This is a genomic window from Micromonospora sp. H61 (assembly GCF_018070325.1).
Lineage (GTDB): Bacteria > Actinomycetota > Actinomycetes > Mycobacteriales > Micromonosporaceae > Micromonospora > Micromonospora salmantinae.
In genome coordinates this window covers 56,112-107,170 of sequence record NZ_JAGPXY010000016.1, presented here as the reverse complement: position 1 = coordinate 107,170, position 51,059 = coordinate 56,112, and the positions used below count along the sequence as shown (strand labels likewise).

Genomic DNA, 51,059 nt, shown 5'->3' with positions numbered 1-51,059 from the left:
CGGGGCCCGCCGGGCCGGCGGCCGCCGCACCCCCGCGGTGCCCGCCCGACCGGGCGCACCGCCGGGCGGCCAGTACGCCGATCAGCAGCGCGGGCACCAGTGCCAGCAGCGCACCGGGCCAGTAGAGCTGGCCCCCGATCCAGTACCGGGCGTGGTCCGGGTCGAACTGCCAGGTGCCGAGTTGCGCGCCGGTCAGCCCTCGTCCGACGCGTACCCCGTCGATCACGGAGATCACCGCGAGCAGCCAGAGCCAGGCGGCCGTCGCTGTCACGTTGACCGCGGCGGCTCGGGAGCGAAGCGCCCAGATCGCGACGAGGACGCCGATCAGGATGCCCAGCGTCGCCTGTACGGCGGCCGTCCGTTGCGGAGCGCCGGTGTCCGCGCCGGTCGCGACCCGCGCGGGTACCGCGATCAGCAGCACCGTGACCAGCCCGCCCAGCCCGGCGCCAAGCGCCAGGGCCACCCGGCGCAGCAGGCCACCTCGGTCGTGGACCGGCGGCTCGGCGACCGGTGGTGGCGTGCCCGCCACCTCAGGCCGGCCGGTGTCGACGGCCGGTGAAGGCCCGTCGACCTGGCTCTCGTGCTCCGGCCTACGGTCGTCGAGCTGCTGGCCCTCGTGGCCGGCAACACCGTCGGGCGACGTTTCCGGAGAGGTCACGGTCTTCGCCGGGGCGCTCCGTTGGTGCAGCCGCTGCGCGCAGACCGCGCCGAGGACCGTCGAGCTGGCGGCGAGCCAGGTGGCCCAGGCGAGGCCGTCCGCCCAGGCTGTATCGGTCGCACCGGCATCGGTGGGCGTCCAGGTGATGACGCCGAGCCCGTAGCCGAAGCCCAGTTGTGCGGCACCTGCGCCGGCAGCGACCCCGATTGCCGTCGCGATCGACACTCCCCAGCCCTGTCTGGCCATGCCGGGCAGCGTAACGTCCCGTCGTCGGCGCGGCGAGTCGCAAAGACCCGCCGGTGTGGACCGCCGGTGCGGGCGGATTGGGCGGCGGGCGGTACGGTCGCCGGTGATGAGGCGGTGGGCGTAATGACGGACACGAACACGGGCCAGCAGAATGCCGCCGGTGGCGGTGCGGGCCGGGCCAGCGTCGTGCTCGGTGGTGGGTTGGCGGCGGTCCTGCTCGCCGCCGTGGGCGCGACCGGCGGCTGGTTGCTGGCCGGCGAGGACGACGCACCCTCTGGTGACCCGCTGGCCGTTGCGACCACGGCTGGCGCGTCGACCACCCGGGCCACCGCACCCCGACCGAGCAGCGGCCGGCCCACACCGTCGGCGGTCCAGACCTCCGCCACCTCGACCAAGGGGGCCGGCCTGACCGTGCCGCCGGTGATCGGCACCGACTTCGAGCAGGCCCGGGATACGCTGCGCAAGCAACGGCTGGGTTGGCGGCTGGTCTTCGGTGGCGGGGTCGGCCGTACGGTCGAGAGCACCACACCGGACGTGGGCACCGAGGTCGCCCGGGGGACGACGGTGCAGCTACAGGTCGCCGGGCCGGCGCCGGCCGCCGAGGTGCCGGACGTGGTCGGCAAGAGTTGCGCCGACGCCGCCGACGAGTTGGTCGACGAGGGCCTCTACCCGCGCTACCTCAGCGGACGTACTGGGAAGGTCAGCCGGCAGGAGCCCGCCGAGGACGGCCCGGCCCGGTGGAACGACCAGGTCAGCATCTGGTGTGGCTCCGACGGCCAGCCGACCACGAAACCCACGCCCTGATTCCGGGCCGGCGGGTTCGAGCCTCCCGGCCCGTACCCGCCGTTCTGTCCCGCCGACAGCCGGCGCGGCTCGGCACGCTGATCCCCACCCATGGCGGTGTGGGCGACTAGGTTGGCGGTCGAGGGCCATGACGCCCGTCCGGGTTCGGGAAAGGACGTGCGATGAGCGACGACCGCCAGGAGCCGCCCGCCGGCGAGCACGACGACGACCGGACCCGGCCCCTGCCCTCCGCCGCTGACCGGCCGGCCCCGACCGGGCCCGCCGCCGACCGTCCGGCCCCGCCCGGCCCCGCCGTCGACGGCCCTGAGCCGACGCAGCCGACGCCAGCCGCCGCCGACCCGGACGAGACGGCACCGATCGACCGGACTGTCCCGGCTCGTCCCGACCTGTCGCCCGACCAGACCATGCCGATCGACAGGTCCGCCGGCACCGGGCCGGGTCCGCCGGCCGACCGGACGGCGCCGATACCGCCAGCCTGGTCCGGTCGGGCCGAGGTGCGCTCGCCCCGACCGGATGACCCCGGCGGTGAGTGGTACGTCGAGGAGCAGGGCGGTCGGCGGTGGTGGTTGCCGATCCTCTGGGGCGTACTGGCGCTGTTGCTCGCGGCCCTGCTCGGGGGGGCGCTCTGGTTGGTGCGTGGCCAGCAGGAGGATGACCGCGACGATCCGGGGCCCACGCCGTCCCCGCCACCGACCAGTGCCCCCAGCACTCCGCCGACCAGTGCAGCCCCCACGTCGGCGGCGCCCACCAGTGAGTCGCCGAGCAGTTCGCCGACCACTGACGCGCCGGACGAGCTGCCGGTGCCACCGCTCGCCGGCCTGCCGCAGGCCACCGCCGAGGGGCTGTTGGCTCGGCTCGGCCTGGCCTACCGGGTGGTGTACCGCCCGTCGGAACTGCCACCCGGGACGGTGGTGGGCACCGAGCCGGAGGCGGGCACGTCGGTGTCGACCGACGACGAGGTGTTGTTGATCATCTCGCAGGCCGAGCCGCCGACCGGGGCGAGCCCGACCACGCCGAGCACTACTGTGACGAACACGCCGTGACCGCTGGTCACCACATCCGGCGGCGGGTGCCGACGAGACCGATGCCGGCCAGGGAGATGGCGAGGCCGAAGATGCCGGACCAGAAGAGGGAGCGGCGGATGTCCGTGGCGCTGTGTCCGGCCGGAGCGGCTTCGGTGAGTTCCTGGGGGCCGTCGGACTGGCCGCCGGCACCAAGGCCGGACACCGGCCCGGTCGGGTCGGCACCACCAGCGCGGTCGGCCGGGGTGCCGGTGTCGATCCAGCCAGGTTCGTCGTAGACCGACTGGCCGTCGCCGTTCGGTGGGTCGGAGTCGAGCACGGTGATCTCCGGTGCGGGCACCGGTGCGGTCAGCCGGGTGGACGACATCGCCGGGTCGCGGACGAGGACCAGGAGTGTCGCCATCGCCCCGAGGAGGGCGAGGAGTCCGAAGGCACAGGCGATACGGGAGCGGTGGTGCCGCCGCAGGGCGGGCTGATTGACCATGACCATCCCAGGGTCAGGGTCCTGGACGAGCGGGTGGAACGGTGCCGGGGTGGGCGTACCGATTCTATGGCGGCGGCACGCCCACCGGCGGCGGTTCGGGTCGGTCAGCCCACCCGGAGCGGGGTACGCGCGACCGGGCGGCGGGCCCGCACTGTGTGCGGACGGGGTTCGGGGGCGGCCTGCAGTTGCTGCAGCCCTTCCCGCTGGACGAAGATCGACCGTCGGGTGACCGCGTCGCCCGCGGCGTTCAACTCGTAGCCGTCGAGCCAGAGCCAGCCGTCATAGGTCGGCCAGTCGAGCACCCGGATCACCCGGAACTTGATCGGCCTGAGGAACTGGACACTCGCCGCGCGTGTCACGTGCAGTACGTCACCGGTGCGGGGAAGCACATGGGCTCCTGGGGAGGATCGGCCGGCGGTTGCGCCGGCGGTGCCTGAACGGGGGACGTCTCGGCCGGTGACGGGGTCGTGCCTCGTGAACCGGTGGTGCGGATGGCGGTGGTCGGGCCGTACCCCGCTGGTGACGTGCCGCCACCCGACCACCACCCGGTTGCTTCCGGGAACCGCGCCCGCCGCCGCAGCTTGCCGGCTTGCAGCGGCGGGGTCCTTACCCCGGAGCAGGTCGCGTTGTCGTCGGCCGGGCCCGCGCCGTGCCCGGCTTCCCCGAAGCGGTGGGGTCACCACTCCGAGGGACCGAACGGAGACGCTGAGTGATCCGTGCCATACGGACAGAGTGCATCAGGGACGTGCTTCATGCAAGTTGCACGTCGACTTTTGCCGATACGTGAGCGTGTCGCGCGAAAGGCCTATTGAAGCCATCCGCGTCCGGGCGGCAGACTGGGGGCCGGTTTCGCCCGTCGCGGCCGGCCGAGGACCGGCACCACCCCTTCGTCGCGAACGCTCGCCGGTCGACGGTCGCGCCCCCCGGCGGGTGTCACCAGTGGCGCGTTACCGGAGGTAGCCCGAGTGGGGTCGAGCAGCCAGCGGCGGGGACCAGTGACTCACGGTCACGGGTTGCACGATGAGTGAGCGGCGCAGTCCTACCATCAGACGGCGGCGGCTCGGGGCCGAGCTGCGCCGCCAGCGGGAGTCCGCCGGGATCACCATCGAGGTGGTCGCCGAACAGTTGGAGTGCTCGGCTTCGAAGGTCTCCCGGATCGAGACCGGGCACACCACGGCCACCCCACGCGACGTGCGGGACATGCTGCGGATCTACGGCGTCGTCGGCGCCGAGAGCGACGAGCTCGTGCAGATCGCCCGGGAAGCCCGCCAAAAGGGCTGGTGGCACCCTTACAGCACGGTGCTCGTCGGCGCGTACGTCGGGCTGGAGGCGGCGGCCAGTTCGATCCGGGCGTACGAACAGCAGGTCGTTCCGGGTCTTCTGGAGACCGAGGAGTACGCCGGGGCCATGATCCGTGCCGCTCGGCCGGACTTCACCGCCGATCAGGTGCATCAAAGAGTGCGTGTCCGTTTGGGTCGTCAGTCGTTATTGACCCAGGACGATCCGGTCGATCTGTGGGTGGTGCTCGATGAGGCGGTGGTAAGTCGGCCGGTGGGCGGGGACGAGGTGATGCGCGGTCAACTCAAGCGGTTGGTCGAGGTGGCCGAGTTGCCGAACGTGACGCTGCAGATCCTGCCCTTCGAGGTGGGTGCGCATGCCGGCATGGACGGCACGTTCACGATCCTCAGCTTCCCTGAGCCCGGTGATCCGGATGTTGTGTACGCGGAGAACGCCACGGGTGGGCTTTTCCTCGAGAAGAGCGACGAACTACAGAAGTACAGCTTCATCTTCGATCACATCCGCGCTGCGGCCATACGTCCGGAGGAGTCCGTCGCACACATCGCAAAACTGGCAGAGGAGCCGTTGTGGAAATGGCGACCAAAGGGTTCCCCGTGGACCTGACGCAGGCAGCATGGTTCAAGAGCTCGAAGAGCGGGCCGAACTGTGACAACTGCGTGGAGGTGGCGTACGTGACGGGGGCGGTCGGAGTGCGGGACTCGAAGGACAAGGCGGGCCCCGCCCTGGTCTTCGCACCGGGTGACTGGCACTCCTTCGTTGCCGGCACCCGGGGTGGTGTGTTCGGCGCGGTCTGACCGACTGGTCAATGGAGTCCCCGTCCGGTTCGCCGGACGGGGACTCTGCCGTGTCCGCGGTGGGCGCGGCTGACTGTCGCGTCGCGGCGGGGTCGACGAGGTTCCGTCGGGATTCCCGTCGCCAGAGCGTCCCCGTCTCGTTGAACCGGTCGGTACGGCGCTGGTCGACGACCCGCCGCACCGACCCGCAACCGAGCGAGTAGGCGAGACGGATGACGACGATCGGTTCAGAAAACCTCACCACCGGTCCGGCGAAGCCGGAGCGGTTCGGTGGCAAGTACCGCGGCGCCCGTCGGGACACGGTTCTGACCGAGGTGGTCTCGACCGACCAGGAGCTGAGCGGGCGGGAGGGTGCCTCCGAGACGACGGATCCTCCGCTCTCGCTGCCCTCGCTGGACCCGAACCCGCTGATCGAGCCGTCGTTCCCGCCGGCGGGCTGGCCGATGCAGCCGCCCGAGTCCCTGGCGGACCATCCGTTGCTGCGTGGTCTGCTGATGGAGTTGCCGCCGAAGGGCACCGTGCCCTCGCAGGATTGGCTGGACCGCTGGTTCGAGGCCACCAGGTCGATCCTGGAACTGCTATACGTGCAGAGCGCCGGCCGCCCGCGTTGACCCTGCGACGGCGGGCTGGGCCCGCTCCGCGAAGCGGTTGTGGCGTAGCGCGTGCCGGACCCCGATGGCGATCACCGCGAGCGCGCCCACTGTGATCGCAGGCCCGGTGACGCCGGGGTCGGCTCCGAGGTCGGAGCCGGTGGCGGCGATCAACGCCGGCACCGTGGCCAGGGCGGTGACCTGTAGTGGCAGCCCGACGAGCGGGTGGGCCGCGGCGGCGCGCAGCCCGTGCGGCGCGGGGGTGGCGGGGGCGCTGGCGAACGCGCCCGCACCGGCCCACAGCCGGCGGATCCGTCGTACCGAGCAGACCGTCGCCACGAGCGCCGGGCCGGCGGCCAGGGTGAGCCCGGCGGCGGCCCGGTCGACCGGCGCGGTGCCGGCGCTGAGCAGCCCGCCGCCGAGCACGGTCGCGGTGAGCGCCACGCCGGTGAGGGCCAGCACCAGCAACCATCCGGTACGCCGACGCAGCATGCGGGTGTTGCGCAGCCGGGGAAGGCCGTCGGCAACGACGCCGGCGGCCAGCCAGACGGCGGCGACCGGGAGCAGGATGGTGAGCTGACTCTCCATGCTCGAGAGTCTTTCCCGAATCCTGGCGAGGCGAATCCGGGCGCGTCCCCCGTTCGCCCCGGACGCCGGGCCCGTAGGGGGTCATCACTCGAAGGTATGGCCGTTTCGACATGTTCAACTGACCGACGGCTGACTTACCCTCAGCTAGATCGGCGAGTGTCGATTGATGTTGGGACCGGTGGTCACGTTCCACTGCCGGTCAGAGGGAGGTAGGAGATGGGTCTTCCACGAAGGTCCGTACTGATCGGGGTGGCCGCGGCGACCGTGCTGGCCGTCGGCACCCCAGCCCTGGCCGCCGAACCCGTGGGTGTGGTTCGGGCCGCCGGCGGAGCCACCGCCGTGCCGGACAGCTACATCGTCGTACTCAAGGACAGCGCCGTTGCCCGGGACCGGGTCGGCGACACCGCGAAGCGGCTCTCCGGCCGCCACGGCGGCACTGTGGCCCGCACCTACGGCGCGGCGCTGCGCGGCTTCGAGGCCAATGTGAACGCGAGCGCGGCGGCGCGGATCGCCGCCGACCCGGCGGTGGCGTACGTCGAGCAGAACCACACCGTCTCGATCTCCGGCACGCAGGCCAACCCGCCCTCCTGGGGCCTCGACCGGATCGACCAGCGCAACCGGCCGTTGGACAACTCCTACACCTACCCGAACACGGCGAGCAACGTGCACGCCTACATCATCGACACCGGCATCCGGTTCTCCCACAACGACTTCGGCGGCCGGGCCACCTCCGGCTACGACGCGGTGGACGGCGGGTCGGCCGACGACTGCAACGGGCACGGCACGCACGTGGCCGGCACCGTCGGCGGGTCCGCGTACGGGGTGGCCAAGGCCGTCCAGCTCGTCGGCGTACGGGTGCTGAACTGCTCCGGCAGTGGCACCAACGCCGGTGTGATCGGCGGCGTCGACTGGGTCACCGCGAACGCGATCAAGCCGGCGGTGGCGAACATGAGTCTCGGCGGCGGCGCGAACAGCTCACTGGACAACGCCGTCCGCAACTCGATCGCCTCGGGTGTCACGTACGGCCTGGCGGCCGGCAACGACAACGGCGCCAACGCCTGCAACACCTCGCCGGCGCGTACCACGGAGGCCATCACGGTGGGCTCGACGACCAGCTCGGACGCCCGGTCGTCGTTCTCCAACGTCGGCACCTGCCTGGACATCTTCGCGCCCGGCTCGTCGATCACCTCGGCCTGGTACAACAGCAACACCGCCACCAACACGATCAGCGGCACCTCGATGGCCACCCCGCACGTGGTCGGAGCGGCGGCCCTGGTGGCCAGCGCCAACCCGAGCTGGACCCCGGCTCAGGTCCGCAACCAACTGGTGGCCAACGCCACCCCCAACGTGGTGAGCAACCCCGGCTCAGGCTCACCGAACCTGCTGCTCTACGTCGGCACCGGCAGCACCCCGCCGCCGCCCACCGGCTGCACCGGCACCAACGGCACCGACGTGTCGATCCCGGACGCCGGCTCGGCGGTGACCAGCTCGATCACCATCTCCGGCTGCGGTCGCAACGCCTCCTCGACCTCCACCGTCGCGGTGAACATCGTGCACACCTACCGCGGTGACCTGGTCATCGACCTGCTCGCCCCGGACGGCAGCTCGTACCGGCTGAAGAACAGCAGCACCTCGGACAGCGCCGACAACGTGAACGCCACGTACTCGGTCAACGTGTCCGGTGAGGCCGCCGACGGCATCTGGCGACTCCAGGTGCGGGACACCTACTCGGTCGACACCGGCTACATCAACACCTGGACCCTGACCGTCTGACCGGTCTGTGACGACCGAGGCCCCACCCGGCACGCCGGGTGGGGCCTCGCGTCGTACGGATCGGGCTCAGACCGAGAAGGTGGCCGGCCGCTCGGTGGCCGGGGCCGGCGGGCGGGCCTTCCACAGGCCGATCTTCTGCGCGGCGAGCCGGCTCAGGTAGACCGGGTTGAGGATGACGTAGCGGCGCCAGAGCCGCTTCGGCTCCAGACCGAGGCGCCAGAACCACTCAAGACCGACGCGCTGCATCCACGGCGGGGGCTGGCGCAGCAGCCCGGCGTGGTAGTCGAAGGCCGCGCCGACCGCCATCAGCGGCATGTCGAGCAGCGGCCGCATGGCGTACGCGAAGACCTCCTGGCGCGGGCAGCCGAGCCCGACCAGCACCAACCGGGCGCCACTGGACCGGATCCGGTCGGCGATCTCGGCGTCCTCACCGGGCTGGACGGCACGGAACTTGGACGGCTCCACCCCGGCGATCTTCAGAGCTGGGAACATCCGCTCCAGAGCCGGGATCAACCGGGCGAGAGTCTCCTCGGTCGAGCCGTACAGGTAGACCGGTAGCCCCTCGTCAGCGAAGCGCGACAGCACGTGCAGGGTCAGGGTCGGCCCGTACACCCGGTCGCTGAGCCCGGCGTGGTGCAGCAGGTTGAGTGCCCACCGCACCGGCTGCCCGTCCGGCGTGACCACGTCGAAGGAGTTGAGCCGCGCGTTGTGCGCCGGGTCGAGCACCCCGGTCATCACACCGTGCACGGCCAACGCGGTCAGCGCGAGGGAACGCCGCTCGTGTGCCGCGGTCACCACCGCGTCGGTCGCCGTGGCGTAGTCGGTGGCGTCGACCAGGACGCCGAGCACGTTGCGCTTCGTCCGGGCGGTCATGGCTGGGCCACCCACTTGTCCACGTTGGCCTCGTAGATTTCCCGCAGGATCATCGGCACGTCGTAAGTGATCTTCCAGTCCGGATACTGCGCCTCGAACCGGGCCATGCTGCTGACGTACCACTGGTGGTCGCCGGTGCGGTTCTGCTCGACGTAGTTGATCCGCGCCTCGCGGCCGGTGATCTCCTCCGCGATCCGGAACGCCTCGATGTGCGAGGTGTTGGAGTGCCGGCCGCCACCGAGGTTGTAGACCTCCGCGGATCGCGGGGCCCGGAAGAACGCCTCGAACGCGGTCAGCACGTCGTGCGAGTGGATCGCATCCCGCACCATCTTGCCCTTGTAGCCGAAGAGGTTGTACGTCCGGCCCTCCATGACGCAGCGCATCAGATAGGCCAGGAACCCGTGCAGCTCGGCCGCTGAGTGCGCCGGGCCGGTCAGCGTGCCGCCCCGGAAGCAGGCGGTCTTCATGTCGAAGTAGCGCCCGTACTCCTGGACCATCACGTCCGCGGCGACCTTGGAGGCGCCGAAGACCGAGTGCAGCGAGTGGTCGATCGACATCTCTTCGGTGATGCCCTGGTACCAGCGGTGGTCCTCGGGCAGCTCGTACCGGGTCTCCAGCTCGATGAGCGGCAGGCTGTTGGGCCGGTCGCCGTACACCTTGTTCGTCGAGCAGTGGATGAACGGCGATTCGATCGCGTGCCGGCGGGTGTTCTCCAGGATGTTGAGCGTGCCGCCGGCGTTCACGTCGAAGTCCGTGTACGGCTCCTTGGCTGCCCAGTCATGGCTCGGCTGGGCGGCGCTGTGGATCACCACGGCGATGTCCGAGCCGTACTTCTTGAACACCTGCTCCAGGCCGTCCCGGTCCCGGATGTCCACCGCGAAGTGGGTGTACGCGCTACCCAGGTCACGGCCGAGCCGTTCCAGGCTCCACGAGGTGGAGCCGTCCTCGCCGAAGAAGTACCGGCGCATGTCGTTGTCGATGCCGACGACATCCAGACCGAGGCCGGCGAAATGCCGGACCGCCTCGGAGCCGATCAGACCACCCGACCCTGTCACCAACGCGACACTCACACGCCACTCCTGGTCCATCGGAGGCAGAATCCATCGGAGCATAGCGTGACGTCCAGCACGCCCCGATATGACGGAAGGGCCCCGCATGAAGCGGAGCCCTCGTCGGTGGTGGGGATGGGGGGAGTTGAACCCCCACGCCCTTTCGGGCACACGGACCTGAACCGTGCGCGTCTGCCATTCCGCCACATCCCCGTGGCACAACCCGGAACACTCTAGCCGCCCGGCCCCGCTGTCTCCAACGGGCCTCGGGAATACTACGCTGTCCCTGACGCTCGCCACGAGCGATTACCGTTCGTGGCGGACGAAAGATTAGCACGACAGTCGCGGCCCTTCCGAACGGGTCGAGAGCAGCCGGCCGAGCGGCGTGTGAGCTGCGCGCGCGCCGGCCGGATACCATCATGTCCTCGGGACCCGAGGAGGAGCCGGTGAGCGTGCTGCAACGCTTCGAGAAGCGTCTGGAAGGCCTGGTCGAAGGGGCCTTCGCCAAGGTCTTCAAAGGGGTGGTCCACCCCGTGGAGATCCTCAACGCCATGCAGCGGGAGGCCGAGGCGCACAAGGCGATCCTGGCCGGTGGGCGCACGTTGGTGCCCAACCGCTACGTGATCGATCTCTCGCCGTTCGACCACAGTCGGCTGGCGCCGTACGCCGCCGCGCTGGCCCAGGAGTTGGCCCAGTCGCAGGCGGAATTCATCGGCGAGCAGGCGTGGACGGTCTACGGCGACGTGATCGTCGAGATCGAGCGAGGCGAGGGTCTGGACACGGGCATGTTCCGTGTCACGGCCGAGGTCTACACCGGCGGCGAGGTCGCCCCGGTGTCGGCGCCCGGCTACGACGCCGGCCCGCCCGCCTACCCCGCGTACGACCAGGGCGGTGGCTACGGCCCGCCGCCCGGGCACGGTGGCGGTCGCAACGTGCGGCTGGTCTCCGGCGACGGTCGCACCTATCCCCTCCAGATGGGGTCGACGGTGATCGGTCGCGGCGACCAGGCCAACCTGCGTCTGCCCGACGTCGGCATCTCCCGGCGACACGCCCGGCTGGATTTCGACGGCGGCCAGGTCGTGTTGACCGACCTGGGTTCGACCAACGGCACCATGGTGAACGGGCAGCGGGTCTCCGCCGTCGCGCTCAACCCCGGTGACATGGTCCAGCTCGGGACGACGACGCTGACCTTCCGCGTGGACGGCTGACCCGCCTTGCCGGAACTGGTCATCACCGTTGCCCGGTTCGGGTTCCTGATCCTGCTGTGGATCTTCGTGTTCACTGTGGTCGGCGTGATCCGCCGGGACCTCTTCGCGGGCGCCCGGTCCGGTCGTCTGGTGGCCGCACCACGCGCGGTGGGCGCCTCGACGGGGCAGGCGGCCAAGCCGGCGAAGGTGAAACGGGGCAGAGCGGCGCACCAACTGGTGGTGACGGCCGGTCAGCTGGCCGGCACCAAAATCACTCTCGGTGAAGCGCAGATCACCATTGGTCGAGCTGAGGACTCCACCCTGGTCATCACCGACGACTACGCCTCCGCGCGACACGCCCGGCTCGTGCCGCGTGAGGGGCAGTGGTACGTCGAGGACCTCGGCTCGACTAACGGCACGTACCTCGATCGCGCTAAGGTCTCCGGACCAACCCCCGTCCCCCTCGGCGTGCCGATCCGGATCGGCCGCACTTCCCTCGAATTACGGCCATGACTCTGACCCTGCGCTATGCGGCCCACAGCGACCGCGGTCTGATCCGAGACGGCAATCAAGACTCCGTCTACGCCGGGCCGCGGTTACTCGCCGTTGCCGACGGCATGGGCGGTATGGCCGCCGGTGACGTCGCCAGCAACATCGTCATCGGTGCCATGGCGCCGCTCGACGAGGACGTCCCGGGGGACGCTCTCGTCGATGCGTTGCGTTCGGCCGTGGGCACCGCCAACCAACAACTCCGCGACACGGTGGACGCCAACCCGCAACTGGAGGGGATGGGTACCACGCTGACGGCGACCCTCTTCACCGGCAGCAAGCTGGGGATGGTCCACATTGGCGACTCGCGGGCCTACCTGCTGCGCAAGGGCGAGTTCGCGCAGATCACCAAGGACGACACCTACGTTCAGATGCTGGTCGACGAAGGCCGCATCAGCGCCGAGGAGGCGAGCAGTCACCCGCAGCGGTCGCTGCTCACCCGCGCCCTCGACGGTCGGGACATCGACCCGGAATACTCGGTCCGTCAGGTCATGCCCGGCGACCGGTACCTGATCTGCAGCGACGGCCTCTCGGGTGTGGTCAGCGCCGAAACCATCGGCGAGACCCTGCGGGAGTACACCGACCCGCAGCAGTGCGTCGAGCGGCTGGTGCAGCTCGCGCTGCGTGGCGGTGGGCCGGACAACATCACGGTGATCATCGCCGACGCCACGGACCAGGACATCGTCGAGGCGACCCCGATCGTGGGCGGCGCCGCCGCCCGGGACCGCGGCATGGCGACCTCCGCCGACGACTCGACTCCGGCCGCCCGAGCCTCGGCGCTCTCCGCGCCGCGTCCGGCCGCGCCCGAGGAACCGGCGGCCTCCGACGATGACGCCGACCGGCCGAAGCGACGCCCGGTCCGGACCGCCGCCATGGCGCTGGCCCTGCTGGTGATCGTCGGCGGTGCGGCGTTCGGTGGTTGGACGTACACCCAACGGCAGTACTACGTGGGAGCCACCGAAGAGGGCCAGGTTGCCGTCTTCCGCGGTGTCCAGGGTCAGATCGCCGGGATGGACCTGTCCAGCGTGCACCGCCGCAGCGGCACCCGCCTGGACGACCTCACTGTCGCCGCACAGGACACCGTCAAGGTCGGCATCCGGGCCAAGAGTGAGCCGGACGCCGAGCGTCAGCTCGCCGAGCTGACCAGCGACACGCCGAGCAACCCCAACCTGAAGCCGCTCTGCCCGCTCGACCCGACCGCCGCCGGGGTCACCACGCCGACGCCGACGCCCACCCCGATCGGTTCGACGCCGACCCCGAACGGCAGCCCGAGCGCCAACGCGTCGCCGACCCCCAACGGGGTTGTCAGCGCAAGCCCGACCGTCGGTGCCACCACCGCTCTCGGTGGGGCCGGCGCGACCACCACACCCGACGTCACGCCCTCCGACTCGGCCACGCCGGCGCTCGACACGGCCGGCTGCCGGTCTCCTGAGTGAGCGTCGGCTGAGATCCTGAGGACTCCACCCGTGACCGTAGCGGCCACACCGGCACCCTCGCCCGCCACCGCGGGCGAGCAATCCGGCGTACGCCTGGCGCGGTCGCGCCGCAACGCCGAGCTGTACCTGCTGTTGCTCGCGATGGTGCTGGTGGCCGCGTACGGGGCGACCGTCGAGGCGAACCTGCTGGACACGGTCACCCCGGACTTCTGGATGCCGGCCGCCGCGCTCGGCGCGGTCTTCCTCGGCCTGCACCTGGTCATCCGGTTCCTGGCCCCGTTCGCCGATCCGGCGCTGCTGCCGGCGGTGGCCCTGCTCAACGGGCTCGGGGTGGGCTTCCTGCGCCGGATCGACCTGGGCGATGCCCCGGTGACCGAGCGGGAGAGCCTGGCCGTCTTCGCGGGGCAGGGCGGGCGTCAGCTGGCCTGGACGCTCGGTGCGGTGATCCTCGCCGCCGGCCTGCTCGTGATCATGCGCGACCACCGGTCGATCTCGCGGTACGCGTACACCCTGGGGTTGGCCGGCATCGTGCTGGTGATGATCCCGGCGGTGCTGCCGTCGAGCATCTCCGAGATCAACGGCGCGAAGCTCTGGGTCCGGGTCGGCAGCTTCTCCATCCAGCCGGGTGAGTTCGCCAAGCTGGCGCTGCTGGTCTTCTTCGCCTACTACCTGGTACGCAAGCGTGAGGTGCTGTCGCTGGCCAGCCGGCGCTTCCTCGGCATCGACTTCCCGCGTGGCCGCGACCTCGGGCCGGTGGTCGGCGTCTGGCTGATCAGCGTCCTGGTGCTGGTCTTCGAGAAGGACCTGGGCACCTCGCTGCTCTACTTCGGCATGTTCGTGGTGACGCTCTACATCGCCACCGAACGGGTCAGCTGGCTGCTGATCGGCCTGGTCCTGTTCTTCGGCGGCGCGTACCTCGCCTATGTCCTCGGCTCGACTGTCGGCGGGCCGTTCGCCAACTTCTACGTGCGGGCGGAGATCTGGCTCGACCCGTTCGCCGACCCGACCGACAAGGGCTACCAACTCGTGCAGGGCCTGCTCGCCCTGGGCACGGGCGGGCTCTTCGGCGCGGGGCCGGGCGGCGGTCAGCCGGACATCCTGCCCGAGGTGCAGAACGACTTCATCTTCGCCGGCATCGGTGAGGAGATCGGCCTCTTCGGCCTCTCCGCGCTGCTTGTCGTCTACCTGCTGATCGTGGAGCGCGGGTTGCGCGCCGCGCTCGCGGTACGGGACTCGTTCGGCAAGCTGCTCGCCGGCGGTCTGGCGTTCACCCTCGGCCTCCAGGTCTTCGTGATCGTCGGTGGGATCAGCAAGCTCATCCCGCTGACCGGTCAGACCACCCCGTTCCTGTCCGCCGGCGGGTCGTCGCTGATGGCCAACTGGCTGCTCATCGCGGTGCTGCTGCGAGTCTCCGACGGCGCCCGCCGACCGGTGACCGGGGGCAGCGGGGGCAAGGCGGTCCGACCCAGCGGTGGCCCACCCGAGCAGCTGCACGGTGCTCCCACGGAGGTGATCAAGCCGTGAACGCACCGCTGCGCCGTGTCGGCGTCGTCGTCATGGTCCTGTTCGGCCTGCTCTTCGCGAACCTCAACTGGATTCAGTTCCAGAAGGCCGACGAATACCGCACCAGCGACTACAACGGTCGGGTCCAGGTCGCCGACTACAAGCGCAAGCGCGGCAACATCGAGGCCGGCGGCACCGCCCTGGCCACCAGCAAGGAGACCACCGGCAAGCTGAAGTTCCAGCGCTCCTACCCGGGTGGCCCCAAGTACGCCCACGTGCTCGGCTACAAGCCGGTCAACCTGGCCGACCAGGGCATCGAGCAGGTGGAGAACGACTTCCTGGCCGGCACCAGCGACCAGCTGATCGGCGACCGGTTGAAGGACATGTTCACCGGCGACGACACCGGCGGCGGCAACGTGCTGCTCACGCTCTCCAAGCGGGCCCAGGACGTGGCGTACGACCAGCTGGGCAACAACGAGGTGGGCGCGAAGCGGGGCGCGGCGATCGCCGTCGACCCGCGTACCGGTGCCATCCAGGCGCTGGTCTCCATGCCGAGCTTCGACCCGAACCCGCTGGCCAGCCACGACACCAACGAGGCAACCGCGGCGTACAACAAGCTGGAGAAGGACCCGGCCGAACCGCTGAAGAACCGCGCGCTGGCCGAGACGCTGCCGCCGGGCTCCACCTTCAAGATCGTGGTGGCCGCGGCGGCGCTGGAGAACGGCGTCACCAAGAACACCCAGATCCCGGCCGGTTCCAGCTGGACCCCGCCGACCTCCGGCGAGCCAATCCGTAACGCCGCCGCCTCGATCTGCCCCGAGCGACAGGTCACCCTGCTGAAGGCGGTAACCGAGTCGTGCAACACCGGCTTCGCGCAGCTCGGCGTGCGACTCGGCGCCGACATCGTCAAGGAGAAGGCCCGGCAGTTCGGCTTCGAGCAGGAGGACCTGACCGTCGGCCAGCTCGGCGAGGGCGGCCTGCCTACGGCGGCAAGCCGGACCGGGGACATCCAGAACCCGGACGGCAGCACGGACCCGGCCGCGCTGGCCCAGTCCTCGATCGGTCAGAACAACGTCCGGATGACCCCGCTGGAAGGCGCGATGATCGCCAGCGCGGTCGCCAACAACGGCAGTCAGATGCGGCCGTACCTGGTGCGGCAGCTGCTCGCTCCGGACCGGACCACCAGCTACTACACAGCGAAGGCGCGGGAGCTGCGTCAGCCCGTCGAGCCGCAGGTCGCCACCGACCTGCGCGAGATGATGGTCAGCGTGGTCCGGAACGGCACCGGCAAGAGTGCCGCGATCAGCGGCTACACGGTCGGCGGCAAGACCGGCACCGCCCAGTCCGCCCCGGATCGGCCCGACCACGGCTGGTTCATCGGCTTCGCCCTCGACAAGAACGGCAACCCGGTCTCCGCGGTCTGCGTGATGCTGGAGCAGGCCGGCCCCGGTGGTAGCGCCGAGGCGGCTCGGATCGCCGGTCAGATCATGAAGGCCGCCATCGCCGACCCAGGGGGTCGCTGACATGCTCAGCCCCGGCGTGCAGCTCGGCAACCGCTACCGTCTCGACGAGCGGATCGCCAGCGGCGGCATGGGCGACGTCTGGCGCGGCACCGACCAGGTGCTCGGTCGGACAGTCGCGGTGAAGAGCCTGCTCCCCGCCCTGCTCGACGACCCGGACTTCGGTGAGCGGTTCCGCGGCGAGGCCCGCACCATGGCCACCATCAACCATCCCGGCGTGGTGGACGTCTACGACTTCGGCAACGACCAGCAGATCGCCTTCCTGGTCATGGAGTACGTCGAGGGTGACGCCCTGTCGTCCACGTTGAGCCGGGTCGGCCGGCTCACCCCGGCCCGGACGATGGCCCTCGTCGCGCAGGCCGCCGACGCGCTGCACGCCGCCCACGAGAAGGGCATCGTGCACCGCGACGTTAAGCCGGGCAACCTGCTGGTCCGGCCGAACGGCACGCTGGTGCTCACCGACTTCGGCATCGCCCGCTCCGACATGGTCGGCCAGCTCACCGCCGCCGGCTCGGTGCTCGGCACCGCCTCGTACATCTCACCGGAGCAGGCCACCGGCGGAGTGGCCACCCCGGCGTCCGACGTGTACGCCCTCGGCGTGGTCGCCTACCAGTGCCTGGCCGGTCGGCGGCCGTTCGAGGGCGACAACCCCCTCGACATCGCGATGCGGCACGTCCGGGAGACGCCCCGGCCACTGCCGGCCGACATCCCTCCGCAGGTGCGCGCCCTCGTCGAACGGGCGTTGGCCAAGGACCCGGCCGCCCGCTGGCCCAGCGCCGCCGCACTCGCCGGGGTCGCCCGTCAGCTCAAGGCCGCGCTCTCCCAGCAGGCCCGGGCCGGCGCCAACTCCGGGCCGGTCTCCGCGGCGCCCGCCTCACCCGCCGCGCCCGGTCGGGCCCAGGTGCCGCAGGCGCACCAGATGCGTCCGCCGACTGCCCGCCCGCAGGTGGCCGGAGCGAGGCCGACAGCTATCGCACCCGCCCAACAGCCACGCCCCACCGCCGTCGCGCCGGCCGTCCAGCCCGCTCGGCCGCAGGGCGCACCCAACGGCTACCCGCGCGGCGCGGCAGCAGTGCCGTCCGGGCCGCCCCGGCAGGAACACCAGCCGGCGTACGTCCGGCAGGCCGGCCCGGCGACGCCGGCACCCCAGCCCCAGCGGTCCCGGCCGGGAATGGTGCTTCTCGCCATCCTGCTGGCCGTGCTGGTCCTGCTCTGCTCTGGCGTGATTTCCTACAACCTACGGAAGCAGTCGCAGGCCGGTGCATCGGCCGGGCTGGCGCCGCGCACCGTGGCGTCCGGCGCGCTACGACTCGACGGGCGCGACGATCCGACCCGGACGTCGTACCGTCGAGAGGTACGACTCCAGCCGGGCAACGGCGGGACGACGACGAGCGAAGGACGACAGACGCGATGACAGCGCAGGCCCGCCTGCTCGGTGGCAGGTACCAGGTCGGCGAGCTGCTCGGCTATGGCGGCATGGCCGAGGTGCACCGTGGTCGCGATCTCCGGCTCGGTCGGGACGTCGCGATCAAGATGCTCCGCACCGACCTCGCCCGGGACGCGACGTTCCAGATGCGGTTCCGCCGGGAGGCGCAGAACGCCGCCTCGCTCAACCACCCCGCCATCGTGGCGGTCTACGACACCGGCGAGGAGACCGCGCCGACCGGTGAGACGCTGCCGTTCATCGTCATGGAGTTCGTCAACGGGCGGACCTTGAAGGAGGTCCTCGGCGCCGAGGGCCGACTGCAACCGCGCCGTGCGCTGGAGATCTGCGCCGACATGTGCGCGGCACTGGAGTTCAGCCACCGGCACGGGATCATCCACCGGGACATCAAGCCCGGCAACGTGATGCTCACCCAGACCGGCCAGGTCAAGGTGATGGACTTCGGCATCGCCCGGGCGCTGGCCAGCGGTGCGACCACCATGACCCAGACCAGCGCGGTCATCGGCACTGCCCAGTATCTTTCCCCGGAGCAGGCACGCGGCGAGGCCGTCGACGCCCGCTCCGACGTGTACGCGGGCGGCTGCGTGCTCTTCGAGCTGGTCTGCGGGCACCCGCCGTTCGTCGGGGACAGCCCGGTCAGCGTCGCGTACCAGCACGTACGGGAGACGCCGCCGACGCCGAGCGACATCAACCCGGACGTCACCCCGGCCGTCGACGCGATCGTGCTCAAGGCGCTGTCGAAGAACCCGCTGAACCGCTACCAGAGCGCTGGCGAGATGCGGGCCGACCTGCTCCGCGCCGCCGCCGGCCGGCCCGTGCTGGCCACCCCGGTGCTGCGCGAGGCGGAGACGGTGGCGATGGCCCCGGCCGGCGGTGGGGGCGGCTATCCGCCTTCCGGCCGTGGGCCGCAGACCGGGCAGATCCCGGCCCGGGTGGGCGACCCGCGTCAGCGCAAGGCGTCCTCCTGGCTGATCGCTACGTTCAGCGCGGTCGGCGTGCTGGCAGTGATCGCCCTGGTCGCCGCCCTGCTCTGGAACATGCAGCAGGACGAGGACCTGAAGTCGGTGCCCACCCTCACCGGTAAGACCCGGGAGGCGGCGATCACCGAGATCAACAATCTCGGTTTCAAGCCGCAGGTAGGCGACCCCGTCCTGGCAAATGACTGCACCAAAAACACCATCGCGAAGCAGAGTCCTGCGCCGGGCACCCGGCTGAAGCAGGCGGACACGGTGACCATCCAGATTTGCGACGGCAAGCCGGATGTGAAGATCCCCCCTGGCCTGGTCAACTCCCAGATCGAGAACGTGAAGACCCAACTTGAGGGTCTGGGGTTGACGGTCGAGGAGAAGAAGGTCGACAACCCCGCTCAGGAGGGGATTGTCACCAAGGTGACTCCGCCGTCGGGGACGACCGTGGCGCAGGACAGCAAGGTCGTCGTCGAGATCTCCCGGGGCAACGTCAACAAGGTGCCCAACGTGATCAACTCCACCCGGGACGAGGCCGCCGAGGAACTCCGCGAGGCGGGTTACAAGGTCCAGTTCCGCGATGGTGAAGAGGTGCCGGCCGATCAGGCCGGTCGGGTCCAGAAGCAGAACCCGGTGGGGGGCACCGAACTGGCCAGGAACAAGACGGTCACCATCGAGATTGGTATTCCCGAGCCGGAGACCGACCCGACGCCGACGGTCACGCCGACGACCACGCCGACGGGCACGCCGACCCCTCCCGGCAGCGGGGGCGGCATCGGTCTGCCGTTCCCACCCGCGCCGGGCCGGCCCCAGGACTAGGCCACCCGCGGGCATCGGCATGACGGAGACGGAAGCGTCCCGGGCCGGGCCGATACGGCGGTGGCCTCGCCGCCTTCGCCGCGTGGCCGTCTCGGGCCTCGTCGTGCTGGTGCTCGCCAGTTCCCCGTGGCTGTGGACGACGCTCGCCGCACACGGCCACCTGTACACCGCTGCCGACGCGCCGGCCGCCGACGTGGTGATCGTGCTCGGCACCGAGGTGGCGGCCGATCGGCAGCGGCCGGGTGACCGTCTCGCCGGCCGCCTGGACACCGCCGCCGAGCTGGTGAACAGCGGGCGGGCCAAGGTAGTCCTGGTGTCGGGCGACGGCGGTGGCGCGTCCGGCGACGAGCCGGCGGTGATGACGACGTACCTCGCCGAGCGCGGCGTTGAGAGGCGTCGGGTGGTGGCCGACCCGTTCGGCCTGGACACCTACGACAGCTGCGCGAGAGCGCGCGAGGTGTACGGCGTCGAGCGGGCCCTGATCGTCACCCAGTCGTACCACCTGTCCCGGGCGGTGACGCTGTGCCGGCAGCTCGGCGTCGATGTCGACGGGGTGACCGCCCACTGCGACGGCTGCGGCGCCGCCCTGCTCGCCGAGAAGTCGGTTCGGGACTACTTCGCCAGTGGCAAGGCGGCCTGGGACGCGGTACGCGACCGACCGCCTGCGGTGCGTTCGCCCGTGAGTCCCGCGGTCGAGGACGCGCTGCGGGGCTGACCCGGCCGGTGCGGGGTCCCGATGATCCGGTGACCGTGCTCTGACGTCCGGCCCTCAGGCGGTGGCGAAGGCCGCCCGACGGCGGGCGTCCACCTCGGCGGCCAGCGCGGGCGCGCGCTCCAGCGCCTCGGGGTGACCGCAACTGGCCAGCCAGTTGGCCAGCATCAGGTGACCGCCCTCGGTGAGCACCGACTCCGGGTGGAACTGGACACCCTCGATGGGCAGTGTCCGGTGCCGCATCGCCATCACCACGCCGGATCCGGTCCAGCCGGTGACCTCCAGCTCGTCCGGGAGCGTCTCGGGCAGCACGGCGAGCGAGTGGTACCGGGTGGCGGTGAACGGGTCGGGCAGACCGGCGAGTACGCCGACCGAGTGGTGTCGTACCTCGGAGGTCTTGCCGTGCAGCAGCTCGGGGGCGCGTGTCACTGTCGCCCCGAAGGCTTCGCCGATCGCCTGATGGCCGAGGCAGACACCGAAGATCGGTAGTTGGCCCGCGTACTCCCGGATGACGTCGAGGCAGATGCCGGCCCGGTCCGGGCTGCCCGGCCCTGGTGACAGCAGGATGCCGTCGGCGCCAGCAGTGCCCACCTCGGCGACGTCGATCTCGTCGTTGCGGCGGACCTCGCAGTCCACGCCGAGCTGGCCCAGGTACTGCACCAGGTTGAAGACGAACGAGTCGTAGTTGTCGATCACCAGGACGCGCATGGTCACCTGCTCGGGGAGGGGGGCGCGGGGTTGTTCTGATCGGTGTCGTACGGCAGCTCGTGCTCGTCGCCGGCCGGCGTCTCCCCCGTCACCGGGTCGCCGCCGCCCGTCTCGGCGGGTACGCCGGACTCGACCTGCACGTCGTCGAAGGGCAGCAGGGGTTCGGCCCACGGGAAGGCGACGTACCACAACAGGGCCACAGTGGCAGCCACCAGGAGCACCGAGCCGGTCAACTTTCCGACCACGCCGAACGGCAGCTTGCGCCAGATGAACGCGTACATCGGGTCAGCCTCCCAGCTCCGCCGGGCGGCCCGCTGACTTGGGTTGGGTGCGGTCCAGCTCGGCGTGGATGATCAGGCGCTGGTAGTTGTCGAACTTCGGGTTGCAGGTGGTGAGGGTGAGCATCCGCTTGGTCGCCTTCTTGTCCGGTTCACCGGGCACCGGCGCCACCACCTCGACCTGGGTCGGCCGGACGATCCGGGACTGCGACACCCGGTAGACGTACCAGTCGGTCTTGCTCTCGACCACTATCGGGTCGCCCTCATTCAGCTCGTCCAGCCGCCAGAAGGTGGCCCGGTTGCGGTGGCCGGCGACGGAGAAGTTGCCCACCTGGCCGGGGAGCGCACTGGTCGGGTAGTGGCCGGGGGCGAAGCGGATGTCCTGCTGAGTGACGCCCTCGACGACGACCCAGTTCTTGTCGAGCTTGGGGATGTAGAGGCCCGCGAGCGGCTTTCCGCGTACCGGCGGGGACGGCTTGACGCTCGGGCCGACCGACGGGGCCACCGTCGGGTCGTCGGTCGGGCCCCACTCCTGGACCAACTGGTTGTTGAGGTCGTTCTGGTGGGCGTCGACGATGGCCGACTTGCCCCAGACCTCGTAGCCGGCGAATAGCAGGACCACCAGACCGAAGGTGATCAGGATTTCGCCGGAGACGCGGACGCCGGTGCGCAGTCGCGAGCCGAACGACGGGCGGGTCAGCTCGGAGTAGACGCTCTTGTAGCCGTCGCCGGTCTGGTGCGGCCGGAGTTGCACCACCCGCTCGCCGCGTCGGGGTTGGGGAGGGTCGGCGGGGTTGGCGCCGGTCGGCTCGTCCGGGACGGCGGTGCGGGGGACGGCACCCATCAACGCGGTCGAGTCCATTGTCGGCGGCCTGGTGGCAGGAGTGGTGGGCACTGCCGGAATCAACGCGGTGGCGGCCGGGTCGGCGCCGCGATCCCCGCCAGCGCTCGGCGGGACCCGGCCCGGCCCGGTCGGCGGGAAGCCTTCCGGCCCGGCCGCTGCGACGCGCTCGGGGGCGGCCGGGGAGACCGGGGTGGCCGGAGAGCCGGTGGGTCGGCCGGGACGGGCGGTGACCTGCGCAATGTACGCGGTCGGCGAGTCGGCCAGCGGCGGCGTCGAGGGCCCGGAGGAGACAGGCCGGCTCGGCGTGCCGGAGGCCGCCGGCCGGGTCGGCATCGGCATCCCGCCGGGCGTGGCCGGGCGCGTCGGTGCGGCACCCGGTGGGTTGCCGGTGGACGGCGGGCGGGTCGGTCCGGCGCCGGGCGCTGTCGGTCGGGTGGACGCGGCGCTGGGGGCGGGGGGTCGGGTCGGGGCGTTGCCGGGGGCAGCGGGCCGAACCGGGCCCTGGTTGCTGGCGGTCGGTCGGCCGGCGGTGCTCGCGGGGGGAACCCCGGCACCGCCGTGCGAGCTCGGCCCGGCAGCCGCGCTGCCTGGCCAGGGCGGCGGCGCTTCGGCACCCGGGCGGCCCGGGGTTCCGGTCGGCTCGGGTCGAGTGGCGCTCGGCGGCGGCTGCTCGGCGCTCGGCGGCTGCTGGGTTCGTGGCGGCTGCCCGGTTCGTGGCGGCTGCAGCACCGGCTCGGGCCAGTTGATGGCCGGGGTCGGTCGGTCCGGTGCCGACTCGGGCCGGTCGAACTTGGGCAGGAAGGCGGTCGGCTCGTCGGTCTGGTCCCGGTGTCGCCCGTCGCGTCGCTCGTCCGGCCCGCTCACTTGGGCACCGTAGCCGAGCGTAGGGCGGTGGAATCCTCGAATGCGGGAACTCGCACCGTGGAGACCGTCTCGTTGTAGCCAAGCTGGTAGTCGTCGACCGCGTCCTTGAACAACCGGACTCCCTGAGAGCTGGCGAGGGCCTGCTGGAGGGCAGCGGGATCGCCGATCGCTACGATCTTGAACGGTGGGGAGTACACCCGGCCGTGCAGTAGCAGGGTGTTACCGACGCAGCGTACCGCGCTGGTGGTGAGCACGCGGACATTCATGATTGACATGGCCTCGGCTCCGCCTGCCCAGAGCGCGTTGACCACCGCCTGTACGTCTCCCTGATGCACCACCAGGTCGTCGTTGCTGGCGTCCGACTGCGTCTGGTCGAGCTGGGGCGCATCGTTCAGCTCGACTGTGACCCCGGGCCCGCTGAGGGCGGTGAACCCGGCGTCCTGGACGCTGCCCTGGGCGCGATTCTGCTGAGCCTTGATCGGGGCGTCCGACCCGGCGAGTGTGTTGGTCCGTTGCTCGACCTCGCCGCGCAGCGTGGCGGCGCGGCGCTCGCTGGCGGCGACCTGTTCGCGGCGGTCCTCGATGAGCTGGTTGAGCTGGGGGCGCCGGTCCTCCCGGAGAGCGGTGCCGCCCGCGGTGGTCGCGGTGGTGGTGAAGAGCAACCCGGCCGCCGCGGCGATCAGGGGCACCCCGATCGACCAGCCCGGACGGCGTTGGCGCGGTCGCCGGGGCAGCAGCCCGGCGGCAGCCCGTCGGAGGACCTTCTGCCAGGAGGTTGCGCCGGATGTGTACTCCACCGAGCGTTCCTTCCGCGTGTCGGGGATCGGTCCGTGCCGGCTCGGCCGGTGATGCGAACAGTCCCGCCTCTTTCGGTCACTCCGTGCACCGGCCTGACCCCATTCGTGGTCCAGGCGGCCAATCGGGACTACGCTAGCTCTCGAACATTATTGGCCATGGACCGTCGCCCCCGCGCCCGGTTGTCAGGCCGGACGAGGTCGTCACCCCTCTGGAGAGCGCCGTGCCCAAGTCTCAGGTCCGTAAGAAGAAGGTGTACACCCCGCCGACGGACGTCCGTCCGACGACGGCGTCGTCGTCGTCGTCGCGCAAGCCTAGCCCGGTGTGGTTGCCGATCACCGCGGTCGCCTTGATCGTCGTCGGGATCGGCTGGCTGGTGCTCTACTACCTGTCCGAGCAGGAGTACCCGGTCATGGCGTGGGGTTACTGGAACCTCGCCGTCGGCTTCGGTGCGATGGTCGCCTCGCTGGCGTTGCTCTCTCGCTGGCGCTGATCCGAGCAGACCGTCGCGTCGGCGGTCCCACGTCACCCCGTCGAGCCCCTGCCCAGCAGGATCGGGTGGGGCCCCCTATGGTGTGCGCAGGCAGCGCGGCCTACTGCGAGATGACTCACGTTACCGCTGGGTAACCTTCGCGTAGGCTGCACTGCATGACCGAGCAGAGCGAGGTCATCAGGCAGCAGACCGGGGAGGCCAACTCGATGGGCAGCGTCCAGATCGTCACCACGATCCTCGCGGTCGCCATCACCGCCGTGGCGGTGTGGCTTGCGGTGCGTGCGGTCCTGAAGATGGTGGCAGTCATCCGGCTCGGGCAACCCGCGCCGGAGCGGTTCTCCGACAAGGTCGCCCGCGCCAGGACGATGCTGGTGGAGACGGCCGGCCACACCCGAATGCTCAAGTGGGGCGTGGTGGGCGCCGCGCACTGGTTCGTGATGGTCGGCTTCGTCGTGCTGTCGCTGCTGGTGCTCGAGGCGTACTTCGAGGTGGGCACCACCGACGGCGGTCTGCCGATCATCGGGCACTGGACGATCTTCGGTCTGGTCACCGAGATCATCGGGGTGCTGAGTCTGGTCGGCATCCTGGTGCTGATGGCGATCCGGCTGCGCAACCGGCCGACCCGCCCGGGCGGGCGGTCCCGGTTCACCGGCTCGACCATGTGGCAGGGCTACTTCGTCGAGTGGATCGTGCTGCTGGTCCTGATCTTCGGCTTCGTGATCCGGGGCTTCAAGGTCGCCACCGACCACTTCGAGTTCCCGTTCTGGGCCACCCCGGTCAGCCACGCGGTCGGTGCGGTGCTGCCCGACTGGGCGGACGGCGTCAGCGTCGCCGCGGCCATCAAGATCATTATTTCGATGACGTGGCTGATCGTCATCTCCCTGAACGTCACGATGGGCGTCGCCTGGCACCGTTTCCTGGCGTTCCCCAACATCTTCTTCAAGCGGGAGCCGGCCAAGCCGGCCGGCTCCGGTCTCGGCGCGCTGCGCCCGATGACGAGCCAGGGCAAGCCGCTCGACTTCGAGGAGGCGGACCCGGAGAAGGACCAGTTCGGCGTCGCCCACGTCGAGCAGTTCAGCTGGAAGGGCCTCCTCGACTTCAGCACCTGCACCGAGTGCGGTCGCTGCCAGTCGCAGTGCCCTGCCTGGAACACCGGCAAGCCCCTGTCGCCCAAGCTGCTCATCCTGAGCCTGCGCGACCACGCGTACGCGAAGGCGCCCTACCTGCTGGCCGGCGGCGGCAAGGACCTGACCGGCGAGGAGAAGGCCACCCAGGCGCAGTTGGCCCACCTGGACGTGCTGGCCCTCGCAGAGGCCGACAAGCCGTTGATCGGCACCGCCGAGGAGGGCGGTGTCATCGACCCGGACGTGCTCTGGTCCTGCACCACCTGCGGCGCCTGCGTCGAGCAGTGCCCGGTGGACATCGAACACGTCGACCACATCGTCGACATGCGCCGCTACCAGGTGCTGATCGAGTCGAGCTTCCCCTCCGAGGCCGGCGTGATGCTGCGCAACCTGGAGAACAAGGGCAACCCGTGGGGCGCCCCGCAGAACACCCGCGAGGACTGGACCAAGGGCCTGGACTTCGAGGTGCCCCGGGTCGGCGAGGTGGACGACTTCGAGTACCTGTTCTGGGTCGGCTGCGCCGGCGCGTTCGAGGACCGGGCCAAGAAGACCACCCGCGCGGTGGCCACGCTGCTCAACGAGGCGGGCGTGAAGTTCGCGATCCTGGGCGAGGGCGAGACCTGCTCCGGCGACCCGGCACGACGGATCGGCAACGAGTTCGTCTTCCAGATGCTCGCCCAGCAGAACGTGGAGACGCTGAACGAGGCGTTCGAGGGCCGGGACAAGGCCAAGCGCAAGATCGTCGCGACCTGCCCGCACTGCTTCAACACGCTGGGCAACGAGTACGGGCAGCTCGGCGGCGAGTTCGAGGTGGTCCACCACACCCAACTGCTCGCGCACCTGGTCGCCACCGGCAAGCTCACGCCGGTGCAGCCGGTCGACGGCGGCGTCACCTACCACGACCCCTGCTACCTGGGTCGGCACAACCGCGTCTTCGCGGCCCCCCGGGAGGTCCTCGGCGACGCCATCGCGGGCGACCTGACCGAGATGCCGCGGAACAGCGAACGCTCCTTCTGCTGCGGTGCTGGCGGCGCCCGGATGTGGATGGAGGAGAAGATCGGCAAGCGGATCAACGTGGACCGCGTCGAGGAGGCCATGGCCACCGGGGCGAAGACGGTAGCGGTCGGCTGCCCGTTCTGCTCGACCATGCTCAGCGACGGGGTCAACGGCAAGGGCGCCGGCGAACAGGTCGAGGTGATCGACGTGGCCAGCGTGCTGCTCCGCTCGGTCAAGCCCGAGCAGCCGCAGGGCGGCAAGGAGACCGCGCCGATCGGCGGCTGAGACGCGTACCCCTGGGATTTGTTCATCGACGGCCTACTCTTGACGACGCTGTTGCCCCTGGTCGGCTTCGTAGCCCTGACCGCGGGCAACGCGTTCTTCGTCGCGGCCGAGTTCGCCCTGGTCACTGTCGATCGGGCGGAGATCGACCGGCGGGCCGCCGCGGGCGACCAGGCCGCCCTGACGGTACGCACAGCGTTGCGCGAACTTTCCTTCCAGCTCTCCGGGGCGCAGCTCGGCATCACCATCACCGCGCTGCTCACCGGCTACCTGGCCGAGCCGGCCCTGGCCCGGCTCTTCACCCCGCTGCTGCGCCCGCTGGCCGGAGACAGCACCGAGCGGCTCACCCCGTTCATCGCGTTGGCCCTGGCCACGCTGATCTCCATGCTCTTCGGCGAGTTGGTGCCGAAGAACGCGGCGCTGGCCCGGCCCATGCCGGCGGCACTGGCCACGGCCGGCCCGATGCACACCTTCTCCCGGACGTTCGGCTGGGTGATCCGGGGGTTGAACGGCTCGGCGAACCGACTGGTCCGGGCGCTCGGCGTGGAGCCGCAGGAGGAGTTGGCAAGTGCCCGCTCGCCGGAGGAGTTGGGCCTGCTGGCGGGTATCTCGGCGCGGGCCGGCGCACTGCCCACCGACACCGCGATGCTGTTGCGTCGCACCATCCGCTTCGGTGACAAGCGGGCCGCGGAGGCGATGACCCCCAGGGTGGACGTGGTCGCGCTGCGCGCCACCGCCACCGTGGCGCAGCTGCTGGAGCAGTCGCGGCGGACCGGGCGGACCCGGTTCCCCGTGTACGAGGAGACCCTGGACCTGGTGACCGGTGTGGCCGGCGTGCCCGACGCGCTGGGCGTGCCGCTGGCCGACCGCGCGTCGACCCGGGTCGGCTCGGTGGCCCGCGAGCCGGTGTACGTGCCGGAGAGCCTGAACCTGGACGGTGTCCTGGCCGCGCTGAAGGCGGCCGGGGCCGACCTGGCCATCGTGGTCGACGAGTACGGCGGCACGGACGGCGTGGTGACCGTCGAGGACCTCGTCGAGGAGTTGGTCGGAGAGATCGCCGACGAGTTCGACCCGGCGAGCGTGGACGACGACGGGTCGGCCGAGCTGACAGTTCCGGGCGGTGAGCGCACAGTGCTGGTCGACGGTGTGCTCCGCTCCGACGAGTTGGCCGAGCAGACCGGTTTCCGGCTGCCTGAGGGGCCGTACGAGACGTTGGCCGGGTTCCTGATGGCCCAGCTCGGGCACATCCCGCTCGCCGGCGAGACGGTCGAGACGGACGGCTGGGAGTTCACAGTGGTCGAGGTGGAGCGGCACCGGATCGAGCAGGTCCGGGTGTTGCGTCCGGCGGATCCGGACGACGATGACTGAACTGCTGGTGACAGTGCTGTTGCTGCTCGGCAACGGGTTCTTCGTGGGCAGCGAGTTCGCGCTCATCGCGTCCCGTCGGACGGTGATCGAGCCGCTGGCGGCCGGGTCGAAACGCGCCCGCTGGGCGTTGTCGGCGATGAACCAGATCCCCCTGATGATCGCCGGCGCGCAGCTCGGCATCACGGTCTGCTCGTTGGGTCTCGGCGCGATCGCCGAACCGGCGCTGGCTCACCTGCTGGAGCCGCCGTTCCACGCGGCCGGCCTGCCGGAGCGCGTGGTGCATCCGGTGGCGTTCGTGCTGGCACTGGGCATGGTGGTCTTTCTGCACACGGTCGTCGGTGAAATGGTGCCGAAGAACATCACGCTGGCCGGTCCGGAGGTCTCCGCGCTCTGGCTCGGCCCGGCGATGCTGGCATTCTGTGTGGCCACCAAGCCGTTGTTGCTCGCGATGAAATGGGCGGCCCGGCGGGTGCTCGCGTTCTGGCGGATCGAGGCGTCCGAGGCGGTGAAGACGGTGTTCACCGCCGAGGAGTTGGCCGGGTTGGTCTCCCAGGCGCGGACCGAGGGGCTGCTCGACGCGGAGCAGCACGCGCGGATCACCGGCGCGCTGGCCCTGCACGCCCGGACGGCGGCGGACGCGCTGCAACCGTGGTCGACGGTGGTGACGGTGGCCGAGGACGTGTCGCCGGCGTCGCTGGAGGTGCTGGCGACCCGGACCGGCCGGTCCCGGTTCCCGGTGGTGCAGCGGTCGACCCGTCGGGTGTTGGGCTTTGTGCACGTCAAGGACGTGCTCGGGTACGCCGGGCAGGGCCGCCGGTCCCCGGTGCCGGCCGACGTCTACCGGCCGCTGGCGGTGGTGCCGCCGGACCGTACGCTGGCCGACCTGCTGCTGGCGATGCGTCGCGAACGGCGGCACATGGTGCTGGTCAGCGACGGGCGAAAGCCACTCGGTGTGGTGACTCTTGACGATGTATTGACTGCAATCGTTGGGTGATGGACCAATACCCTTGGTGTGCAAGCGGTTGCACGACAGTGATGGTTACCGCCCTCGCCTTGATTACCGCCCCGAGCTTCCCTAATGTGGGGCACCGACCGCTGTGGGTCGTCTGCCTCGGCCCTTCCCTCACGCGAGGCGCCCGGCGGTCGGTTGCAAAGGAGTCGGTGCCGGTGGCAACCATGCCCCCTCATCGTCACGACCTGTTTGCGTCTGCTCGCTCTGGTGGCCTGCGCCGCGTTGCGCACCGGGTGCTCGTCCTGGTCGCCGCCGCGGCGGTCGGCGCCGGTCTGCTGACCGCGCCGGCACATGCCGCGCCCACGGTCGACGAGATCGAGGCGCAGATCGACAAGAAGTGGGAGCAGTTGGAGCCCACCATCGAGCAGTACAACAAGGTCCGGGCGCAGCTGAAGGTCAACCGGCAGAAGTCGGCGAACCTGCAGAAGAAGATCGAGCCGCTGGCGCTGCAGAGCGAGCTGGCGCTCAACCGGGTTGGCGACCTCGCCTCCCGCTACTACATCTCGGGCCCGTCGCACGACATCGGCGCGCTGCTGGTCAGCGCCAAGCCGGACACGCTCACCGAGCAGCTCACCATCCTCGACCGGCTCGCTTCGCAGGAGCGCAAGGAGGTCGAGGGTGTGCTGGCCGTGCGGGCCAAGTACGACGGCGAGAAGCAGAAGCTGGACGCGCTGATCGTCACCCAGACCAAGCAGCAGAACGAGCTGGCGGCCAAGAAGAAGCAGATCGACGGCGAGATCAAGCAGCTCGAAGCATCGATGCCCAAGACCACGGTCAAGACCGCGGCCTGCCCGACCATCAACGGTGTGGTCAACGAGGCGGCCCGCACCGCGATCAAGACCGCCTGCGGCAAGGTCGGCAAGCCGTACGTCTGGGGCGCCACCGGCCCGAACTCGTTCGACTGCTCGGGGCTGACCCAGTACGCCTACAAGGCGGCCGGGATCTACCTCACGCACCACACCGGTGACCAGTGGAACGAGGGCAAGGCCGTCTCGCGAGCCGACGCTCGTCCCGGTGACCTTGTCTTCTTCTTCTCCGGCCTGAGTCACGTCGGGCTGTATCTGGGCAACAACACCATGGTGCACGCGCCACGTGCCGGTAAGCCGGTGCAGGTGTCCAGCATCAACACCATGCCCGTCGCCGGGTTCCGCAGACCTGGCTGATCCACCTCGCGCGACACGACGGCCCCCGGTCACCGACCGGGGGCCGTCGTGGTTCTCAGCGGGGGGCGCCGACCGGGGACGGCAAGAGCTGCACGTCGGCGAGGTCGACGTACATGATCCGGTGGCCGAACTGGATCTGCGCGTACCGGTTCTTGCCGCGAATCACCGTCCAGTCGCCGGGCGAGGAGCCGTCGAACGTGCTGGCCCGGTAGTACTCGCCGGCCAGCACCGCGCCGACGGCGTACCGCTGCCCGGCGGCCAGGGTGTACTGGAGCGGCGAGATCGCCTGGTAGGGCACCCCTTCCGGGTACGCGGACTGCTCCGGGTACGCCCTTCCGTAGACCGGAACGGTGGTCCGTCCGGGCTTCGGCGTGGCCACGACGCCGACGGTCCAGCTGGCGGTCGGCGCGGACGACGGGTTGTGGAACCAGGCCCGCTGCCCGAGGTACCAGATCGCCGTCCAGTCGCCCTGCCGTCCGGCCAGCGCGTACGTCTGCCCGGCGGACGCCCGGGCTCCGTGGTCCGACACCGCCATCGTGTTCGGGCTGCCGTCCGGGCGGAGCGCGACGTCGTTGACCAGCGGCGCGTCCGCGGACGGTGCGCTGCGCAGCACCACCGCCGAGGAGCCGCGTGGCGCGCAGGGCACGCCCGGGGTGACGCAGCCGGTGAACGCCGGCTGGTTGGTGGTGTGGTCCGGGTCGATCCGGACCATTCCGGTGGCCGGGGTGCCGGTGTCCAGTCGAGGTGCGTGCAGCAGGTCGAAGTAGTGCGTCCAGTCCCAGTACGGGCCCGGATCCCAGTGCATTCCCCGCACAGTCGAGGGGATGGTGCCGGGCACGTTGTCGTGGCCGATGATGTGCTGGCGGTCCAGTGGGATGCCCAGTCGCATCGCCAGGTACCGGACCAGCTTCGCCGAGGTCCGGTACATCGCCTCGGTGTACCAGGTGCCCTGCGCCGCGAAGCCCTCGTGTTCCAACCCGATCGACTTCGCGTTGACGTACCAGTTGCCGGCGTGCCAGCCGACGTCCTTGGTCTTCACGTGCTGGGCGATGTGCCCGTCGACGGAGCGCAGCGAGTAGTGCCAGCTCACGTAGGTCGGATCCTGGACCAGTTGCAGGGTCGTGGCCCAACTCGCCTCGGTGTCGTGGATGACGATGTACTCGATCTTCTGCCGCGCGGGCCGGTCGGAGAGGTCGTGGTTGCCGTAGTCCCCGTCGCCGAACGCCTCGTAGGGCGCCGGGATCCACTCGCAGGAGATGGTGCGGGGGCACTCCACCCCGTCCGGGCGGGCCAGCCGGCGCAGGCCCAGCCGGTCCAGCCAGGAACGCTCGGGCCGCACCGCGCGGGCCGGCAGGGTGATCCGCTGGCCGTCGTCGGTCACCCGGGCTTCGCCCGCGCCGATGGTGGTGAAGACCTCGTCGGCGAAGGCCGCCGCGGCGTCGGCGCTGTCCGCGCCCGAGTAGCGTGCCACCGCGCCGTACCAGGCCGCCGGGTCGGTGTCCGCGCCGACCGGCGCGCCCAGATCCCTCTGGTACGCGCTCAGCAGCGCGGCCCCACCCCGGATGTTGAGGCCCGCGTCGGTGCGCAGTGCCTCGGGGGTGGCGCCGGTCAGCGTGGCGGCGGCGTCGACGGTCTGCAACGCGGCGGTGGATGGCGCGGGTGCCTCGACCGGCCGGGGCGCGGGTACGCGGGCGGTGCGGGAGTCGTCGCCGCGTGGGTCCTCGGCGCCGGCGTCGTGGTGGCCGCGTCCGGGTAGGGCGGCCACGTGCCGCGCGTCGGTCAGGTGCATCGGACCGTAGCCGCCACTGGTGCTCGGTGTACCGGCGTTGGTGTCCCAACGGGACTCCAGGTAGGAGACGCCGAGCAGCACGACGGCCGGCACGCCGTACTCGGTGGCCGCTGCGGCGTACTGCTGCTGGCGGTCGGTGGTGGGCGCTGCGGCGGCCGGGCCGACGGAGAGTGGCACAGTGGTCGCGGCGGCGACCACTGTGGCGGCGAGCAGCCCGCGCCAGCCGGTCGACAGGGTTGGATGGTGCATCGAACCCCCTAGATTCTCGCGGAGTGAGGTCAGGTCACCATCGCGCCGTCCGGGAGGTCGCGTCAATACCTTTCTATCTATCGAAGTGGATGGAAAGAATTCTTCACACACGGTCGGTTACCTCGTTCAATCCGTACGGAGTGTCACTGCCGCACGGGTTGCGGATCGGTAACAGACGTCTCTACTCTGGTCATTTGTTGGCCCGACAGCAGCTCCGCCCAGCCCGGGCGGTAACGGACCGACACCGCCGAGTCGTTTCCGAGCGAACCGGGGACCCAGGTCCCTCGGGGTGAATCCGCAGCCACTGCGGTAGGGCGCCGACTTCCCGCCCGAACCCGTCAGCTAACCCGGTAGGCGGTCAGGAAGAAGGAGTACGGAACCCGGTGGCACTCCATGCCCCGCGGCCGTCGTCCGAGCGGTCGGCATCAGCCGGCCCGGCGTCGATCGTGCCGCGCCCACGCTGGTCCCGCTTCACCACCGCACTCGCCGCGCTGGCCGGCATCGCCGTCGTTCTGACCGGCAGTGCCACGGCGGCCCACGCCGACCCGTCCGTCGCCGAGATCGAGCGCCAGATCGACGCCGACTGGAACAAGCTCGAACCGATCATCGAACGGCACAACGCCACCCGCACCGACCTCGCCGCGAAGCGCAAGCAGACAGACGCGCTGGCCGCCCGGATCACTCCGCTCGAGCGCCAGGTCGACGCCGCGATGAACAAGGTCAGCGCCCTGGCCGTGCGCGCCTACAAGGGTGAGAACGTCTCGACAGTCAACGCGGTGCTGGGCAGCCGGTCGCCCAGCGAGGTGGTCGGCCAGCTCGAAATGCTCGACCGCTTCGCGCACAACCAGCAGAAGGACGTACGCCAGGTGGCCGACCTGCGCGACCAGCTGGCCGCGCAGAAGGCGCCACTGGACGAGATGGTGGCCCAGCTGACCCGCACGGAAGCTCAGCTGGCGGCGAAGAAGAAGCAGATCAACGACGAGATCGACCGCCTGCAGAAGCTGCGCCTCAAGGTGTACGGCAGTGGCGGCGGCGGTCCGCTGCGCCCGGCACCCTGCCCGGGCAGCTACCCCGGCGGCGCCGCGGGCACCGCTGTCAAGTTCGCCTGCGCGCAGATCGGCAAGCCCTACGTCTGGGGTGCCGAGGGCCCGAACTCGTACGACTGCTCCGGGCTGATGCTGGCCGCCTGGGCGAAGGCCGGCGTGTCGCTGCCGCACAACGCCGCCGCGCAGAGCCGGGTAACCAAGAACGTCAGCAAGGGCGACCTGCGCCCCGGCGACCTGGTCTTCTACTACAGCGACATCCACCACGTCGGCATGTACGTCGGCGGCGGCTGGGTGGTGCACGCCTCGCAGGCCGGTCAACCGGTCAAGATGAAGAAGGTCGACGACGGCCCGATCCACAGCTACGGCCGTCCAGGCTGACCCCGAGTGATCGAAGGGCCCGTCGCGATCCGTCGCGGCGGGCCCTCGTCGTCTCGGGGCCAGCTGCTGAACCTCAGCGGGTGGGCCAGGTCCGCCAGTGCTGCCAGGCGCGGCTGGGTGTCGGCCCCCGCTGGCCCTGGTAGCGCGAGCCGTAGACCACCGAGCCGTACGGGTGCTCGGCCGGCGAGGAGAGCCGGAAGATGCAGAGCTGCCCGATCTTCATGCCCGGCCAGAGGGTGATCGGCAGGTTCGCCACGTTCGAGAGTTCCAGCGTCACGTGACCGGAGAAGCCCGGGTCGATGAAGCCGGCAGTGGAGTGCGTGAGCAGCCCGAGCCGGCCCAGGGAGCTCTTGCCCTCCAGTCGGCCGGCGAGCTGGTCACCCAGCGAGATGACCTCCAGCGTCGAGGCGAGCACGAACTCCCCCGGGTGCAGCACGAACGGCTCACCGTCGGGGACCTCGACCGCCGAGGTCAGGTCGTCCTGCTGCATCGCGGGATCGATGTGGGTGTAGAGGTGGTTGTTGAAGACCCGGAACAGCCGGTCGAGTCGGACGTCGATGCTGGACGGTTGGACCAGGGTGGGCTCGAACGGCTCCAAGCCCAGCGTGCCGGCCTTGATCTCGGAGACCAGGTCGCGGTCGGAGAGCAGCATCGGACCACCATAGCCGCGCTGCCAAAAGTGGCCGGATTCGGTGCCGGTGACCAGCGCGTCGAGGTCGCTGCTCGTACATTTGTTCGATAGAATGCCCACATGGCTTCCTGGTCCGAATTCGCCGCCGACGAGCCCCGACTCGCCGACGGGATCCGCGTTCTCCTCCAGCAGTACGGGCCGGGCTTCGGCTATCTGGCCACGGTCCGCGCCGACGGCGGGCCCCGCGTCCATCCGGTCTCCCCGGTCATCACCGCCGAGGGGCTGTTCTGCTTCATCATCGACTCGCCGAAGCGCCGCGACCTCGAACGTGACGGCCGTTACGCGCTGCACTCGTTCCCGGCGGAGGAGAGTGACGACGAGGCGTACGTGGCAGGGCGCGCCCGTCCGGTGACCGATCCGATCCGGGTGGCGCAGTTGGCGCAGAGCGCCCGGGCCGAGCCGCAGGTCGACTGGCGGCTCTTCGAGTTCACCGTCGACGTGGCCATGCTCACCCGCCGCGAGCAGCACATCGCCGGCATTCCGGGCCTCGCGCCGAGTCGGCCGGCCGTTCGGGTCTGGCTCGACCCAAACGCCCCGTCGGCGGTGGCCGCGCCCCTCGCCGTCCCGCAGGCGCGCCCGACCCGCCTCAGCCGTGACGTTCAGTGCACGGCCGCCTGACCACAGCTCAAAGATCATCAGTGCCGGCTCCGTACCAACGGAGCCGGCACCGCCGTACGCACCGGCCCGCCGCCGCCGAGATCAACCCGGGGTCGACCCGGGCGGAGCGGGGTGCGGACAGCTACGGCCTCCGGGGGTACCTGGGTGCACGGGCTCGACGACTCGGGTACAGTGGTGCCGCTTGCGGGTGTAGTTCAATGGCAGAACATCAGCTTCCCAAGCTGACAGTGCGGGTTCGATTCCCGTCACCCGCTCCACACCGAAGGCCCTGGCCAGGACGTGAGTCCCGGCCGGGGCCTTCGACGTTCACGGTCAAACCATCACGTGCCGTGCCACTAGCCGCTGCTTCGCCAGGTCGTCAGGTTGCCTCGAAGCCCCGGTACGTTCCGGACTCGTCGGCGGCGTCGGCGAACTCGGCGAAGTCCATGTTGGCGATGGTGAGGTTGGCTGAGACGTCCGCGTACCAGCGGGGCGGCACGCGGAAGGTGCGACCGGGCTCGCGGCTCAGGTCGACAGCGAGCAGCGGGCGTTCGACGTCGGTCATCGTGGCCGCGTCGGCCACGAACAGGTAGGTGAGCCAGTTTTCATCACTGATGGGGGCGTTCGCGTCGATCAACTGCTTGACGGTCGCCTCGCTGTAGGCGGGGTCGTCGACGAAGGTCGCGCTGTAGTAGCAGTCCCACCGGCGAAACTCTTCTTTGACGGCCTCCCAGGCGCCGTCGTCGGTGAAGTCGGTCCGGAGCACGAGCGATGCGAGGTCGTCGGGTTGCGGCAAAGGGGACACGACGAAGATCCTCCACGCCGCCAGGCCCTATCGGTAGTCGGCGAAGATTCGACGTTCCACGCCGTCGACGGTGACCGGGCCGCCGTGGGGAAGGATCCACTGTGGTCTGGTGTGACCGAATGGGACCCCGACGCAGACGACCGCCTCGGGGTTGTAGCGGGCCACCATGTCGACGACAGTGTCGCGCTGCTGCTCGCGGAGCCGTGCCCGATCCGCGGCCGGGGGCCGACGGGTGTGGTCGGAGACCGGCGGACGGGCGACCAGGACCGCGTCGACGGCGCTGAGAAGACCGCGTTCACCCAGTGATCGGACGATCCAGCCGACCTCGCGGGCGGGGAGAAGCTCCTCCGACGTCTCGATGATCAGCACCCCGCCGTGCAGGACCTCCGGGGGAAACGGGAAGCGTCCCGCCGTCAGGATCCACTGGATGACTTCCAGGCAGCCACCCCAGGTGGGGCCGGTGACTGCGCGCGGCGGCCCGTACCAGCTCCACGGCTCCGTCGGTTCGCGCTCGCCGAACGACGTCAACGCCTGCGGATCTGCCCAGTCGATGCCGATGTCCTCGGACTCACCCGGGTCGGTGATCTCCAGCCGTTCCCCGGTGAGTAACGCCGCTCGCAGCGACCGGACGTGGATGTCGTCGACGGCAGGCCCGGGGCCGAGGTGTACTTGGGAGGACCCGCCGTAGAAGCTGGCGATGCCGAGGCCCCAGAGCCAGTGGTGCAGGTTGGTGTTGTCGCTGGTGCCGAGGAACGGCTTCGGGTCGGCGCGGGCCAGGTCGGCGTCCAGGTGGGGGATGACGGTGATCTGGTCGTCGCCGCCGACGACGGCGAGAATGCCGCGTACCTGGGGGTCCGCGAAGGCGGCGTTGATGTCCGCCGCCCGCGCTGCCGCGCTCGCGCCCACCTGGCGGGTGGTGGGGTATTCGACCGGAACGAGGCCGGTCAGGTCGGCGAGCCGTCGCATGGCCTGCTCGTGGATCCCGGGATAGGCACCGGCCGCGGCGAAGGACGGTGAGAGCACCGCGAGGTGGTCCCCCGGGCGTGCCTTCCGAGGGCGAACAAGCTCATGCTTCATGTCGAGATCCAACAGGTGCGCCAGCCGGTGCGCATCTCATTTCGAGACGCGTTCCAGGAGAACCACGGGGATCTCCCGGCGTGCCAGTGGGCCGGGAAGGCGTGGTCGACCGCCGTCGGCGGAGCGGGCATCGGCGACACGGATGCCTTTCGTGTTCATGGCAGGATCTGCCAGGTGCAGGTCGGGATGCTTGGTCCATTCGAGGTTCGCACGGACGTCGGCACCGTCATCGACGTGCCGGGCGCGCGGCTGCGCGGGCTGCTGACCGCCCTCGCGCTCAGCCCGGGTCACGTGGTCCCGAAGGGGACCCTCGTCGACTGGATCTGGGGCGAACATCCGCCCAATGACGCGGTGAACGCCCTGCACCGCCTGGTTTCCCGGCTTCGGAAGGCGCTGCCGGAGGGGTCGATCGAGGGACAGACGGACGGCTACCGGTTGATGGTCGAACCTGACGTCGTCGATGCCGTACGGTTCGAACGCCTCGTCGGCCTGGCTCGCGATGATGAGGGCCCGCAGCGGGTACGACGGTTGCGCGAGGCCCTCGACCTGTGGCGCGGTGCGGCGATGCAGGACGTCGGTCTGGTCGACAGTACGGCGCTCGACGCGGCGGTCACCCGACTCGACAGGCTGCGTCTGACGGCCCTGGAGGATCGCTTCGACGTTGAGATCAGTCTCGGCCACGGTCCGGAGCTGGTCGCGGAGCTGACCGACCTGGTGGCCGCGCACCCGGTGCGGGAACGGCTGGTTCTCGGGTTGATGCAAGCCCTCGCCGCGAGTGGCCGCGACAACGAGGCGCTGCTCGTGTACCAGCGCACGAGTGAGGCCCTGGCCGACGCGCTGGGCGTCGACCCCTCGCCGGAACTCTCGGCGTTGCACGTCGCGCTCCTGCGGGGCGAGGTGCGGCGGCGCGCGGAGGGCCGGAAGACGAACCTTCGTGCCGAGTTGAGCAGCTTCATCGGCAAGGACGAGGCCGTTGCCGCGGTCGGCGCGCTCGTCGCCGAACATCGGCTCACGACCCTGATCGGGCCGGGTGGCTCCGGGAAGACCCGGCTGGCCACGGAAACCGCGCGCAGGATGCTCGACGACCTGCCGGACGGCGCCTGGCTGGTCGATTTCGCTGCGATCGGCGCGGACGGCGACGTGGTGCAGGCGACGCTTGCGGGGCTCGGACTCCGGGACGCTCTGCTCGGCGAGCCACCGAGCATGGAGTTGGTCGACCGGCTCGTCGCCGCGATCCGCGAGCGGGAGGCGTTGCTGATCCTGGACAACTGCGAGCACGTGATCGAGTCGGCGGCGGTGCTCGCTGACCGGCTGCTCGGGGAGTGTCGGCGACTGCGGATCCTCGCGACGAGCAGGGAGCCGCTCGGCATCACCGGTGAGGCGCTCTGGCCGGTCGCGCCACTGGCCCTGCCGGACGCCGACGCCGACGCCAGCGAGATCGAAACCTCTCCGGCTGTCCGACTGCTACGGGACCGAGCGGTCGCGGTGCGGCGGGATCTGGCGGTCGACGCCTCCACGCTGTCGACGATGGCGCGGATCTGTCGGGCGCTGGACGGGATGCCGCTGGCGATCGAACTGGCCGCCGCCAGGTTGCGCACCATGTCCATCGACCAGCTTGCCAGGCGGCTCGACGATCGGTTCCGCCTGCTGACCGGCGGCAGCCGTACTGCGTTGCCCCGGCACCGGACGCTGCGCGCGGTGGTCGACTGGAGTTGGGAGCTGCTGACCGACGCCGAACGGACGGTGCTGCGCCGGCTGTCGGTGTTCTCGGGCGGGGTGAGCCTGGAAGCGGCCGAACGGGTCTGCGCCGGCGACGAGGTCGAGCAGGATGACGTGCTCGAGTTGGTCACCGCGCTGGCCGAGAAGTCGCTGTTGGTCGCCGAGGGCGGCGAAGCCCCGCGCTACCGGATGCTCGGCACGATCAAGGAGTACGCCGTGCACCGCCTCGCCGAGGCGGGGGAATCGGACCTGGCTCGCCACGCGCATCTGGCGTACTTCACCGAACTGACCGAGACCGCAGAGCCGCAGCTTCGCCGCGCGGACCAGGTGAGATGGCTCACCACTCTCGAAGTCGAGCACGACAACATCGGTGCCGCCATGCGCGGTGCCCTCGCTGCCGGCGAAGCCCACGCGGCCATGCGGTTGGCCGCGGGTGCCGGCTGGTACTGGTGGCTCGGTGGCCACCGGACCGAAGGCATGGAGTTGATCACGGCGGCCACCGAGACGCCTGGTGAGGTCAGCGACGAAATCCGGGCCACTGTGTACGCGCTCGTCGTGCTCTTCATCAACTCGGGGCCTGGCGACGAGCACCAGGCGGCGGAGTGGATCCACAAGGCGTACGAGTTCAGCCAGCGCAGTAACGGGGGCCACCCGGGGACGGCACTCGTCGTCCCGCTGGAACGGATGTTGCGAGCGCCGGACGCGATCCTGCCCGCATGGGAACCGCTGCTGAACGACGAGGATCCCTGGGTACGCGCACTGGCCCGATTGCAACTCGGCAAGATGCGGATCATTTTCGGCCAGGACGGTCCGGAGGTGGACGAGTATCTCGTGGCGGCGCTCGCCGAGTTCCGGGCACTCGGCGAACGGTTCGGGATCTCATTCGCCCTGACCGAGCTGGCGGAGCTGATTGCCGTACGCGGTGAGTTCGTCGGTGCGTGCGAGCTCTACGAGGAGGCGACCGCGGTCGTCACCGAGGTCGGCACCGTCGAGGACATCATCCGGATGCGGTCCCGGCAGGCTCAGCTGTACTGGTTGCTTGGCGATGAGAAGTCCAGCGCGGCTGCCATGGCCGAGGCGCGGCGATGCGCGGAGCGGGTCACGTGGCCGGGTGCGTTGGCCGTGCTGGCTCTGTCACAGGCGGAACTCGCTCGCTGGAGTGGCGATGCCGAAGAGGTGGGCCGGCAGGTCGGTGTCGCGACGACCCTGTTGCGCGATGAGGCGAAGCAGGCGTACATCCGCGTGATGACGCACGACCTGCTCGGTTATGTCGCGGACGATCTCGGTGAGGCGCGCAGACACCACTCCTCGGCCTGCGTGGCGGCCGCCGAGACAGGGCACGCACCCTCGATAGCGCGGGTTATCGTCGGCGTCGCGGACCTGGCGCTGCGCCTTGACCAGTACGAGCACGCCGCCCGGTTGCTCGCGGCCAGCAGCGGTGTGCGCGGACGGCAGGATCATTCCCAGCCGGATGTGGCCCGGATCGAGCAGGAAGTACGGCGCCGCCTCGGCGAAGTGAGCTTCGCAGAGGCGGCGCGAGAAGGCAGTCGGACGGACTGGAACCGGTTGGTCGCTGTCACGCTCGCTTCGTGAACGTGGAACGCGCCCACAGGTAGCCGACGAGAGCAATGCCGACGCACCAGGCGAGGGCGGGGATCACGTTACCGCTGGACGGTGTCCCGTTGAGGAACCCGCGCAGAGTTTCGATGATCGGCGTGAAGGGCTGGTATTCCGCGAACTCACGCAGCCCGGGCCCCATCTTGTCCGCCGGCACGATCGCGCTGCTGAAGAACGGCAGCATGACCAGCGGTACGGAGGCCAGACCCGCCGTTTCCGGAGACTTCGCCGAAAGACCCAGGGCGACCGTGAGCCAGCCGGCGGCGAAGCCGAGCAGCACGATGATGCCGAGCGCGCCGAGCCAGCCGAGGAGGCTCGCCGACGGGCTGAATCCGAGCAGGAAGGCCACCCCGACAAGGGCCGCGATGGCGACCAGGTTGGTCAGCACGCTGGCGACGACGTGACCGGTCAGCACCGCACCGCGGGAGACGTGCATGACTTTGAACCGGTTGATGATGCCCTTCGTCATGTCGGAGTTCACCGCGGTCGCGGTGGCCCCCAGCCCGTAACAGACCGCCAACAGCATCAGTCCGGGAGTCGCGTAGTCGATGTAGTCGACCCCGACGTTGAAGGCGTCACCGAACATGTAGACGAACATCAACATGATCACGATGGGCATCAGGACCGCGTTGAACACCGAGGTCGGGTTTCGGGCGATGTGCTTGAAGTTGCGACGCAGCATGACGATCGAGTGGGACTTGGTGCTCATTTCGCGGAGACCTCCTGGGTGCGGCTGCCCGTCAGGGCGAGGAAAACGTCGTCGAGGTCCGGCGTCTGCACGGAGAACCCTTCGGCGCTGATCGCGTACTCGTCGAGCCGGTCCAGCAGGGCCCGCAGCGAGGCCGTGCCGCCATCGCTGGGAACCCGCAGGGCCAGTGCGTCGTCGTCCCGCGTGGAGTCGGTGAGCACCCGGGCGGCCGCGTCGAGTTCGGCGACGGTGGCGAACCGGAGCCGGACGTGAGTGCCCGGGATCTGGCGTTTGAGCTCGTCGGGCGTGCCCTGGGCGACCAGGCGCCCCTGGTCGAGTACGGCGATCCGGTCGGCGAGCTGATCGGCTTCCTCGAGATACTGAGTGGTGAGGAAGATCGTCACGCCGTCGGCCACCAGGTCACGGATGATCGACCACATCGTGCGACGGCTACGTGGATCCAGGCCCGTGGTCGGCTCGTCGAGGAAGATGATTCGCGGGTCGCCGACGAGCGTCATCGCCAGATCCAGCTTGCGGCGCATACCGCCGGAATAAGTCGACACCGGCTTCTGTGCTGACTCCACCAGATCGAACCGCTCCAGCAGCTCCGTGACGACCCGCCTGCCGTCCTTGCCGGGAACCTGACTGAGATCCACCATCAGCTGCAGGTTCTCTTGGCCGGTCAGTAGCTCGTCCACCGCCGCGAACTGACCGGTGACACCGATTGCGGCGCGCACCGCCTTGGCCTGGGTGGCGGCGTCGTGCCCCGCGATGCGTACGGTCCCACCGTCGGCCTTCACCAACGTGGTCAGCACGTTCACCGTCGTCGTCTTACCCGCCCCGTTCGGACCGAGCAGGGAGAAGATCGTGCCCGCACGGACATCCAGATCGATGCCATCGAGCACGACCTTGTCCTTGTAGGCCTTTCGCAGCCCGGAGACTGCAATCGCTGAACTCGTCATGCAACTACCATCGGCGGCTGGGCTGTCACCCCCCTGACATGGCCCTGACACGGCCACTGACACGGGTCTGAACGCATCGATTAACGGCAACGACAGTGGTAGTTCCTGCCGGGCCTCGGCACCGGCTAGGGTCCGGCGTGGAGGTGGTCCGTGTTCACCGAAGCCTTTCCGATCGTGACGACACCTGACCTGCCACGACTGATCGCGTTCTACCGGGACGTGGTCGGCTTCGAGCTGACCTACCGGTTCCCGGACGAGGGCGCCCCGGAGTTCGTCGCTCTGCGGCTGGGCAGCAGCGAGCTCGGCCTGGCCGCCAACCCGGAGGCTGGCGGGCCGGCCGACTCGCACCGCTGGGAGTTGTGCGTCTATGCCGACGACTGCGACGCAGCAGTGGGCGCGTTGCGTACGGGCGGGGCGACAGTCATCGAGGAGCCGGTCGACCAGCCCTGGGGTGAGCGGTCCGCGCGGGTCACCGACCCCGACGGCAACCGGTTGCTGGTGCTGGCCCGGCTCTAGGCGACCGTGCCGGGAAGGAGGTCGGTCATCGCCTCCAGAACAGGAGATGGGTGATTCCGCTGGGGCTGGGCACCGACTCGAGGTGGAAGCGGTCGAGCAGCTCGTCGGGGCTGTCCCACAGCCGCTCGCCCCGGTGAAGGTCGACGGGCGCGACGGCGATGTGCATCGTGTCGACCAGGTCGGCCTCGAGGAACTCGCGGATGATCGCCACCCCACCACCGAGGCGTACGTCCCGACCGGCGGCTGCCTGCTTCGCCTCGGCCAGTGCCTCGGCCGGGCTGACGTCGCGGAAGTGGAACGTCGTGTCGGACAGGCTGAACGACGGGCGCACGTGGTGGGTGAGCACGAAGACCGGCGTGTGGAATGGCGGGTTGTCCCCCCACCAGCCCTGCCACTCGTGGTCCTTCCAGGGGCCACGCTGGGGGCCGAACTTGTTGCGACCCATGATCTCCGCGCCGATGTTGCACTCGGCGTCGCGGGTCAGGTAGTCGTCCAGGCCACGGGTGCCGCCCGGCTCGGTGCGATAGACGAAGCTGGCGGTGGCGGCACGCCAGGAGAACATTGGGGTGGGGTCCGCGTGACCGAAGGGTCGTTCCAGGCTCTGCCCCTCTCCGGTCCCGAACCCGTCGCGCGAGACGTTGAAGCACTGCACCCGCAGTAGTTGTGGCATGGCATCTCCTCTCAGGTTTACGGGTCGGCGTCAGCTCGGCCCCCTCCCGGTGGGTGCCGCTCCCGGAGGGGTCGGAGCCGAACACGATGGCCCTACCGGGATGAAGTGTGACCCGTGTCACCTGCGGGCTCGGTCAGGAGCCAGGTCCCGGCGTGTTCCGGGTCGCGTGACCAGCGCATCCGGGCCCTCTCCTCCGGGCGAGGGCTCCAGTCCCGGTAGGGCGCGAGGGCCACCCGCCAGGCGATCACCGCGAAGAAGTAGAGGCCCGGGCCGACCAGCCAGAGCAGCGCGTCGCGTCGCCGATAGGAGGCGTACGGCGCGAGCCACGCGGTTGCCGCCATCGGCACCGCGACCGCGCTGAGGTCGGCCACCGGCCCGCGGCCGAACCGAGACTCGATCAGCTCGCGGAGGATGAGCGACGGAACCACCACCCCGACCAGTAACGCCACCGTGCGGATCAGGCGGAGCCGGCGGGTCCGATCCGGGGCTACGCGGGGGGCGGTTGCTTCGGCGGGCACCCCCGGAGGGTACGGGCTGGCCGCAGCGGTAGCTCCAGGACTGCCGGACGGCGATGGTGCTCCGAACGCTGGCCCGGTCCTCTGCTCAGCGTGATGCTGGGGGCGGAGGACCGGCCCGACTAGGGTGGCGATCATGCGGATTGGCATCGTGATCCTGCCGGACCAGCGGTGGGCGGAGTCGCAGCGTCGCTGGCGGCAGGTCGACGAGTGGGGCTTCGACCACGCCTGGACGTACGACCACCTGGGTTGGCGTGACCTGGTCGACGGCCCGTGGTTCGACTCGATGGCCACGCTGACCGCGGCGGCCACGGTGACCTCGCGGATTCGACTGGGCACCCTCGTGGCGTCGCCGAACTTCCGGCACCCGGCCGCGTTCGCCAGGCAGATCACCACTGTGGACGACGTCTCCGCCGGCCGCCTGCTGCTCGGCCTGGGCGCGGGCGGCATCGGCTTCGACTCGGCGGTGCTGGGTGGTGAGACGCTGCCGCCGCGTCAGCGGGTCGACCGGTTCGCCGAGTTCACCGAGTTGTTGGACCTGATCCTGCGGGAGGACGGCACCACCTGGCGTGGCGACTGGTTCGCCGCGGTGGATGCCCGCAACAACCCCGGCTGCGTGCAGCAGCCCCGGGTGCCGTTCGTGGTGGCCGCCAACGGGCCACGGTCGATGCGGTTGGTGGCCCGCTTCGGGCAGGGGTGGGTGACCACCGGCACCGGTGACGACAACGACCTGGCGGGTTGGTGGGCCAGTGTGTCGGCGCTGTCCGCGCGGATGGACCGGACCCTGGACGAGGCCGGCCGCGACCCGGCCAGCCTGGACCGCTACCTCTCGCTGGACGCGGCGCCGGTCTTCTCGCTCAGCAGCGCACAGTTCTTCGCCGATCAGGTCGGCCGGGCCGCCGAGTTGGGCTTCACCGACGTGGTGACGCACTGGCCGCGCGCCAGCAGTTGGTACGCCGGTGACGAGGCCATCCTGGTGGACGTGGCGACCCGGTTGCTGCCACAACTACGGGGCTGAGGCCGCCACACCAAGCCCTGGCTGAGACGGCCGGTCAGGTGCCGAGGTCGCCGCTGGTCACACCGCCCTCGCCGCCGGAAACCAGGCGGAAACGCAGGCAGACGATCGGGGTGTCGCCGTCGACCGGGGTGCCGAGCCGCGCCCAGTAGGTCGAGTGCCCGGCCCGCCACTCCTCGATCGAGCGGTCGCCCTCGCCCTCGGCGTGGGCGAAGTCCCAGGGCACGTCGGCGAAGCGGACCACCTCGACTCCGGTGATCTCCACGACGCCGGCCAGTGCGTTGTCGTCGTCGACAAGGGCCAGGCGTTCGCCGACGTGCTCCAACTCCTCGCCTTCTTCCGCGTACTCGGCGAGCCGGCCGGCCGTCGCGGTCTTCACACCGGCCAGCACCAGGGTGTTGAGGGTTGACCGCAACTCGCCGGGGGTGCCGAGGGCGAGGGCGCGCAGTTCACCGATCCGAGGCCACATCCTGCCGAGGCTAGGCCAGCGCGGGCCGGGTCGCCGCCGCAATACCCGTCGCCCCGCTCAGATCAGTTGGCCGGCGTAGCCGGGTGCGGTGAGGAGCCGCTCGTCAGCACTGGTCGCGTACGCGTCGAGGATCGCGTCGGCGAGCTTGACGACGTGCTCGTCGCCGTGGCGGGCCGCGCGGGCGAAGACCTCCGCCGGCGTCGCGGGGGTCACTGTCGGTGCCGCGATGCCGTTGGCCGGGGCGTACACGGAGGTCATGGCCGCCGTCGCGGCCCAGGCCGCGGCGAAGCTCGGCGCCCACAGACCCCTGTCGAGTGCCGGCAGGGTACGCAGCACTGCGGTCGGCGCGGTGACCGCGTGCACCAACATGACCGGCGCCGCGTGCCCGAAGCGCAGGTAGTCCAGGCCGGCCCGGTGCACCAGCGTGGTGAGCCCGCGCTCCGCCTCGGCCGGGCTCCGCACGGGGCGCAGCGTCGCGAGTGCCGGCTCCCATCGGGGTACGCCCGGCAGCTGGTCCAGCCGATCCCGGACGCCGCCGGTCTGGTCGTCGATCCGGGGCAGCCCGGCCAGCGCGGCCGCCACGTCGTTGTCGTCAGTGCCCGGCTGGTCCGTCTCGCCGGTGAGCAGCCGGTCGGTGCCGGGGATCGGCTGCCATCGGGCCGCCCAGTAGCCGAGGGCCTGGCCCAACTCGGTGAGCCGCTGTCGGTTCGCGTCGTCCGGGTCGAGCGCGCGTACGGCGTGCCCGACCCGGATCACACCGTGCGTGGCGCCGGCGGCGATGCCCGGCAGCAGCCGGGGCCACCAGGTGCCGAGCACCGCACGCCACGGGTGTTCGCGCAGTTGCCTGTCGAAGTAGGCCAGCCAGTCACCGGCGCGCTTCGGATCGCCCAGCGCTGACCGCCAGTCGTCGATCGGGTGCAGCCCTCGGGGCAACTCGTCGAGGCGGCCGAGGTAGTCGTCGAGCCAACGGTGCACCCGGTGTGGGTGCCCGTGTCGGACCAACGCCTCGACGGCCATCGGCCCGTGGTTGGACAGCCAGCCCTGATATTCGGGGCCGGTGTGGTGCAGCCGCTCGTACGCCTCGTCGAGAACTCCGTCGCTCATCCGCCGATCGTCGATGTTGAACCTCGCTTCAGGTCAAGCGGGCAGATCCGCGGCGTCGATCAGGCCGGTGATCCGTAGGTCGGCCGCGACCTCGGGCGGGCAGTCCACGGCCACCACAGCGGTGCCCAGCACCTCGGCGCCCCGCGCGGCGCAGATGTCGTAGAGCGCGCGTAGCTGCGCGCCGGTGCGCACCCAGTCGTCGACCACCAGCACCCGGTCGTCGGGGCCGAGGTGTCGGTCGCGCACGGCGAGGTCTACCCGTCGGCCCCGGTAGTCCGGTGGGCTCTGTGCCCAGGTGAGTGGCCCGGCCGGAAGTCGCCCGTCACCGGGCTTGTGGGCGGCCACGAAGCCGACTCCGAGGGCGGTGGCGGCCAACGGCCCGAGGAGGAGCCCGGTGACGGCCGGCGCGAGCACCACGGTGGGCCGGGCGGCCCGGTACGGCGCCACCAGGGCCGGCCCCAGCTCGGCCAGCACCGCCGGGTCACGCCACCAGCCGGAGATGTCGCTGACCAGGTGACTGGTGTCCGGGCCGGGGTCGATCCAGTGGAACAGGGCGGCCAGGCGTTCGGTCAGATCGGCGGGCATCCGCTCATCCTGCGGCACGGGCGGCGGGCGTGGTGGCACCCGGGCCACCCGGCCCACCCGGGGTCGGATGATCGGCTACACGTACCTGTGCAAATGCGGGCATAACATCATGATCACGTTGACTTCGGAAGTGCTTCTCTCGTTACGGTCCGACCCGGTTTGTTCAGACGACGAAAGGACCGGGCCGGTGGCAGGCAAGCACTCTCGTACCCGCATCTTCTCCTCGCCGGCGGGCATCGTGGCCACCGCGGCGGTCGGCGTCGCCCTCGCCGTCGGAGGCACTGTAGGTGCCGTGCAGTTGGTCTCCGGCCCCGACCAGTCGGGGCCGGTAGCTCTCGACCTCACCCCGACCACCGCCGCGAGCAGCCTCACCCCCAGCGCTCCGGCCGCCACCCCGAGCGTCAGCGCCTCGCCCAGCGTGACCGCCAGCCCGTCGGCGACCCGCTCGCAGCAGGCCGCCTCCCGAGGCAAGGAGCGCACCGCGTCGCCGAAGCCGAAGCCGACCGTCAAGAAGACCACGGCCGCGGCGAAGGTGCTGGACAGCGGTTCGTGCGGTGCCTCGTTCTACTCCGACGGGCAGCTCACCGCCAACGGCGAGTCGTTCAACCCCGACGCGCTGACCGCCGCGCACAAGACACTGCCGTTCAACACCAAGGTCCGGGTGACCAACCCGGCCAACGGCAAGTCGGTGACGGTACGGATCAACGACCGCGGCCCGTTCATCGACGGCCGCTGCCTGGACCTCTCCCGGGCCGCCTTCGCCAGCATCGCCTCGGTCGACGTGGGCGCGCTCACCGTCCGCTACGAGGTCCTCGGCTGAGCGGGACCGGCGACGCCGATTCGGCCGGCCGACTGGGCCGGCCGGACAGAACCTCCTCGGACGAGGGGTCAGGTTCATTCACCGGTTCACGTGGATCAGGCAAACTGTCCCTCGTACCCACGCGACTCCTCCAGTCGGGCCGTCGCCCGCTGAGCCCCGGATCCCGCGCCGGCCTCGGCGCGGCCCTCGCTCTGCTCGCGATCGTGTCGGCGGTGGAGGCGGCGGACGGCCGCAAGGTGCACTACGTCGCGCTCCTGGCGGCCGCGCCGGTCCTCGCCGCCGCCCTGGCGTCCTGGGTGGTGGTTCTGGGGGTGGGCGTCGCGGCGACGGTGATCGGCGCCGGCTTCGCGCTGGTCGCGCCGAAGGTCTCGTTGGTCACCTCGGTCAACGTTGTCGCGGTCGCGCTCGCCACCGGGATGGCCGTGGCGGTGGCGTGGGTTCGCCAGCGGCAGGCCGAGCGGATCGTCGAGCTGACCAAGCTCGCCGCGGTGGCCCAACAGGCGGTGTTGCGCCCGCTCGGGCCGCAGGTCGGCACGCTCTCGGTAGCGGGGCGCTACATCTCCTCCACCGCGACGGCCGAGATCGGCGGCGACCTGTACGAGGCGATCGACACGCCGTACGGCGTCCGCATGATCATCGGTGACGTGCGGGGCAAGGGTCTGGACGCGGTCCGGCTGGCCAGCATCGTCCTCGGTTCCTACCGGCACGTTGCGTACGAGCGGGCCGACCTGCGGGCCGTCGTCGCCGACCTGGACCGCGCGGTGGCCCGCAACGTCGGCGACGAGGACTTCGTCACGGCGGCACTGGTCGAGGAGCGTGGCGGCACCCTCACGATCGTCAACTGCGGGCATCCGCCACCGCTGCTGCTACGCCGGGGTGCGGTGATCCCGCTGGAACCGCCGGCCCCGGCGCCTCCGCTCGGGTTCATGCCGGTGGTCCGCCCCCGGGTCGAACGGCTGGAGCCCGGGGACCGGCTGCTGCTGTTCACCGACGGTCTCGGCGAGGCGCGGCGGGACGGCGAGTTCTTCCCGACCGCCGACCGGGCCTGGCGACTGCTCGGCCATGGCACTGTCGCCGACGGGCTGGCATCGCTGGAGACCGCCCTGGTCGAGTGGGTGCACGGTCGACTCGACGACGACATCGCGCTGGTCCTGATGGAGTACGTGGGCGCCCGTACCGGCGCGGCCGTCGCCGTCCCGAGCTGGGAGGTCGGCGCCGCCGAGAGCTGAGCGGCCGACCGCGTCCGCAGGTGTGTAATCGCCGTCACTTGGCTGATCCGCTTGTCGCTGCCTACCCGCGAGTAATACAGTCGGGGTTACTGATCGGTAACACCTGTCCGGAAGCGGGGCCAGCGAGCATGACCCACTACAAGAGCAACCTCCGGGATCTCGAGTTCAACCTGTTCGAGGTCTTCGGGGCGGACCGGGCGTTCGGCCAGGAGCCGTACTCGGATCTCGACACCGACACCGCCCGCAGCTTCCTCGCTGAGGTCGACCGCCTCGCCCGCGAGGATCTGGCCGCCAGCTACACGGACAGTGACCGCAATCCGCCGGTCTTCGACCCGGCGACGCACACCGCGCCGCTGCCGGAGTCGTTCAAGAAGTCCTACCAGGCATTCATGGAATCCGAGTTCTGGCGCCTGGACCTGCCGCCGGCGCTGGGCGGCACCAACGCGCCGCGCGCTCTCTGGTGGGCGCTCGCCGAGCTGGTGCTCGGCGCGAACGCGCCGGTCTGGATGTACGCCTCCGGCCCGTCCTTCGCGCACGTGCTGCACGTCGAGGGCAACGAGCGGCAGAAGAAGTGGGCCAGGCTCTTCATCGACAAGCAGTGGGGCTCCACGATGGTGCTCACCGAGCCGGATGCCGGCTCGGACGTTGGCGCGGGACGCACTCGGGCGATCCAGCAGCCCGACGGCACCTGGCACATCGAGGGTGTGAAGCGCTTCATCACCTCGGGTGAGCACGACCTGAGCGACAACATCGTGCACTACGTGCTGGCGCGCCCGGTCGGCGTGGAGGGTGTCGGTGGCCCCGGCACCAAGGGCCTGTCGCTCTTCGTGGTGCCGAAGTTCCACTTCGACGAGACCACCGGCGAGTTGGGCGAGCGCAACGGCGTCTACGCCACAAACGTCGAGCACAAGATGGGCCTGAAGGTCTCCAACACCTGCGAGGTGACCTTCGGCGAGCACGGCGTACCGGCCAAGGGCTGGCTGCTGGGCGACAAGCACGACGGCATCCGGCAGATGTTCATGATCATCGAGTACGCCCGGATGATGGTCGGCACCAAGGCCATCGCCACCCTCTCCACCGGTTACCTCAACGCCCTCGAGTACGCGAAGAACCGGGTGCAGGGCGCCGACCTGATCCAGCAGGCGGACAAGACCGCCCCCCGGGTCACGATCACCCACCACCCGGACGTGCGCCGCTCGCTGCTGCTGCAGAAGTCGTACGCCGAGGGTCTTCGCGCTCTGGTCCTCTACACCGCCACCTGGCAGGACAAGGTCGCGCTGGCCGAGGCTGCCGGCGACGAGAAGGCCACCAAGCTGGCCAAGCGGGTCAACGACCTGCTGCTGCCGCTGGTCAAGGGCGTCGGTTCGGAGCGGGCGTACGAGATGCTCGGACACGAGGCCCTGCAGACCTTCGGTGGCTCCGGGTTCCTCCAGGACTACCCGCTGGAGCAGTACGTCCGCGACGCCAAGATCGACACCCTGTACGAGGGCACCACCGCCATCCAGAGCCTCGACCTGATCTTCCGCAAGATCGTTCGGGACAACGGCAAGGCCCTGCTCGCGGTCTCCGGCGAGATCCAGGAGTTCATCTCCTCCGAGGCGGGCAACGGCCAGCTCAAGGAGGAGCGGCAGGCGCTCGGCAAGGCGCTGGCCGAGATCCAGAACATCCTCGGCGTGCTGACCGGCTGGCTGGGCGAGGCGCAGGGCGGCGACACCCGCGCGCTCTACAAGGTCGGGCTGAGCAGCCGACGGTTCCTGCTGGCGATCGGCGACCTGGTGGTCGGCTGGCTGCTCCAGCGGCAGGCCGACGTGGCGCTGAAGGCGCTGGCCGGCGAGGTCTCCGCCAGCGACAAGGCGTTCTACACCGGCAAGGTGGCTGCCGCCCGCTTCTTCGCCCGTGAGGTGCTTCCCCGCATCGGCGCCGACCGGCGGATCATCGAGGGTGCCGACCTCGACATCATGGACCTCCCGGAGGAGGCCTTCTAGGTCCTGTGCTGGGTCGCACCACCCGGCACTTGCCACGGCCGGTGGGGCTTCCGCCCCGCCGGCCGTCGCCGTCTCGGCCCGACGGCGGCACGTATTGGCCGAGCCCGGTCGGGTATGCCGCTGGCGTGGCGGGTAACCGTCGCGTGACCTCGAAAGGGAACGCCCAGAGCCACCGCACGGGGGAGTGCAGCGCACATGGGTGTAGGAAGCGGCATTTTTCTCATCGCGATCGGCGCGATCCTGACCTTCGCGCTGAGAGCCAACGTCTGGTGGATCGACGTACGCGCGGTC

The 51,059-nt window shown here is 70.5% G+C and carries 48 protein-coding genes, 2 tRNA genes, 1 pseudogene and 1 riboswitch (1 of these 52 only partly in view); of the genes and pseudogenes, 29 read left to right on the top strand and 22 right to left on the bottom strand.

What is annotated here, in order from left to right:
• A pseudogene (locus KBX08_RS11365) lies at positions 1-904 on the bottom strand (hypothetical protein); the annotation flags it as partial.
• A 123-nt stretch (positions 905-1,027) separates the two neighbouring features.
• On the opposite strand from KBX08_RS11365, the gene KBX08_RS11360 reads away from it, so the two are divergent.
• Together KBX08_RS11360 and KBX08_RS11355 are read left to right on the top strand one after the other, a co-directional pair.
• A complete protein-coding gene (locus KBX08_RS11360) occupies positions 1,028-1,708 on the top strand; it encodes a PASTA domain-containing protein (RefSeq protein WP_210783103.1) in 681 nt (226 codons plus the stop codon).
• Between the two features lie 161 nt (positions 1,709-1,869).
• Positions 1,870-2,751 (top strand): PASTA domain-containing protein, encoded by an 882-nt coding sequence (locus KBX08_RS11355; protein ID WP_210783101.1) that lies wholly within the window; start codon positions 1,870-1,872, stop codon positions 2,749-2,751.
• A 7-nt stretch (positions 2,752-2,758) separates the two neighbouring features.
• Here KBX08_RS11355 and KBX08_RS11350 read toward each other — a convergent pair whose 3' ends face one another.
• Both KBX08_RS11350 and KBX08_RS11345 read right to left on the bottom strand, forming a co-directional pair.
• Complete coding sequence (locus KBX08_RS11350; RefSeq protein ID WP_210783099.1) at positions 2,759-3,220, bottom strand: hypothetical protein; 462 nt, start codon at positions 3,218-3,220, stop codon at positions 2,759-2,761.
• Between the two features lie 98 nt (positions 3,221-3,318).
• Complete coding sequence (locus tag KBX08_RS11345; protein WP_091396374.1) at positions 3,319-3,603, bottom strand: hypothetical protein; 285 nt, start codon at positions 3,601-3,603, stop codon at positions 3,319-3,321.
• Between the two features lie 631 nt (positions 3,604-4,234).
• Here KBX08_RS11345 and KBX08_RS11340 point away from each other — a divergent pair.
• The 3 genes from KBX08_RS11340 (at position 4,235) to KBX08_RS11330 (ending at position 5,918) form a co-directional block, all read left to right on the top strand.
• Positions 4,235-5,116, top strand: a complete 882-nt coding sequence (locus tag KBX08_RS11340; protein ID WP_091396372.1) for a helix-turn-helix transcriptional regulator — start codon at positions 4,235-4,237, stop codon at positions 5,114-5,116.
• Complete coding sequence (locus tag KBX08_RS11335; RefSeq protein WP_091396369.1) at positions 5,086-5,307, top strand: DUF397 domain-containing protein; 222 nt, start codon at positions 5,086-5,088, stop codon at positions 5,305-5,307. Before KBX08_RS11340 ends, KBX08_RS11335 begins: the two co-directional genes overlap by 31 nt.
• Positions 5,308-5,519: 212 nt before the next feature.
• Entirely contained in the window at positions 5,520-5,918 is a 399-nt protein-coding gene (locus KBX08_RS11330) for a hypothetical protein (protein ID WP_210783097.1), read from the top strand.
• Here KBX08_RS11330 and KBX08_RS11325 read toward each other — a convergent pair.
• Positions 5,886-6,485 (bottom strand): hypothetical protein, encoded by a 600-nt coding sequence (locus KBX08_RS11325; protein ID WP_210783095.1) that lies wholly within the window; start codon positions 6,483-6,485, stop codon positions 5,886-5,888. The two genes, KBX08_RS11330 and KBX08_RS11325, sit on opposite strands and share 33 nt — an antisense overlap.
• A gap of 216 nt (positions 6,486-6,701) precedes the next feature.
• Between KBX08_RS11325 and KBX08_RS11320 the strand changes: the two genes are divergently transcribed.
• The gene (locus tag KBX08_RS11320; RefSeq protein WP_210783093.1) at positions 6,702-8,258 is read left to right on the top strand and encodes a S8 family serine peptidase; all 1,557 of its coding nucleotides are present in this window, start codon (positions 6,702-6,704) and stop codon (positions 8,256-8,258) included.
• 66 nt (positions 8,259-8,324) lie between these two features.
• Here the strand turns inward: KBX08_RS11320 and KBX08_RS11315 are convergent, their stop codons facing one another.
• From KBX08_RS11315 to KBX08_RS11305, 3 genes are all read right to left on the bottom strand, one after another.
• Positions 8,325-9,131, bottom strand: coding sequence for a WecB/TagA/CpsF family glycosyltransferase (locus KBX08_RS11315; RefSeq protein WP_210783091.1), 807 nt, complete (start codon positions 9,129-9,131; stop codon positions 8,325-8,327).
• Positions 9,128-10,243, bottom strand: coding sequence for an NAD-dependent epimerase/dehydratase family protein (locus KBX08_RS11310; RefSeq protein WP_210783089.1), 1,116 nt, complete (start codon positions 10,241-10,243; stop codon positions 9,128-9,130). Before KBX08_RS11310 ends, KBX08_RS11315 begins: the two co-directional genes overlap by 4 nt.
• A gap of 64 nt (positions 10,244-10,307) precedes the next feature.
• A tRNA-Leu gene (locus tag KBX08_RS11305) sits at positions 10,308-10,393 on the bottom strand.
• Positions 10,394-10,599: 206 nt separating this feature from the next.
• Between KBX08_RS11305 and KBX08_RS11300 the strand changes: the two genes are divergently transcribed.
• The 8 genes from KBX08_RS11300 (at position 10,600) to KBX08_RS11265 (ending at position 20,318) form a co-directional block, all read left to right on the top strand.
• On the top strand, positions 10,600-11,388 hold the full coding sequence (locus tag KBX08_RS11300; protein ID WP_007454122.1) for a DUF3662 and FHA domain-containing protein: 789 nt from the start codon (positions 10,600-10,602) through the stop codon (positions 11,386-11,388).
• A 6-nt stretch (positions 11,389-11,394) separates the two neighbouring features.
• The gene (locus KBX08_RS11295) at positions 11,395-11,880 is read left to right on the top strand and encodes an FHA domain-containing protein (protein WP_030487599.1); all 486 of its coding nucleotides are present in this window, start codon (positions 11,395-11,397) and stop codon (positions 11,878-11,880) included.
• Positions 11,877-13,352, top strand: coding sequence for a PP2C family serine/threonine-protein phosphatase (locus KBX08_RS11290; RefSeq protein WP_210783087.1), 1,476 nt, complete (start codon positions 11,877-11,879; stop codon positions 13,350-13,352). Before KBX08_RS11295 ends, KBX08_RS11290 begins: the two co-directional genes overlap by 4 nt.
• Positions 13,353-13,382: 30 nt before the next feature.
• Entirely contained in the window at positions 13,383-14,876 is a 1,494-nt protein-coding gene (locus tag KBX08_RS11285; RefSeq protein ID WP_210783085.1) for an FtsW/RodA/SpoVE family cell cycle protein, read from the top strand.
• Positions 14,873-16,378 carry a penicillin-binding protein 2 gene (locus KBX08_RS11280; protein WP_210783083.1) on the top strand — a complete coding sequence of 502 codons (1,506 nt, stop codon included), beginning with the start codon at positions 14,873-14,875 and terminating at the stop codon, positions 16,376-16,378. The genes KBX08_RS11285 and KBX08_RS11280 overlap by 4 nt, the downstream gene beginning before the upstream one ends.
• A gap of 1 nt (position 16,379) precedes the next feature.
• Entirely contained in the window at positions 16,380-17,789 is a 1,410-nt protein-coding gene (locus KBX08_RS11275; protein ID WP_210783081.1) for a serine/threonine-protein kinase, read from the top strand.
• The gene (pknB, locus tag KBX08_RS11270; protein ID WP_210783079.1) at positions 17,786-19,603 is read left to right on the top strand and encodes a Stk1 family PASTA domain-containing Ser/Thr kinase; all 1,818 of its coding nucleotides are present in this window, start codon (positions 17,786-17,788) and stop codon (positions 19,601-19,603) included. The genes KBX08_RS11275 and pknB overlap by 4 nt, the downstream gene beginning before the upstream one ends.
• Positions 19,604-19,685: 82 nt before the next feature.
• Entirely contained in the window at positions 19,686-20,318 is a 633-nt protein-coding gene (locus KBX08_RS11265) for an ElyC/SanA/YdcF family protein (RefSeq protein WP_307850509.1), read from the top strand.
• A 54-nt stretch (positions 20,319-20,372) separates the two neighbouring features.
• Here KBX08_RS11265 and KBX08_RS11260 read toward each other — a convergent pair whose 3' ends face one another.
• From KBX08_RS11260 to KBX08_RS11245, 4 genes are read right to left on the bottom strand one after another with little or no spacing between them, the layout of a single operon-like run.
• A complete protein-coding gene (locus KBX08_RS11260; protein ID WP_210783075.1) occupies positions 20,373-21,023 on the bottom strand; it encodes an aminodeoxychorismate/anthranilate synthase component II in 651 nt (216 codons plus the stop codon).
• Positions 21,024-21,025: 2 nt separating this feature from the next.
• Positions 21,026-21,304: a hypothetical protein gene (locus KBX08_RS11255; protein WP_210783073.1), complete on the bottom strand. Its 279-nt coding sequence runs from the start codon at positions 21,302-21,304 to the stop codon at positions 21,026-21,028.
• 4 nt (positions 21,305-21,308) lie between these two features.
• Complete coding sequence (locus tag KBX08_RS11250; protein WP_210783071.1) at positions 21,309-23,009, bottom strand: class E sortase; 1,701 nt, start codon at positions 23,007-23,009, stop codon at positions 21,309-21,311.
• Entirely contained in the window at positions 23,006-23,806 is an 801-nt protein-coding gene (locus tag KBX08_RS11245; RefSeq protein ID WP_210783069.1) for a DUF881 domain-containing protein, read from the bottom strand. The genes KBX08_RS11250 and KBX08_RS11245 overlap by 4 nt, the downstream gene beginning before the upstream one ends.
• Positions 23,807-24,027: 221 nt before the next feature.
• Here KBX08_RS11245 and KBX08_RS11240 point away from each other — a divergent pair, with 221 nt between their 5' ends.
• The 5 genes from KBX08_RS11240 (at position 24,028) to KBX08_RS11220 (ending at position 30,242) form a co-directional block, all read left to right on the top strand.
• The gene (locus KBX08_RS11240) at positions 24,028-24,297 is read left to right on the top strand and encodes a cell division protein CrgA (RefSeq protein WP_210783067.1); all 270 of its coding nucleotides are present in this window, start codon (positions 24,028-24,030) and stop codon (positions 24,295-24,297) included.
• Positions 24,298-24,503: 206 nt separating this feature from the next.
• Positions 24,504-26,702, top strand: a complete 2,199-nt coding sequence (locus KBX08_RS11235; RefSeq protein ID WP_210783111.1) for a (Fe-S)-binding protein — start codon at positions 24,504-24,506, stop codon at positions 26,700-26,702.
• A gap of 39 nt (positions 26,703-26,741) precedes the next feature.
• A complete protein-coding gene (locus KBX08_RS11230; RefSeq protein WP_247669227.1) occupies positions 26,742-28,067 on the top strand; it encodes a hemolysin family protein in 1,326 nt (441 codons plus the stop codon).
• A complete protein-coding gene (locus tag KBX08_RS11225; RefSeq protein ID WP_210783065.1) occupies positions 28,060-29,061 on the top strand; it encodes a hemolysin family protein in 1,002 nt (333 codons plus the stop codon). Before KBX08_RS11230 ends, KBX08_RS11225 begins: the two co-directional genes overlap by 8 nt.
• A 167-nt stretch (positions 29,062-29,228) precedes the next feature.
• Complete coding sequence (locus tag KBX08_RS11220) at positions 29,229-30,242, top strand: C40 family peptidase (protein ID WP_238690288.1); 1,014 nt, start codon at positions 29,229-29,231, stop codon at positions 30,240-30,242.
• Positions 30,243-30,297: 55 nt separating this feature from the next.
• Here the strand turns inward: KBX08_RS11220 and KBX08_RS11215 are convergent, their stop codons facing one another.
• Positions 30,298-32,280, bottom strand: a complete 1,983-nt coding sequence (locus tag KBX08_RS11215; protein WP_210783061.1) for an N-acetylmuramoyl-L-alanine amidase — start codon at positions 32,278-32,280, stop codon at positions 30,298-30,300.
• Between the two features lie 235 nt (positions 32,281-32,515).
• A riboswitch (cyclic di-AMP (ydaO/yuaA leader) is annotated at positions 32,516-32,651 on the top strand.
• A gap of 12 nt (positions 32,652-32,663) precedes the next feature.
• Here KBX08_RS11215 and KBX08_RS34670 point away from each other — a divergent pair.
• Entirely contained in the window at positions 32,664-33,704 is a 1,041-nt protein-coding gene (locus KBX08_RS34670; RefSeq protein ID WP_210783059.1) for an NlpC/P60 family protein, read from the top strand.
• Positions 33,705-33,777: 73 nt separating this feature from the next.
• On the opposite strand, the gene dcd is transcribed toward KBX08_RS34670, so the two are convergent.
• Complete coding sequence (gene dcd, locus KBX08_RS11205) at positions 33,778-34,356, bottom strand: dCTP deaminase (RefSeq protein ID WP_030332009.1); 579 nt, start codon at positions 34,354-34,356, stop codon at positions 33,778-33,780.
• Positions 34,357-34,455: 99 nt separating this feature from the next.
• Here dcd and KBX08_RS11200 point away from each other — a divergent pair, with 99 nt between their 5' ends.
• Together KBX08_RS11200 and KBX08_RS11195 are read left to right on the top strand one after the other, a co-directional pair.
• Positions 34,456-35,013 carry a pyridoxamine 5'-phosphate oxidase family protein gene (locus KBX08_RS11200; RefSeq protein WP_210783057.1) on the top strand — a complete coding sequence of 186 codons (558 nt, stop codon included), beginning with the start codon at positions 34,456-34,458 and terminating at the stop codon, positions 35,011-35,013.
• Positions 35,014-35,196: 183 nt separating this feature from the next.
• Positions 35,197-35,270, top strand: a tRNA-Gly gene (locus KBX08_RS11195).
• 101 nt (positions 35,271-35,371) lie between these two features.
• Here the strand turns inward: KBX08_RS11195 and KBX08_RS11190 are convergent.
• A complete protein-coding gene (locus KBX08_RS11190) occupies positions 35,372-35,797 on the bottom strand; it encodes a hypothetical protein (protein ID WP_210783055.1) in 426 nt (141 codons plus the stop codon).
• Between the two features lie 27 nt (positions 35,798-35,824).
• A complete protein-coding gene (locus tag KBX08_RS11185; protein WP_247669245.1) occupies positions 35,825-36,763 on the bottom strand; it encodes an LD-carboxypeptidase in 939 nt (312 codons plus the stop codon).
• Between the two features lie 285 nt (positions 36,764-37,048).
• Here KBX08_RS11185 and KBX08_RS11180 point away from each other — a divergent pair, with 285 nt between their 5' ends.
• Positions 37,049-40,186: a BTAD domain-containing putative transcriptional regulator gene (locus tag KBX08_RS11180; protein WP_210783051.1), complete on the top strand. Its 3,138-nt coding sequence runs from the start codon at positions 37,049-37,051 to the stop codon at positions 40,184-40,186.
• Here the strand turns inward: KBX08_RS11180 and KBX08_RS11175 are convergent.
• The gene (locus tag KBX08_RS11175) at positions 40,170-40,919 is read right to left on the bottom strand and encodes an ABC transporter permease (RefSeq protein WP_210783049.1); all 750 of its coding nucleotides are present in this window, start codon (positions 40,917-40,919) and stop codon (positions 40,170-40,172) included. The two genes, KBX08_RS11180 and KBX08_RS11175, sit on opposite strands and share 17 nt — an antisense overlap.
• Positions 40,916-41,860, bottom strand: coding sequence for an ATP-binding cassette domain-containing protein (locus KBX08_RS11170; protein ID WP_210783107.1), 945 nt, complete (start codon positions 41,858-41,860; stop codon positions 40,916-40,918). The genes KBX08_RS11175 and KBX08_RS11170 overlap by 4 nt, the downstream gene beginning before the upstream one ends.
• A 174-nt stretch (positions 41,861-42,034) precedes the next feature.
• On the opposite strand from KBX08_RS11170, the gene KBX08_RS11165 reads away from it, so the two are divergent.
• A complete protein-coding gene (locus tag KBX08_RS11165) occupies positions 42,035-42,376 on the top strand; it encodes a VOC family protein (RefSeq protein ID WP_238690284.1) in 342 nt (113 codons plus the stop codon).
• Positions 42,377-42,401: 25 nt separating this feature from the next.
• Here the strand turns inward: KBX08_RS11165 and KBX08_RS11160 are convergent, their stop codons facing one another.
• Complete coding sequence (locus tag KBX08_RS11160) at positions 42,402-43,046, bottom strand: dihydrofolate reductase family protein (protein ID WP_210783045.1); 645 nt, start codon at positions 43,044-43,046, stop codon at positions 42,402-42,404.
• A gap of 92 nt (positions 43,047-43,138) precedes the next feature.
• Positions 43,139-43,564 (bottom strand): hypothetical protein, encoded by a 426-nt coding sequence (locus tag KBX08_RS11155; protein ID WP_210783043.1) that lies wholly within the window; start codon positions 43,562-43,564, stop codon positions 43,139-43,141.
• A 133-nt stretch (positions 43,565-43,697) separates the two neighbouring features.
• On the opposite strand from KBX08_RS11155, the gene KBX08_RS11150 reads away from it, so the two are divergent.
• A complete protein-coding gene (locus KBX08_RS11150; protein WP_210783041.1) occupies positions 43,698-44,579 on the top strand; it encodes an LLM class flavin-dependent oxidoreductase in 882 nt (293 codons plus the stop codon).
• Between the two features lie 34 nt (positions 44,580-44,613).
• Here the strand turns inward: KBX08_RS11150 and KBX08_RS11145 are convergent, their stop codons facing one another.
• From KBX08_RS11145 to KBX08_RS11135, 3 genes are read right to left on the bottom strand one after another with little or no spacing between them, the layout of a single operon-like run.
• Positions 44,614-45,045, bottom strand: a complete 432-nt coding sequence (locus tag KBX08_RS11145) for an ASCH domain-containing protein (protein ID WP_210783039.1) — start codon at positions 45,043-45,045, stop codon at positions 44,614-44,616.
• 57 nt (positions 45,046-45,102) lie between these two features.
• The gene (locus KBX08_RS11140; RefSeq protein WP_210783037.1) at positions 45,103-46,149 is read right to left on the bottom strand and encodes a questin oxidase family protein; all 1,047 of its coding nucleotides are present in this window, start codon (positions 46,147-46,149) and stop codon (positions 45,103-45,105) included.
• Positions 46,150-46,182: 33 nt separating this feature from the next.
• Entirely contained in the window at positions 46,183-46,734 is a 552-nt protein-coding gene (locus tag KBX08_RS11135) for a phosphoribosyltransferase family protein (protein WP_210783035.1), read from the bottom strand.
• A gap of 187 nt (positions 46,735-46,921) precedes the next feature.
• Between KBX08_RS11135 and KBX08_RS11130 the strand changes: the two genes are divergently transcribed.
• From KBX08_RS11130 to KBX08_RS11115, 4 genes are all read left to right on the top strand, one after another.
• Entirely contained in the window at positions 46,922-47,554 is a 633-nt protein-coding gene (locus tag KBX08_RS11130; protein ID WP_210783033.1) for a septal ring lytic transglycosylase RlpA family protein, read from the top strand.
• Positions 47,555-47,658: 104 nt separating this feature from the next.
• Positions 47,659-48,783 carry a PP2C family protein-serine/threonine phosphatase gene (locus KBX08_RS11125; protein WP_210783105.1) on the top strand — a complete coding sequence of 375 codons (1,125 nt, stop codon included), beginning with the start codon at positions 47,659-47,661 and terminating at the stop codon, positions 48,781-48,783.
• A gap of 128 nt (positions 48,784-48,911) precedes the next feature.
• Entirely contained in the window at positions 48,912-50,768 is a 1,857-nt protein-coding gene (locus KBX08_RS11120; RefSeq protein WP_210783031.1) for an acyl-CoA dehydrogenase, read from the top strand.
• Between the two features lie 195 nt (positions 50,769-50,963).
• On the top strand, positions 50,964-51,059 hold the start of the coding sequence (locus KBX08_RS11115; RefSeq protein ID WP_030487564.1) for a DUF6458 family protein. 174 nt of this gene lie beyond the right edge of the window; the window shows 96 of its 270 coding nt (coding positions 1-96); its start codon is at positions 50,964-50,966; its stop codon lies beyond the right edge, outside the window.

What these genes read in the sequence shown, in the direction of transcription:
- KBX08_RS11360 (WP_210783103.1), top strand. Translation starts at nt 1,028, where the DNA reads ATGACGGACACGAACACGGGCCAGCAGAATGCCGCCGGTGGCGGTGCG.
- KBX08_RS11355 (WP_210783101.1), top strand. Translation starts at nt 1,870, where the DNA reads ATGAGCGACGACCGCCAGGAGCCGCCCGCCGGCGAGCACGACGACGAC.
- KBX08_RS11350 (WP_210783099.1), bottom strand. Translation starts at nt 3,220, where the DNA reads ATGGTCATGGTCAATCAGCCCGCCCTGCGGCGGCACCACCGCTCCCGT.
- KBX08_RS11340 (WP_091396372.1), top strand. Translation starts at nt 4,235, where the DNA reads ATGAGTGAGCGGCGCAGTCCTACCATCAGACGGCGGCGGCTCGGGGCC.
- KBX08_RS11335 (WP_091396369.1), top strand. Translation starts at nt 5,086, where the DNA reads ATGGCGACCAAAGGGTTCCCCGTGGACCTGACGCAGGCAGCATGGTTC.
- KBX08_RS11330 (WP_210783097.1), top strand. Translation starts at nt 5,520, where the DNA reads ATGACGACGATCGGTTCAGAAAACCTCACCACCGGTCCGGCGAAGCCG.
- KBX08_RS11325 (WP_210783095.1), bottom strand. Translation starts at nt 6,485, where the DNA reads ATGGAGAGTCAGCTCACCATCCTGCTCCCGGTCGCCGCCGTCTGGCTG.
- KBX08_RS11320 (WP_210783093.1), top strand. Translation starts at nt 6,702, where the DNA reads ATGGGTCTTCCACGAAGGTCCGTACTGATCGGGGTGGCCGCGGCGACC.
- KBX08_RS11315 (WP_210783091.1), bottom strand. Translation starts at nt 9,131, where the DNA reads ATGACCGCCCGGACGAAGCGCAACGTGCTCGGCGTCCTGGTCGACGCC.
- KBX08_RS11310 (WP_210783089.1), bottom strand. Translation starts at nt 10,243, where the DNA reads ATGCTCCGATGGATTCTGCCTCCGATGGACCAGGAGTGGCGTGTGAGT.
- KBX08_RS11300 (WP_007454122.1), top strand. Translation starts at nt 10,600, where the DNA reads ATGTCCTCGGGACCCGAGGAGGAGCCGGTGAGCGTGCTGCAACGCTTC.
- KBX08_RS11290 (WP_210783087.1), top strand. Translation starts at nt 11,877, where the DNA reads ATGACTCTGACCCTGCGCTATGCGGCCCACAGCGACCGCGGTCTGATC.
- KBX08_RS11275 (WP_210783081.1), top strand. Translation starts at nt 16,380, where the DNA reads ATGCTCAGCCCCGGCGTGCAGCTCGGCAACCGCTACCGTCTCGACGAG.
- pknB (WP_210783079.1), top strand. Translation starts at nt 17,786, where the DNA reads ATGACAGCGCAGGCCCGCCTGCTCGGTGGCAGGTACCAGGTCGGCGAG.
- KBX08_RS11260 (WP_210783075.1), bottom strand. Translation starts at nt 21,023, where the DNA reads ATGCGCGTCCTGGTGATCGACAACTACGACTCGTTCGTCTTCAACCTG.
- KBX08_RS11255 (WP_210783073.1), bottom strand. Translation starts at nt 21,304, where the DNA reads ATGTACGCGTTCATCTGGCGCAAGCTGCCGTTCGGCGTGGTCGGAAAG.
- KBX08_RS11235 (WP_210783111.1), top strand. Translation starts at nt 24,504, where the DNA reads ATGGGCAGCGTCCAGATCGTCACCACGATCCTCGCGGTCGCCATCACC.
- KBX08_RS11225 (WP_210783065.1), top strand. Translation starts at nt 28,060, where the DNA reads ATGACTGAACTGCTGGTGACAGTGCTGTTGCTGCTCGGCAACGGGTTC.
- KBX08_RS11215 (WP_210783061.1), bottom strand. Translation starts at nt 32,280, where the DNA reads ATGCACCATCCAACCCTGTCGACCGGCTGGCGCGGGCTGCTCGCCGCC.
- dcd (WP_030332009.1), bottom strand. Translation starts at nt 34,356, where the DNA reads ATGCTGCTCTCCGACCGCGACCTGGTCTCCGAGATCAAGGCCGGCACG.
- KBX08_RS11200 (WP_210783057.1), top strand. Translation starts at nt 34,456, where the DNA reads ATGGCTTCCTGGTCCGAATTCGCCGCCGACGAGCCCCGACTCGCCGAC.
- KBX08_RS11185 (WP_247669245.1), bottom strand. Translation starts at nt 36,763, where the DNA reads ATGCGACGGCTCGCCGACCTGACCGGCCTCGTTCCGGTCGAATACCCC.
- KBX08_RS11175 (WP_210783049.1), bottom strand. Translation starts at nt 40,919, where the DNA reads ATGAGCACCAAGTCCCACTCGATCGTCATGCTGCGTCGCAACTTCAAG.
- KBX08_RS11170 (WP_210783107.1), bottom strand. Translation starts at nt 41,860, where the DNA reads ATGACGAGTTCAGCGATTGCAGTCTCCGGGCTGCGAAAGGCCTACAAG.
- KBX08_RS11160 (WP_210783045.1), bottom strand. Translation starts at nt 43,046, where the DNA reads ATGCCACAACTACTGCGGGTGCAGTGCTTCAACGTCTCGCGCGACGGG.
- KBX08_RS11150 (WP_210783041.1), top strand. Translation starts at nt 43,698, where the DNA reads ATGCGGATTGGCATCGTGATCCTGCCGGACCAGCGGTGGGCGGAGTCG.
- KBX08_RS11145 (WP_210783039.1), bottom strand. Translation starts at nt 45,045, where the DNA reads ATGTGGCCTCGGATCGGTGAACTGCGCGCCCTCGCCCTCGGCACCCCC.
- KBX08_RS11140 (WP_210783037.1), bottom strand. Translation starts at nt 46,149, where the DNA reads ATGAGCGACGGAGTTCTCGACGAGGCGTACGAGCGGCTGCACCACACC.
- KBX08_RS11135 (WP_210783035.1), bottom strand. Translation starts at nt 46,734, where the DNA reads ATGCCCGCCGATCTGACCGAACGCCTGGCCGCCCTGTTCCACTGGATC.
- KBX08_RS11120 (WP_210783031.1), top strand. Translation starts at nt 48,912, where the DNA reads ATGACCCACTACAAGAGCAACCTCCGGGATCTCGAGTTCAACCTGTTC.